Source organism: Ensifer sp. Root558 (assembly GCF_001427045.1).
Classification (GTDB): domain Bacteria; phylum Pseudomonadota; class Alphaproteobacteria; order Rhizobiales; family Rhizobiaceae; genus Ensifer; species Ensifer adhaerens.
This window is the reverse complement of the sequence record NZ_LMGC01000014.1, coordinates 1-56,559: the sequence shown is the minus strand read 5'-3', so window position 1 is coordinate 56,559 and position 56,559 is coordinate 1. Positions and strand designations below refer to the sequence as shown.

Here is a 56,559-nt window from a genome sequence, read left to right as displayed (position 1 = left end):
AGACCAGCGTTTCGGGGCGATAGTCGATCGCAGGCAAGAGTGCCTCGAAAGCCTCGTGTAACCTTCTTGCCTTGCCGGCTTCCGAACCATAGCGGCTGCGATAGGATCGACCCTCGTCGATCAGCGGGCGTCGATAGATCTGCCCGCCAGCGCGCTGACCTTCGTCAAGCACGATCGGCCTGAGACCTGCGCGCACGAGGCGCTCGGCGGCGCGTATGCCTGCCGGTCCGGCGCCAACGATGACGGGCTGCAACGGCTCAGTCATGGGCCGTCTCCGACACCGCGCCGAGATCGGTGATGAAAGCCATGCCCGCGAGCAAGGCGGTGCTGCAGGCGCGGACGCGGCTGCCTTGCGCCGTCATCACATAACAATCCTGACAGGCGCCGATCAGGCAGAAGCCGGCCCGCTTCTCCCCGGTGAATTCGCTCTGTCTCAGGTGACCGCTCACCGAGAGTATTGCCGTCAGCACCGTGTCGCCACGGCGCCCGGTTTGGGCCGTTCCGTTCAATGTGAAGGGCACGGGTGTCTCGTCCAGGCGGTAGCGCCGCCGAAGCAACGGGTTCATCGACATCGGATATCAGCCCTTGCCCACAAGCAGCCGGTCGAGACCGAACAGGCGATCCAGGATGATCATCGTGATGGTGGCGAGCGCGATCATGAGCGTCGAAACGGCCGCCATCATCGGATCGATGGATTCGCTTGCGTACATGTACATGCGGACCGGCAGCGTTACCGTCGACGGCGACGTCACGAAGATCGACATGGTCAGCTCGTCAAAACTGTTGATGAAGGCGAGCAACCAGCCGCCGCTGACACCTGGCAGCATGAGCGGCATGGTGATCCGGCGAAACACCGTCCACTCCGCAGCCCCCAGCGTGCGCGCCGCATTTTCGGCGTTGCGGTCCATGCTGGTGAGTGACGCCAGGATCAGCCGCAGCGTATAGGGGGTGACGACGATCGCATGGGTGGCGACAAGCCAACCGAAGGACCCGCCCATGCCCATCAGCGAGAAGAGACGCAGGAAAGCGACGCCGAGGACCAGGTGCGGAATGATCAGTGGCGACAGGAAGAGCGCGTTCAGCGCCTCACGGCCGCGGAAATCGTAGCGGGTGATCGCCAGCGCCGCCGGAACCGCAAAAACGGTGGAGATGGTGGCTGACAGCAGGGCGAGCCTTACGCTGTTGCCGAAGGACGACATAAAGTCGGCATGATGGAAAACCGCCTTGAACCACCGTAGCGACAGCCCATTCCAGGGCATCGCCAGGGTGTTTTCCGGCGTGAAGGCCACGAGGCAGACGACCACCATCGGCGCCAGCATGAAGACGACGACAAGGCTATGGAATGCGAGAGCGATGGGTCCGTTTCTCTGCATGGCTTCAACCCAGCTTGCGCTTCGCCTGCCGCTCGATGAGGCGGTTATAGGCGAGCATGATGACGAGATTGGCGACAAGCACGATGATCGCGATGGTCGCACCGAGCGGCCAGTTCAGCTCGATCAGGAACTCGTCGTAGACAAGTGTTGCCGCCATTTTCAGCCGCCGGCCGCCAAGCAGGCCGGGGATGGCAAACGAGCTTGCCGAGAGTGCAAAGACGATGAGGCTGCCCGAGAGGATGCCGAGAGCCGCCTGCGGAAAGACGACGCGACGAAGGGCGGTGAAGCGCGAGGCGCCGAGGGTGAGCGCTGCCGCCTCGACCGTCGGGTCGAGTTTCTGCAGAACGGTCCAGACGGGGATAACCATGAACGGCAGCATGATATGGACGAGACCGATGACGATCGCCGTCTCGGTGTAGAGAAGCTGCACCGGGTCAAGGCCGACAATGGCAAGCGCGCTGTTTACAAAGCCGTTCTTGCCGAGCAGCATGCTCCAGCCGAAGGTGCGCACCACCACAGAAACAAGCAGCGGGCCGATGATCACGAGCAAGAAGATCGACCGCCAGGGCTTGCGCATGTTCGAGAGCACGTAGGCCTCCGGCACACCGATCGCCACCGTGATGACCGTCGTCAGAAGCGCAAGCCGCAATGTCCGCCAGAAGGTCGAGAGATAATATTCGTCCTGCAACACCGTGAGGTAGTTGGCGAAGGTGAAGTCGCTCTGGATCCCGGCGGTATAGTCATAGCTGTTGAAGGAGAGGATCACCGTCAACAGAAGCGGCAAGAGCACGAGGCCGATGAAGAACAGGGTGGTCGGCCCGGAAAGAGCCAAGGGCGCGAGCTGGCGCGGCTTGATGGCGGAGGTAGCGGCGCTCATCACTTGGCCGCTCCCGCCAGCACACGACAATCGGCACTCTGCCAGGCAAGCCCAACGGTTTCGCCTTCCATCGGCGGCGGCGCACCGAGATTGGGAACAGCAACGGCAAGAACGCCCGCCGATGTCTCGGCGCTGACCAGCCATTGGCTCCCCATGAAATAGCGTGTCGTCACTTTCCCCTGGATCTGACCCTCGCCGGGCTCGGTCAGCCGGAGCTTTTCCGGGCGGATGAAGATCGAGACTTTGCCATCCGGCTCGCGGCGGTCGGTGTTGAAGCGGATCGGCGTGTTGTCGATGCTGATCGACGCGCCCTTGCCGTTGAAGGACGAGGTCGCACACATGAAGTTGGACTTGCCGACGAAGGACGAGATGAAGTCGTTGCGGGGATGCTCATAGAGTTCGTAAGGCGTATCGACCTGGGTGATGCGCCCCTTCTCCATGACGACGACGCGATCGCTGATCGACAGCGCTTCAGCCTGATCATGGGTCACCATGATCGTCGTGATGCCGACGGTCTGCTGGATGCGGCGCAATTCGAACTGCATCTCCTCGCGAAGCTGCGCATCGAGGTTCGATAGCGGCTCGTCAAGCAAAAGCACCGGCGGATTGATGACAAGCGCCCGGGCAATCGCCACGCGCTGGCGCTGCCCGCCCGACATCTCGCGCGGGTAGCGATCGGCAAGCGCCGAGAGATGGACCAGCGACAGGATCTCCTTGATCCGTTTGTCGCGCTCCGGTTTTGCGACCTTGCGCATTTCGAGGCCGAAGGAAACATTCTGCGCCACGGTCATATGGGGGAAGAGCGCATAGCTCTGGAAGACTACGCCCAGTTCGCGTTGCGGCGGCGGCAAATGAGTGATGTCGCGCCCGCCCATGGTGATCGTGCCCGAGGAGGGACGCACGAGCCCAGTGATCATCTGCAGGGTCGTCGTCTTGCCGCAGCCCGAGGGCCCGAGCAGCGAGATAAACTCGCCCTTTTCGACCGCCAGATCGAAATCATGAACGGCTGCGACTGATCCATAAAACTTGGAGACCTTCTCAAGGTTCAGGAAACTCATGCTCATTCTCCCCTGGGTCGCTACCCCTGAGATCGCCTGCCCCATTTTTCTTGTCGGCGATCCCGGCGGCTGCGACACGTCGTCAACCATCGAACCTTCCTTCAGGCGTTGAGATCTCCGGCGTACGCGAGTGCACCGATAAAGGCACGGTTTCGCGCTCGGAATAGCCTCTCGGCTATTCACGTCTGGCACATCCACCCCTTGAAGAAGGCTTGTGTGAATTAACTCCAGGAAATTGACGAAAAACACAAATGCAATTTTCTATTTCGGAATTTTTTGTTAGAAAAATCCGATATACGGAATTATGCCACGCAGATTTTGAAAGATTTTCGCAAATGTCGGAACCAGAGAACGCCGGAAGCTCCAGCCTCACCAAGGCGATCCACATCCTGAAAGACCTCGCAGATAACGCGAGCGAGGGTGTGCGGGTCATCGATCTCGCGCGGAGGCTGAATCTCAGCCAGCCATCGGCGCATCGGCTACTGAAGACCCTGATTGCTGAAGGCCTCGTGGAGCAAATGCCAGAGGGGAAATCCTACCGCCTGTCGCTGGAGTTCTTCTCGATCGCCTCGCAGGCGCGCAGGCGAGAAGGCATCCTCGACATCGCCCGGCCGTCACTCTTGAGGCTGTCCGCCACCTTCAACGACACGGTCTTTCTGCTGGTGCGCAGCAATTTTGACGCAATCTGCCTCGACCGCGTCGAGGGTCCCTTCCCGATCCGCTCCTTTACCGGCGACATCGGCGGCAAGGTGCCGCTCGGCATCGGCCAGGGCAGCATCGCCATCCTCGCCCACCTGCCAGAGGAAGAACGCGAGGCGATCATCAAGTTTAATATGCCTCGCATCATGGACCGGGCGGCGATCGACGAGGTGGACCTGCGCATCAAGATCGAGGAGGTCAGGCGGATCGGCGCAGCCCAGATGAACTTCGAGATGATCGAGGGCATGGCCGGGCTCGGCGTGCCGGTTCTTGACCGCAACGGCATCGCCGTCGCCTCCTTGAGCATCGGCACGCTGGCATCGCGCCTGACGGAAACGCGAAGCGGCACGATCACCGATCTCTTGAAGGCAGAGGCGCAAGCGATCAGCAGTAAGCTCAATCCTTTCGACCCGACCCTACGTTATCCGGCCTCCGCCTTGCGGGCCGCGCAGAAGGGCTGAACCTTTTTGCGACTGAACTACGGGCGGTACCTGCTTTCCGGCGGCTCGCTGACTGTGATGGAAATTGCAAATATCACAGGCTTCGCGGACACAGCGCATTTCTCGCGTGAGTTTCGCAAAGCGTTCGGAGACACGCCGAGCGCGTTCCGCGCATCAGAACGCACCAACGAGCATCAACTGGTAGCTGAAACTGTTGGGCGCCGAGCTAATGCTTCAGGATCTGACCGAGAAACAGCTTGGTCCGCTCGTGTTTTGGATTGTCGAAGAAATCATCGGGCCTAGCCTCCTCGAGAATCTGTCCCGAGTTCATGAAGATCACGCGATCTGCGACGGCCCTGGCGAACCCCATCTCGTGGGTGACGCAGACCATCGTCATGCCGTCCTTTGCCAGGCTCGTCATGGTATCAAGGACTTCGGACACCATCTCGGGGTCGAGCGCGGATGTCGGTTCGTCAAACAGCATCACGGCCGGCTGCATGCAGAGCGAGCGCGCGATCGCGACGCGCTGCTGTTGGCCGCCGGAAAGCTGGATTGGAAACTTGTGGGCCTGTTCCGGGATGCGTACCCGATCGAGGAATGTGAGCGCCCTTGCCCGCGCCTCCGCTTCCGGCACGCCGTTGATCCACATCGGTCCGACCATGCAGTTCATCAGCACGGTCATGTGCGGGAAAAGGTTGAAGTGCTGGAACACCATGCCGACGTTGCGGCGCACATCCGAGACATTGCGCATCTTCGGATGCAGGTTGATGCCGTTGACGACGATCTCACCTTCCTGGTGCGCTTCCAAGCGGTTGAAGCACCGGATCAAGGTAGATTTGCCGGATCCGGACGGACCGCAAATCACGATGCGTTCGCCCTTGCGGACCGTCAGGTTGATGTCGGTCAGCACCTGGAAGGCGCCGTACCACTTGGAAACATTTTTGACGTCGATGATGGTCTCGGCGCTCATCTGACCTTGCTCCTGGCATAGTGACGTTCGATGCGGGACTGGATCAGCTCGAGAACGATAGACATCGTCCAGTAGAGCATGGCGGCTGATATGAGCATTTCCATATGCTGGAAGGTCTTCTGGCCGAGCGTCCGTGCGAGAAACATGAGCTCCCAGACACCGATGACGGAGACCAGCGAGCTGTCCTTCAGCATGGAAATGAACTGGTTACCGGTCGGCGGGATGATGACCGGCAACGCCTGAGGCAGGATGACCTTGCGCATCGTCAGCCCGAAGCCGAAGCCGATAGAGCGCGACGCCTCCCACTGGCCGCGGTCGATGCTCTGGATGCCGGAGCGGAAGATTTCCGTCATGTATGCGCCGTAGCAGAGCGAAAGTGCCAGAATACCGGCCGGCACCGCGTCGATGATGAAGCCGAGCTGCGGCAGGCCGAGATAGATCAGATAAACCTGCATCAACAGCGGCAGACCGCGAAAGAAGGACGTGTAGAAGCTCGCAATCGCATAGGCGAAGCCGTTGGTCGAGAGCTTGGCCACGGCGCCAAGGATGGCGATCGCCGAGGCAATCACAATCGAGATCGCCGAAACATAGACCGTCGTCACCAGCCCTTGCGTGATGAGGAACGGCAACTTTTCCTCTATGAAGGGCAGGCTGAGATCGAAGGTCTGGAAGAAGGCGAGGAACAGCGCCAGCAACTCGAGCCAGACGACCACGATCTGGACCCTGAGGCTCGCAAAGCCGATCAGGACGATGTTGAGGCAGAAGAGCACCGCCACGACGAAGGCGGTCGCAAAGCGGCCGTAGAATCCGCTTTCGAGCGGCTCGCCGATCACTGGCCGCATCAATTCGCCCATCGTTGTGCCGGTCAGGCCGAAGGCCGTGAAGGCAATGAGGACGGCAGCGAACATGCTGGCCACGAACCATGGTTTGTGGACGAGTATTTCGGACTCGACAGTATCGGGATAAAGCATCTTTGGTCCCTTTGGACAACGTGCGGTCCGGCTGCCCGGACCGCCAGACATGGCTGCCTTACTTCACGACGGTGTAGTCGACGCCGTACCATTTCTCCGACAGCTTGCTCAGCGTGCCATCGTCCTGCATCGCCTTGATCGCTTCGGCGATCTTGTCGCTCAGCTCCTTGTCGCCGTGTTCGACGGCGACTGCGAGCGGTTCGTAAAAGACCGGGTCGCCAACCTGCTTGATCGGATAGCCGGCCTTGATTGCGTCGCGAATGCTGGGCAGCGACGATACGACTGCGTCGAGCCGCACGCCGTCACCGAGGCGCAAATCATCGAATGCGGTCGTCGAGTTGGCGTAGGACTTCACCTCTTTCGGCTTGAAGGTGTATTCGAAGGCAGGTGCGCCAGCAGCGTCGAGGGTCAGATCCTGTTTGGCATAGGCTTCGAAGGTGGACGTCGCCGTCGCGCCGACGATCTTGTCGTCCAGATCGATCAGGCCGACCACAGGGCTGTCCTTGTGCACGGCCACGGCGGCCGGGGTGTAGTAGTAGACGGCCGGGAAATCGAAGACCTTGGCACGCTCCTTTGTCGGCGTCATCGAGCCGACATGCATGTCCCAGCGCCCCTGCCAATTGCCGGCCGTGATGATGTCCCAGCCGGGGGTAACAAACTCGACACCGACACCCAACCGCTTGGCGAGTTCCTTGGCGACATCGACATCGAAGCCGTCCATCTCGTTCTTTTCGTTCATGAAGGACTGCGGCGCCCAGTTGGCGTCGGTCGCTACCTTCAGTGTCTTTGCATCGAGCACGTGGTCGAGTACGGCACCGGCGTGGGCCGGAACGATCGCGAGCGACAAGGCAAACGATGCCGCCGCGGTGAGTTTTGCGAATGTGTTCATGTTGTCGTTCCCTTTTTCGTTCTGGTTTTTGACAGGGTCCTCTTCCTGCCATCGGGTTGATCTTGAGTTCTGAGCCCGCCATCCGTCTTCCGGCGATACGAGGTAGCGCGGCGCTGCCCCTTCCTAAAAAACGTGGAAGTCAGCGCTCTCCTTTTTCAGCCATCTCGTCGCGGACGCGCCGGGCCACACGGAACGCTTCGACGCCTGCGGGAATGCCGCAATAGATCGCGATCTGGACGAGTGCTGCGCGAAGCTCTTCGTCGGTCAAACCGTTGCGGATCGCCCCGCGAAAGTGGACGCCGAATTCGTGCATGCGGTTGAGCGCTGCAAGCATTCCGAGGTTCAGTAGGCTGCGGCTCCTCAGATCGAGGCTTTCGTCCGTCCAGACGGTGCCCCAGCAATGTTCGTTCAACAGATCCTGAAAGGGCCGCGAGAAGGCATCGCTGCTGCCGATTGCCCCATCGACATAGTCATCGCCAAGCACCTGGCGTCGGATGGCCTCTCCCCTTGCTCGCAGTGCTTCATCCATCGACCGTCTCCCCCTGGCTCATGAACTCGCCCATCAGCGTTGCCACGACGTCGGGCGCCTCGATCAAGATGGAATGGCGAAGGCCCGGCAGGATACGAAGCTCGGACCCGGGAATGCGCTCGTGCATGTAGCGCGCCATGCGCGGGTTGGAGCCGGCATCGTCTTCGCCGGTAGCAATCAGCGTTGGGCATCGGATCTGGTCGAGAAAGCCGCCGAAATCCGTTTCCGCCAACACACGATAGGCTGCCGCGTAGCAGTCGGGGTCGTTTTCGGCGTCCCGCGCCCTTAGCCGTTGGATCACCTGCGGGTTGTTCTCCTGGAACTCTTCCGTCAGCCAGCGCGACAGCGAGGCATTGTGATGGTCGGCAGGCGTTCCGTCTCTGAGGGCGGCGAGGCGGTCGAGAACCCGCTCACGCTCGGCCGGCGTGCGGCCGGCGACGGTCGACAAGAGCGCCAGCCTGCGCAGACGTCCAAGGTGGGTCAGAGCGAGACGCTGGGCGATCAGGCCGCCCAGCGAAAAGCCTGCAAGATTGAAGGTCGGGAAGCCCGCTGCGTCGGCAAGCCCCAGCGTCTCGTTGACGAAGTCGTCGATCTCGTAGCGGCCCTTGACCCGGCTGGAGCGGCCATGACCACGAAGGTCGAATGTCAGGATCGTGAACCGGTCCTTCAAACGTTCGACCACGCCCGACCACGCTTCGAGATAGGAGCCGACGCCGTGGATGCAGACGAGCGGTTCGCCTTCTCCCTCGATGCGGTAGTTGAGCGTCACCTCTCCGACGGTATGGCGCTGAGCTCCTGCCATGTTCAGGCACCCACCGCGATACGCTTCTGTTCCTTCTCACGGGCCGCGAAGAAGGGCATGATTTCGCTGACAAATAGCTCCAGCGTCCGCTTCTGCAGCTCGAACGGCAGATTGAAGGTCAGGCCCAAGCAATACTGGTCCACACCGGCGGCCTCATAGACCAACAGCTTCTCGATCGCTTCGTCCGGCGTGCCGAACATCAGGTTCTTGCGGATGTTGTCCGGATTGTAGTTGTCCTTGCCCTTGACCGCTTCGTAGGGCACTGCCTCGGGGAAGCCGTTGTGCACCGTGCCGATATTCTGCATGAGGTTTTCGAAGGCGCGGCCGTAGTCCATGCTGTGCTTGACGGCACGTTCCCACCCATCCGGCCGGTCGTAGACGCAGGTGCGGCGCTGCATCATAAAGCGCGGGCGCGGCACCTCCGGATGATCGGCGACCGTCTTGCGAAATTTCTCGGAGAGCACGTGGATTTCGGCTTCCGGCGCGGAGAGCGGCGTCGATAGGATACTGGCGCCGTTTGCGATCGCCCAGTCGAAGGTTCCGGGATCGCGCGCCGCCACCCAGATGGGCGGGTGGGGTTGCTGCAGCGGCTTCGGCACTGCCGCCGTGACCGGAAACTTCCAGTATTGTCCCTCATGGGCATAGTCGCCGGACCAGAGCTTCTTCACGGCCGGCACGATCTCCTTCATGTAGGCCACCCCCTCCTGCTGCGGAATACCACCCGCCATACGGTCGAACTCGTACTGGTAGGAACCGCGCGCGATCCCGAACTCCAGGCGGCCATTGGTCAGGTGATCGCAGAGCGCCGACTCGCCGGCGAGCCGGATGGGATTCCAATAGGGCGCGACCAGAGTGGAGGTGCCGAGCCGGATGCGATCCGTGTGCTGCGCGAGCCAGACCAGCGTCTGGAACGGATTGGGGGAGATCGTGCATTCCAGCGTATGGTGTTCTGCAGTCCACAGCGTTTCGAAGCCGCCTTCGTCGGCAAGCCGCGCGAGTTGCAGCAAGTTGCTCTTGACCTGCTCCATCGGAATATCCGGGGAGAAGCGTTCCATCGTGAGGGAGACTGCGAACTTCATGTTTTCTGCCTTTCCTGTGCCCGTGCTTTTGCTGTCACTTCAGACGGATGACGAAGGGGTCCTGCATCGCGGCGGAGTAGTCGACGATGACGTTCTTCAACCGCGAGAACTCGTGCATGACCTCGAACCCGCCGCGCCGGCCGTAGCCGCTTTCCTTGAAGCCGCCGTTGGCAGACATGAAAGACGCGGAGCGGTAGGTGTTAATCCAGACGGTCCCGGCATCGATCCGGTTGGCGAACCGCAGCGCCCGGTCGATGTCCTTTGTCCAGATGCCGGAAGCCAAGCCGTATCGCGTATCGTTGGCGAGCCGGATCATCTCTTCCTCGTCGCGGAACGGCATGACGCCGACCACCGGACCGAAGAGCTCGTCGCGCATGAAGGTCATGTCGTTTTGCGCATCGACCATCACTGTCGGCTCGAAATACCAGCCCCCTGACGAGAGCCCTTGCCGCTGCGGACGCCGCCCGCCGGCGGCAACGCGCGCCCCTTCCTTGACGCCGGAGGCCACGTAGGATTCAACCTTGGAGAGCTGATCGGCGAGCGCGAGCGGACCGATGTCGGTGTCCTCGACCGCCGGGAGACCGACCCGTATGCGTTGCGTTCGGGCGACGAGCGCCTCAACGAAGCGATCATAGATGCGCTCCTCGACGAAGCAGCGGGAGCCGGCAACGCAAGTCTGGCCAGCGGCTGCGAAGACCCCGGAGACGACGCCGTTGACCGCATGTTCGATGTCGACATCACCAAAGACGACATGAGGCGACTTGCCGCCAAGCTCCATCGAGCACGGAACAAGGTTCTGCGCGGCGTTGCCGGCGATGCGCCGGCCGGTGGCCGTGCTGCCTGTGAAGACGTATTTCGCAACGCCAGGATGACGCGTCAGCGCCTCACCGGCGCTCTGGCCCGTACCCGTCACGACATTGACGACGCCGGCGGGAAAGCCCGCCTCGTGGATCAGTTCCGCAAGCGCCAAGGTCGAGGCGGTCGCATGTTCCGAGGGCTTGATGACGACCGTATTTCCGATCGCCAGGCACGGCGCCAGCGTGCCGGTCAGAAGCATCAACGGCGAATTCCACGGCGTGATCATGCCGACGACGCCCAAGGGTTCGCGCAGGTTGAAGTTCAGCGTATCGAGACGATTGATTGGAATGGTCTCGCCCTGCAGCTTGTCGGCCATGCCCGCGAAATAGTGGTAGCTGTCTGGCATCGAGCGCATCTGCGCCCGGGTTTCCTTGAGAAGCTTGCCGTTGTCGCGCGTCTCGATCTCCGCCAGCCTATCGGCATTGGCGCGAACAAGTTCGGCGAGACGGCGCATCAGCGCGCCGCGATCGGTCTGCGTCATCCGGCGCCAGGCCGGGTCGCGGAAGGCGGCGGCGGCAGCAACGACGGCTGCCCCGACATCGTCCGCACCTGCTTCAGCAAAATGATACCAGGGCTCGCCCGTCGTCGGGTCGAAACTGGCGATGTAGTTGCCGTTCTTCGGCGCGACGAACTGGCCGCCGATGAACAGCAACTGGCGCGAACCCTCGATGGAATTGACCGTCGTCTTCATTTCATTGTCCTTGGTCTTGGGAGGTCTGAAGCCAGGTGCGAGCTTCGCCGTCGATCATCGCCACACGGCCGCCATCGTCGGAATCCATGTAGATGCCGAACCGACCGGCTTGCCGCTCGCGCACGTAGCGGCGCAACATGGACCGCAGTTCGTGCGTCGCGATCGTATCGTCAGGAAGATCGTCGAGCGGGAAGAAGCGCAGATCGGATGGCAGGCTCGTGCCGGCGCCGCCCTCACCCGCCAGCCGTGCGCGATAGACCAGGTAGCCCGGATCGCTGTCGGCGACATCGAAGACCGAGTAAAGGAAGGTCTCGTCCGGGACGAGGCTGAGCGCGTCGCCACCGTCGATGACGAGCTGGCTGTCCGCTTTGCGGCGCCGTGCTGACGGCAGAACCCAGCCGCCCTTGCCATCCGAACGCAGCAGCAAGCCTTCACCGGCCTCGATCAGATAGCCGATGATCATCCCATGCGACGCAAGCCAGCCGTTTGGCAGCGGGTCCTTCACACTGGCATAGCGGCCGCGGCAAAAGCCGAGCGGTGCGGTGGGACTGGTGCCGAATGCGCGAACCTGGCCGATCAGGATTGCATGGTCGCCGGCGTCCACGGTGTTGTAAGTCGTGCAATCGAACCAGGTCAGGCTGTCAGTCAGGACCGGCGCGCCCGTGTGGATATGATCGTGGGTCACCGACTGGAATTTGTCGGGGGATTTCGAGGCAAAGTTTCCCGAGACGTCGACCTGTCCTTCATGGAGGATATTGACCGCAAAACATCCCGCATTCGTGAAGGCAGGATAGCTCGACGCGGATTTCGCGACGCAGACCAATAGCAGCGGCGGATCGAGCGAAACCGACGTGAAGGAATTCGCCGTCATTCCACGCGGCGTGCCGTCTTCGTCGCGGGTGGTGATGACGGTGACACCGGTTACAAACGTGCCGAAGGCGCGACGAAGCGCAATCGGATCAATCGGCACGTCCGTCGATGCTGCTGTCTCAACCATGCGCTTCTCGCCTCCTCACCATCAAGTTGGTTGGAGGCTAACGCCGTGATGGCGACCATGCTTCCATGGCTTCAAAGGAGGAGCGAAGGAACTTCTCCATCGATCCCGAGGAGACCATCAAAGGCGCAGAAGATCGGTGGCGACGAGGTCACAAGGCGATACTTGGCCGATGAAGATAAGCTAACTGCTGGCGGTAGAGCGGTTGTCGATGACGCCGTGCAGGCGGATCGCGAGCTCGACGGCAAAGCGCTTTTCCGGCGTCTCGACATCGACGCCGAACAGTTCCTGGATGCGCGCCAGCCGATAGCGCAGCGTCGTCACATGCAGGCCCATAGCATCGGCACAGGCCTGATTTCGGCAACCTTCCTGCAGATACACCGACAGGGTTTCGAGGTAAGGAGTACCGTTGTCACGGTCGTGATCGGCAATGGCGCCCACGCTCTCCTGCACGAAGCCGCGCACGTCGCCCGCCTCGCAGGCGGCGACCAGCATCGGCAGCGGGCCGAAATCCTGGGCGGAGACCGCCCCGGTCAGGCCGAATGAACGCCCGATGCGGATCATCCGGGCGCAGCGCTCCCAGGCTGGCGGATAGTCCGAAAGGGCCGCACACCGATTGCTGGCGACGACGATAGGTGCCTCGTCGAAATAGCGGCCGAGTTCCTCGGCGATACGCCGCGCGAGCTTTGTCGTGCGCTCTTGCCGCTTACCCGTATCATGAGGGACGAGGCAGACGACGCCGCCCTCGACCGCGATCAGGTTTGCCTGGACGGATGCCTGCTGCATGACACGCGAGAGCGTGTGCTCCACATCGACAGAAGCGCCGCCAAATGCCTTCGTCTTATCCGGAAAATCGACGACGATCATCTGCTGAGGCGTTGAGAAGCTGAGCCCGAGCCGTTGAGCCCGCTGGGCGACATCACCGGCATTACGCCACCGCGCCTCCACGATCTCGAAAAAGAGTTCGGTCTGCGTCCGCGTCTCGAAGCGAAACCGGATGAAGCTTCGCATCATCTGCACGCTCAATGCAAACTTGGCGCTGTCGAGCATCAGGAGATCGAGATCGCTGAATTCGCGGGTCGTCGGGAAAATGATGAGCGCCCCAACCAGTTGATTGTCGACCATCAGCGCTTCGATGCGGGCCGTTATTTTGAACCGTTGCGTGCCGTCGTCGAGGTAGAGGCTCACGGCGTCGGCCGTCCCGCGCTCGACGGCATCACGGGCCGCCTTCATCAGCGGCCGGCTAAGAACGGTAGCGGCCGCCTGCTGCCAACCAGCCTCGTCGTAAAGCGCATTCGGCGACCGGCCAGCAACGACCTGATTGGCCGTGAAATCAACGACGACGGCCGGGTTCGGCAACATCTTCCCAACCATGCTGGAAAGCGATGCGACCGACCCGTCGCTCAACACATGTTCGAGCAGCGACGTATGCGCCTCCAGCGCGCGTTCCAGCCGCTGGGCGGATCGCTTCTCAGCTTCGAGACGGTGTTCCCGTTGGACGGCGATGGCGCCGAGGTGGATGATCGTGCCGAGAAAAGCAAGGTCGTCCTCCGACACTTCAGTCACCTCGCGGGCGATGACGCTGAGCACCATCGGGCGGCCCTCAGCATCCCTGCAGTTCATCGGCATGACGAGCACCGTTCGATAGTCGCGCTCGAAGGCCTCTTTTCTGTAGCCCGGAAACTCGCCCGACGCACGCGCGTCCCTGATATAGACGGGCTCATTGCGCTGCAAGGCGATCAGGGAGGGGCTGGTCGCCAGCTCCCACTTGTCGGGCAGCTGCCGCTCGATCAGCGTTGGATCATGGCGCACGATGACATAGGCGTACCCATGCGCAGCGTCGATCCCCATGATTGAGCCTAGGGCCCAGTTCGCATGGCGGCATGCAGCGGCGATGAGCTGCTGCAATGCCGTCTGAAGATCGCTACCGCTGTTAATCTGGCTCGCGATGTCGCGGAGCGACAATATCCGGGACTTCTGATCCAACTGCCTCGCCTCTTGATTTCTATCAATCAACATGCGCGCCGGTAGTGGACAAGTCTACTTCGTTTCGATGGATATCTTCGGCCAAACTTTCTATGAAAGGTAGTATCTTCATCGCCGAGTTCGAGGTCATCGAACTGGCGATGACCTCGAAGCCGCTATCCCATTCAGGCTTCAGTCAACGCCGGCTTTTTCGAGCACTGAGATCGCCAGAACCTTCGCCCCCGTCTTGATGGAAGTCTCCGGGGCCGGAGCGAAAAATGGCGAATGATTGGAGGGAACGGGCCTGTTCTCTTGGCTGGCTTTTTCAACCTGTTCGGGTGAGGTCCCGCCAACCCAATAGAAAATGGAAGGCACGCCTGCTTCTATGAACTCGGGATAGGTCTCGACGCCCAACGTCGGCTGGACCGCGGTCGGGACGTAGACGACGCCGTCAAAGGACGCATCCAATGCCGGCCTGACGTCGCCGATCAGCTCTGACGAGTTCGTGCCGGCCACAGCGCCGCCGCCGATGCGCAGCAGTTCGGGTTCCGGCGCCATGGCCGATTGCGCCGTCGTCTTGGCGACGCGCTGCATCGCCTCCAGCAGCAGCTTGCGCGTCTCCGGGGTGGTCGAACGCATGGTCAACTTCAGCTTGGCCTGATCGGGGATGATGTTGCCCGCAGTCCCCGCCTGAAAACTTCCGACCGTAATCACGCCCGGTTCGCGCGGATCCTTCTCACGGCTCACAACAGCCTGGATATCGGTGACGAAACGGGCCCCCTGGACGATCGGATCGATCGAGAGATGCGGAGCGCTGCCATGCGCCCCGCGACCCTTGAAGGTCAAGTCGAACGTATCGGAGTTTCCGCTGAAGGCACCGTCCTTCACGGTTATTTTGCCGGCGGGATCACCGTTCACGTGCATGGCGAAGCCGAAATCTGGCTTCGGAAACTTCTCGAACAGGCCGGCCTTGAGCATGGCCGTTGCGCCGCCGCCGATTTCTTCGGCCGGCTCACCGACGAGGAGCAGCGTTCCATGCCAATCATCCTTCATCTCGACCAGCAATTGGGCCGCCCCAAGCCATGACGCCATATGGATATCATGGCCGCAGCTATGGGCGACAAAGACCTTTGCCGTCTCATCTGTGTTTCCAGGCCATTGGGTTGCCGGCACCTGTACGCGGCTGGCGTAATCGAGCCCGGTCTTTTCCTCCATCGGCAGCGCATCGAGTTCGGTTCGCAGCATGATCGTCGGGCCGTCGCCATTCCTAAAGACACCGACGAGAGCGGTACCCGCACCGAAGCCGACGGTCACCTCGAAGCCAAGCTTCTCCAATTCTGCCGCCAGACGCTTTGCCGTCCGTGTCTCATGAAAGCCGAGTTCAGGATTGGCATGGAGTTCCTTGTAGACCTTCTCGAGTTCCGGATACTTCTGGTCGATGAGCCTATCGAGCCGTGCGCTCTCGCAGCGTAAGCTGTGCCCGCGGAAAGCTGCAGGACAAGCATCAAAGCGGTCGTGTTCGCCAGTAACGTCTTCATTTGGTTCCCTTCCATCTGGTGGTCGCCTGTTGGCGGAGCCATGATGGGCGGGCGCAGAGACGGGCGCATTCTCACGGACGGAGGAAGACCGATGCCATTTTTTCTCCACTCGGAACAAAGGCCCGAAATTTCCTCCATAAAGAAGACGGTCTAGATTTCGCTCATTGAGCGGAGTCGTTCAACGCAGGGATATCCTTGTTTTTGCAGCAACGACCGGTGCCCACTTCCTCGAAACAGAGGAAGAAATGCCCAAGCGAGCCGGTAAGTTGTCGCAAGTTTCCACTATCAGCGGCGTCCCAATGACCCTCGGCATCCGAAAAATTTGCACCTTCCTGGAAGAAACCCTTATCGAAGGCGGCAAGATAGCGCCGCGCCCGGTCAACGTCGTCTTGGTGGCTGCAGTGATCCAAAACCCCTGGGCAGGGCGAGGCTTTGTCGAAGATCTGCGGCCGGAAATCACTCGCATCGCCGGTGAACTTAGCCAGGAGATGACGGGCCGGCTGCTCCGCCAGATGCCTGCGGATAAGGTCGAGGCTTGCGGCAAGGCCGCGGCCGTCGGCATCGCCGGTGAGATCGAACATGCCTCGGCGATGATCCACACGCTGCGCTTCGGCAACCCCTTCCGCGAAGCGATCGGCGGCACGAACTACCTCGAATTTGCCAACACTCGTAATGCGCCGGGCGCTCTGTTGTCGCTGCCGATGATGCACAAGAGTGAGAACGGCAAACGATCGCATTTCCTTACCGCCAACTTCCAGATCGCCGACGCCCCCGGCCCCGACGAGATCATCGTTGCCATCGGCGCTGCCGATAGCGGTCGCGCGCACGCGCGCATCGCCGACCGTTTTCAAGACATCGCGGAAATGGAAGCAGAAAAGGCGGCATTGCTCGGAAGCGCTTGACGCAGACCAGAGCGCGATACCGCCTCAGATGCCATGAGACTTGACGCGATCGATCTACGCATCCTCGACGCCATCCAACGGGATGGCCGCATCACCAAGCTTGCACTCGCAGAAAAGGCGGGCCTTTCTGCCACGCCCTGCTGGATGCGGCTACGCAAATTGGAAAAGGCCGGCATCATCAGCGGATATCACGCGCGCCTATCTCTTCGACGGGTAGCCCCCGTCGCAAGCGCCATGGTCGAATTGACACTTGCCAGCCACCGCCAAGTCGACTTCGACAGATTCGAGCGGGTTGTTCGCGACATTCCCGAAATCGTCTGCTGCTGGTCAGTCGGCGGTGGCGTTGACTATGTCCTGAAGATCGTCGCTGCCGACATCGACGCCTACCAGCGCCTGATCGACACGCTTCTCGACTGCGAACTCGGAATCGCCCGCTACTTCACCTACGTCGTCACGAGGACCGTCAAGGAAGACCCAGTTGTGCCAGTGTCGCTTCTCGTGGCGACTTGACCCCTTTTTCGATTTGACTTCGCCCTTGCGCCGGCGCGTTCACCTTTTCGGAACAAGACGTTTCCTGCACCTCGCTCGAGGCCATCTTTTCTTGCTGAGATCCCGGAACGATTTCGCGATGCGGGCGTTTCCACGTTGTCTTGATTCTGTTTCCCCAATCAGGGTCAGGCACAAGGCTTCACCAATGTCCCCCAGTGAAGTCTCTTCGATAAGAGCCTCTGGCCTCGTCGTGCCCCCGACGGGGCCATACTTTTTAAGACAGCTCTTTATCGGAAAGCGCTTTGATAGGGCGAGTGCGGCTTCCAGGCTTTGCGACGAAAATTGCAGAAAACGCGCATGGAAACGTAGGGTGCGGGAAAATGTTCCGCCATGGGACTTCAGTCTGATAATCCCTCCGCAATGGTCCTAATACCGTAGCTGCCAGCGCCAGCCGCCCTAGATTTTCTTTTAGCCCATGGCCAGCTCCCCTGCGCGCTGCGGGCGAACAACGACACCAGGGCGGCCTATCGTCCCTTCGGTTCGCCCTGGTGTCGCTGATGATCGAAGGAACTCAGGATGTACGAGCAATACCGCTATAACCAACCAGAGCGAAAATTCTCGACAGGGCTTCCGATCGGAGTGATGCTCCTGGCGATGGTCGTCATCGGCGGCTACCTGTTCGTGGGCAGCGCGCTCTCGAACACCCCTCGCCAGCAAGTCGCCACTGTCCTTCCAACGTCGGTCGCACCCTCGAATTAGGCTCTGGCGGAAACGGGGGACCAGCCATGAGACTCATGCACCTGGGACGAGCCCGCCTGGAGATGGCTTTACCCCGCCATCGCCCCCAGCTGCGCCTTGCGAAAGACCCTGATCTGCTCGATCTCTTCGAGGCTTACGCGCTCGCCGCCTCGGCTCTCGACGATCTTTTGCAGGAGTACCCGGCTCGCATCCAGCTGATCACCGAATATCAACAGATCTGCGCCGACTTGCAGACAGAGGTCGTGGTCCTGCTCACTCTCACGGATGAGCGACTGTTTCCATGATCGACCGCGGCCCAAGCCCATGCCTTTACGAAGGGACAGGGTTCTCCCTGTCGCACAAAGGGATCGAACCCTGACAAACGAGTACAGCGGAGGGTCGAGCCATGACCGAACGACGCCAGATGGACGCCAGCGAAATACCGGCATTTGTGTTCGACGTCCTCGAAGTAGGCTGCGACATTTGCGCTGTCGGCCACGACAGCTACGTAATTGGCGAAATCGACGAGCAGACCCAAGCGAGCAGAACCCTTGATCGGATACTAGAGAAATACGGAAACCGCGACCCTCTGAGATGGCAAATTGTTGCCTATCTTTGGTCAATCGGCCGCTTCGTGGAGCTTACGTCGGAGCCCACACGGCATTGATTGCACGTAGAGCCAACCACGCTGCCGGCATGTCCCAATGAAAACATGTATCGCCGCGGTCGGCTGGTCCGACCACAGCCCGGGGATAGCCGAGAGGGCGGCGTCCAAGCCGTATCCGTCAGGCAATCTCTTAGAACCACGTGCCGACAGCCGGTTCTTGCGCGAGAAGCTTCTCTTCGAATGGTTACCGCCGACGGATGCCGTCAATTGCTTCGCACCGACAAGAGTTCCGCTGTCGGGTAAATGAGCCGTTGGAGCAATTGTTCAACTCGCTGGGAACAGGCGCCATGAAAGCTCGTTATATCGGTGAGATACAGAGGAGTCTTTCATGTCCGGTTTCGCAGACCTGCCTCCCCTTGCTGATGACATCGAAGCCGGGCTCGCGGCCTACATGACCGACCCGGAGCTTTCACCGTCCCCTGCCGGTCGAGCCGCCGCAATTGAGACTATTTTGCGCGACTGGCTTGTCGCACATAGTTACATGGGCGCCCCCCCGGATCCCGCCCCCATTCGGTTAGATTCCGAAGGTGTGAATCGAGAAGAAGTCCAGTATCCAGGTTTTATCAAATAGCACCCTGACGCAGGTTCGCCTCCCGCCGGCCCAAGTCAAGCAATCGAGCCTAGTCCCGAGCAGGTCCAACTCGCTGGATGCATGCTCCTTACCAGGCGCTATCGAGGCGTTTGCGCACGCGCCAGCGATCGGGCAATGTCGACGATGTCTTTTCCACCACGCTAGGCGTCACATCCGGATCGCCCTTCTCGATAAGCGCGCCGATCTCATCAAGCACTGCAGAGCCCTGACCAGCGGATAGGCTCCCCACTCATGATTGACGGGCAGACTTGACTTCCTTCCGACAACGTCGCCACATCTTCGTCGCTGGCAAACTTGCCTCGGTCGGCCTCGCGCAATGTAGCACTGATATCGTTGATGTCTCGACCGCGGGTGGTGTGGCTGTCATATTTCGCGCGTCGGACAAATGCTTTCGATCCGCAGAGAGGAAATAGACTTATGGCAGATGAGGTCAAATTGGACGACAACCAGGTTACTGCGACCGCTCCGGCGGAAGTGGCAGCGCCTAAGAAGCGCGGACCACGAGCAAAAAAAGTGGACGCTGCCACGGCAGAGTCAAGCCCCGCACCGAGCGCCGGGAAAGGCCGGAAGCGCAAGGAAACTTCGGCCGAGGCGAAAACTGCAAGTCAACCGAAGCGCGCCGCAAGGGCAAACGCCGCAAGGAAGAACGACGACAAGAGGACGGCCGCGCAATCGCAAGTACATGACGAGATCGCGGATCTTCTTCAGCTGGAGAAAGAGAATTCGCGGCTTCGCCGGGAGCTCGGCGATAAGTTGCGGGCCGAGAATGCTGAGTTGCGCAAGCGGCTCGGGCTCAGCTGAGTGTTAATGAAAGACCGATCGTCTACGCGATCGGTCTTCGTCAAAGCATCCTTCGGAGATGGCATGGCGCAATCCTGGATGACGAGATATCATGAAATCACCATGGAAGTTCTTACTTGATCTGACCTCAAGAGGCAGAGCTGTCGAGCCCCGGGAATCTATATCGGAGCCCGTGAGCGAAAGCTCGGATGCGCCCTTGGCAGGAATGGATCCTCCTGCAAGTACTCAAACGACGGATGCGGTCACAAACGCTGCCGACCCGGAGCCGAGCGAAGTCAAAAACAATGTCCGGACCGGCGGAGCAAATGCGGTTGATTTCGAGACCGCCAGCCACAGCACAAACCTTTTGGGCGGTCAGGCGCCCGAGCAGGCGGATCGACCCGCACGCAAACCACACCAACGGCAAACAAGAGACAAGAGATCAAGCGCCTCCGTTGCGGTGGATCCTCGGGTCGAGTATGGCTCACCGAGCCTCCGTGCTCCCAAGCAGCCGATCTCTTTAGCCGATGACGTGGCCGCCCTGGATGAGGAAATAAGAATGCTAAGGCGTCAGCTTTCGGAGAAGCTGGTGCTACAGAACGCCCAACTCAAGAAGATGCTAGAGCGATTTTGACGCTTTACGCGCTGAACCAGCTTTGGTCCCTGGATATCGATGAAGCCACAACAGCGAAAGTTCATTGTCGAAGTGAAATCGGCGCGCCGACGTTCGACAGGTCGACCAGCCTCTATTTGGGGCGACACCGATCTGAAGGCATTTGTGCGTGAGGCGGAGGCCGAAGTCCCACATCTGTTTCTTGCTGAAGCTCGAATTGGTGACCAGCCACCGGAGGTTACGGAACCGCTCAATTCAGTGGCTGCGGCGGTCGATGATGCCCCAACAACCGCTAGTCAACCAGAAGTGCCAGAAGAGAGTGTCGTCCCCAAGACAAGCTCGGCAGATGCGTCAGCCAACGCCACCTTCCCGGTAAAGCCGCCCGAGCGTTCGAAGCGTCCTCGTTCGACGGGTTTGGCGCGGCGCGTGCCAACAAAGTCAGTGCACATTGCAATTGCAGTCACTGTTGACGAGCTGGCGTCACTCCAGGATGCAAACCTCCGGCTGAAAAAGCGTCTGGTTCGGAAGCTTCGACAGGAAAATGCGGTACTTCAGAGTATGCTGGATCGGTTTGAGGCGCATTAAATGCGAGCTGGATCGCCCCCATCTTGGTCCCGCTTTAAGGAGCGTCGCGATCGACATCTTGCGTCGGTTTAACGGCTTCCTATCTCTGTGGCGTCTTCGACATGGAGCCCCGAGATGAATCGACAGACAACCCGTGCCAGTTCTGACCGACAGATCGAAATTCTTCCGCCTGAACGCGAGCCACGAAACACGTCCGATACCGTAGTGTGCCTCTGTTGCCAACAGAAGCACCTCGCCTCACTGATGGATGTCGACGGTTGCGGCATTTGTGAGGACTGCCTCGCACCTCGTTAATCCTGAACCCCACTCGGCGACCTTCTGTGCAAGTGGCTGGGAGGCAGGAAGTACTTCGCAGCGCTATTGGACGCGGCCCGTCAGAGGGCGACGTCCGCGGGCAGACTGCTCCAACTTCGATGTTGCAGCAATCCGGTGGAACGATGACGGCTTGCGAAGGGTCCAAAAGCTGATGGCGCCGATGCACCCTCAGCAACTGTTCCCGCGAAATTGCCGATGGGAAGCCATCGGCTCCTACTGCTGCTTGGCGAGCGCGTCGATCAACCCGATCTGAGAACGAACGCCTCTTCGATACTCGTTGATGAGGATTTTCGCTTCCGCTGTGGCGTCTTTTCGGCTGATCTTTTGATGACGGCACCATGCGTCAAGCACGCTCTGGAGCAGCGCAACGTCGTTCGGTGCGATGCTCGAATTCTCCAGGTTCATTTGTTGCTCTCCCAAGACGACAAATTGCCCCGAATGACGCCGCCCCCGGCATCAAGGCGATGATACTCATGGAGCAGCCGTTAGGAAGTAAACGATTGGTGAGGAGCAAACTAAATTCAGTGGCATCGGATCGCGGGTTTCCCGCAAGTCGATTTCCTGTGACTGAGCAGTGCTGCAGGTGCCCGCATGCGTTGTGTTCCGCCATACCGAGACCTAGCTGCGATCCAAATTGAACGACGTTGACCATGGATCCTGAAATGGTCAACGTCGCACCTTGGAACCACAGAAGGGCGCCAGCTAAAAGCAGCCAGCAAACCTGGCAAACTTGCCAGGCCCGTATTTCTACCTGCTTTGACGGCCGGGCGGCTCAGAACTCCTGCCAGTCGCTGCTGACATCGAGTGCTGCATTGCCGTGGTAGGCTGCCGTCCTACGCGTCGACCGATGCGGCTGAGAGCTGTCGTTTCTTGTGGTCGTTCGCCCGTTCGCCAAGGGACTCTGAGTTGCGCCTTGGAGTTTGAATTGGCTGACAAGTCCTCTGAGGCGCACCGCCTCATTCGCAAGTGTGTTGGAAGCCGCATTGGACTGCTCCACCATTGCCGCATTCTGCTGCGTCGTCTGATCCATCGCGTTAACTGCGGTGTTGACTTCGGCAAGCCCGGCGGACTGCTCTTTCGCAGATGTGGCGATCGATTCCATGTGGGTGTTGATTTCAACAATGAAGCCACTGATCGTTTTCAACGCAGAGCCTGCGTCACGGACGAGTTTCACACCGTTGTCCACCTCTGCGGAAGAGTTGTCGATCAGGCCTTTGATTTCCTTGGCAGCCTGTGCAGAACGCTGGGCGAGTTCTCGAACTTCCTGGGCAACGACCGCAAAGCCCTTGCCGGCTTCTCCCGCCCGGGCCGCCTCAACGCCGGCGTTGAGAGCGAGGAGGTTCGTCTGAAAAGCGATCTCGTCGATAACGCCGATGATGTTGGAAATCTGCTGTGAGCTTTCCTCGATCTTTCGCATGGCCTCTTCGGCGTGGGATACGACCTGGGCGGATTCGGCTGCCGAACGGTTGGCGCGGCTTGCAACCCCCTTTGCCTCCTCAGTTCGCTTGGAGGAATTGGCGACGTTGACTGTAATCTGGTCAAGCGCCGCCGCGGTCTCTTCGAGCGACGCAGCCTGTTGCTCGGTCCGTTTCGAAAGGTCGTCGGTTCCGACCGCGATCTCGCGCGTGCCGGTATCGAGGGTCGAAATTGACCCGGAAATCTGCACAAGGGTCGTGCCGAGTTGAGCAACGGACTGATTGAAATCGTGGCGAAGTGTCTCAAAATCCTGCGCGAAGGCATCGTTAATCTGGAAGGCCAGATCGCCTGATGCCAGTCTCTTGAGGCCGGCTGCAAGGCCCGACGTTGCGACGCGCAAGCGTTCAGCGGCATCATTTTCGGCCTTTTCCTGCATCGCAATGCGCTCGACTTTGGCGCGTTTGCGGCTTTCCTGAGCTTCCTGCTCAAGCCGCCGGTTGGTGATCGCGCCCTGGCGGAAGACTTCGAGGGCCTTGCCCATGTCGCCGATTTCGTCGGCATTGCGAGCAAGTTCGATCTGCGCGTCCAGTTGACCCTCAGCAACGAGGCCCATGGAAGTCCCAAGCTTGTACATGCCCCCGATAATTCGTTTGAAGGTGACGAATCCGACGATGAAAAGCATGAGCGCCAAAGCGGACATGGCGATGGTGATGAGCATCCAATAGAACGATGCCTTGACACTGGCCTCGTCGACGGCCGCTTGCGTGCGATGCTCCAGTTTCACATAGAAGGCATCCACCGGCTTCATGATCTCGGCCTTGAATCGGTGATAGTCCGGCGAGTTCAGCATTTTCGTCGCCTTGCTCTTGGCTTCGGGGCCAAGTTTGGCGGCGTTGTCAACGAGCGCCATCGCCTCGGTTTCAAGCTTGATCAGCGCATCAGAGCGCTTTCCCGCCTCGCCGAGGAGGGCGAATTCCTCTTTGGTGAAACCAGCCTGCTGCATCAGATCTTGCATAGAAACAGCCGTTGCGTCAGGACGCGGCTTTGCGTCCCCGCCTGCGACGAAATCCCAATAGATGCGGTGATAGTCTTCGGGCCGCGGTCGCGTTCCATTGCGGATTTCAACGACCGCATTGTATTGGTCCTTGAAGGAAGGGTCCCCCGTCTCGGCGTAGGTACGCACGAGGCGAGTCAAATCATCCGACGATTGCCGGAAGTTGTCAGCCAGCATGTACGAGTGATATTTCTGGTCGTAAGCCCGCGTAACATCAGCTGCTGCACCCGCGTAGCCCCAAAGACTGGTGATGAGGCCAGCCATGGTCATACCGGTGACCGATGCCAGAACGATAAATTGGCTCTTAATTCTCATGAAGACGATTCCTGATGTGGATATCGCTGCTGGCGTGCCGAACTCATTTCTATCGCCAGTGGCCATACCTCACATGAAAGCAGGTGGACCGGGCTGCATTGCCCGAAGCAAGTATCCTATAGAATAAATTGGTTATTGAACGGATAATGGGGTCACTGATACGAGACGGCATCAGCATAGTCAGCAACCTCACCTTTGAGTTGCAATAATTATCAAGTGAGTTTGTAGTTTATTCGATTGTGTTAACCGGGACAATTTCCACCCACAAACGGCGAGGAACGCAGATTTTGGTTTCACCGATGGAAAATACAATTTTCGGGCGAGACCTTGTTCTTATGCCCCCCGCAAATATAAACTTGCGCAGCACCGCTCCCCTGGGGCGCCCGCAGGTCGTGGCGCCCATCTTCAAATCGCTCAATTCGAGCGCAAGCGAAGCCGAACGCTTACGCAACCGGCGGCACGCTCATTGCGAGGATAGGAACTGGCGGCGGTTCCAACTGTTTAGTGGAGCGAGCGAGAAACGTTCGCCTTTCGAAGACTGCGTCGTTCTCCCCCTCCCCTAGATTTGATACCGACCCTGCCGCCTTCGTGTAGAGATGAAGTGGGCGTCGCGCCAAACACTCGCCTACCTCGCTATGAGGATCGATGGTCGATGTTGCGCCCTTTGAAGAATGGAGGTTCCATAACAACCGTGAAAGGTGGCAGGCACAAAGCGCGCTCGCGGATGAGGCACCGCTGGGAGAGCAAGCGCATCATTGAGGAGGTTGGCTGTACATGAAGGCTGCAACGCGAGATCTGAAGGTGTTGGCGGTGTGCATTGGCAAACCCGAAGAAAGACCCGGCAAGAAGATGAAAACCGGGATCAACAAGCACCCAACAGGCGAAACGGTCTTCGTTGGATTCGAGGGTCTTGCAGACGACGCCGTTTGTAATGGAAAATACCACGGCGGTCCCGAGCAGGCGGTTTACGTTGAAGGAAACCTAACCCGCCTTTGGTGGCAAAGGGCGCTCAACAAGCCTATCAATCACGGGCTATTTGGCGAAAATCTGTGTATTGCAGGTTTGGACAACCAGATCGTGTCGGTCGGCGACCGTCTCCTAATAGGCGATCTCGTGATGGAAGTAACAGCGCCCCGGATGCCGTGCCGAGTACTTGCGGATAGAATGGGAGATCATGGCTTTCCCAAACTATACAAAAAGGTCGCTCGCCCCGGCTTTTACTGCCGTGTTATTCACCCCGGCTACGTCACCGCAGGAGCGCTCGTGCGGTACGTGCCTTACGCCGGAGAGCGCATCTCGATGACAGAGATGGCAAGACACCATGGCAAGAGGGGGTCGCCAGAACTAATTGCCCTCTATCAGTCCGTGCCGGTGCACGCCAAGCTGCGGGCCTTTCTTTCGAACGGCCTGATCAAGTTTTAGGATGGTACGCAGTGTGGCCTGGTATCCGTCTCTTGGTCGCCCATAGTGCCGCCGGAGGCTCATCCACACTTGCCTCCGACCCCATCCCCCTCCGCTTAACGAGCGCCGGCGCGGTTGAGTCGTTCAGACGGAGCAATGCTGATCGCGGTCGTCACACCGAACGATCGAGGACGTGGGCGACTTTTGACTACTTCTGGGCCTGAACGCGAAGCTCATTCATGTATGCGTCGAGCTTCGTCCGTGAGGGGCCTATGCGTTCCAGGATCTCGCGGGCTTCCAAAGGTTTTAACTTGTAGATGGCAATAAATTCCGTGAGATCGTAGTGGCCGTTGTAGACTGTCTCGAAAGGTTCGACTGAGCGCGCGCGAGTGGGTTTTGCAGTGACGCATGTTTTCCCAGCGATTGCCTCTTGATTGCCGTGTGTCATCGTTAACTACCGTCCTGCATGTGCTGGTCGCCTCACGCGTCCTATAAGGCCGTGGAAGCCGACGAATGTCGCTCAACGTCGAACAGGCAGCACTTGTTCCGAGAAAATGGCAACGTTGATCCGACAGATTTTTGAACACACCTGCCGCAGTCACGGCGTCTATCGATCCCGTGTTTATTTGGTCGTATTTCCACGGGTGGGGCAATGCGTGAGATGGACACGGCCGCCATCCGATCGCCTGACGAAAGGGGTGATCTGGTGCGGGCTCGCCGACGCAGAAAGACTGGCCGCCCTTGTCCATCTGGCACTGTACAAGGGTCGTCGACCCTCATAATGCCGACGCGGGCGTTTTTTTTTACAGCGGCTGAACGTGCTGAAGATTGTGCCCGAGTCCGGACGAGTACAGGAAAAAGAGTGGGGTACGCTGAGCCGCTGGAAGGGCCCAAGCAAATCCAGCTGTCGTACTACCTTTTGGACGGCTTCAGACATGGTTTGCCCGTGCGGGTGGGACAGACCAAAAGGAACTCGGCCGACCCATTCGTCCGCAACGCCGGCATTTCAGGGCCGAATGAACTCATGCGTATCTGGGGGCTCAAGCGGGCGGCCAACTGACAGTGATGTCTCCGTGGAGGCCCCAGACGCCATAACTCTTTGTCCATCGATTTTGAGACGACGAAGGTGGCGCTTTGAAGGGCCCTTGGCCGGTAGCTGATACCTCCAGAACGGAGTTCTCGCCACCCCGTACGGCGAACGTACTAGGTTGCCGCCCGAGATGACTAGTGCATGGACGTTGAAGAACGAAGCCCCTACCTGTATAGTGTCATCTATAGTTTATTTCTATTTTATCAAACTGTTAGGATACGGAAGGGGGACATCATGCGCCTTCCTGAGGTACTTTGGGCGGTTCCATTATCTGTTCGCTTACAGTCAGGAACGAACCGCCTATTCGCATCAGTTTACGACGCGCTGGATTTTCTAGAGCATGAATGGCCGATAAGGCACGGACAGGGCTATGAACGAGCCGTGACGACATGCCGGGGCGCGCTGAACCGTTCGGTTCCCTCTGCCGTCGCGCGCGAGGCCTTCATTGGTGCGTGCATGGAGGCTAATATGCAAACGTCAGGCGTCGCTGCCCACTATCATGCGCGTTCGGGACCTCACGGCAAGCCACTGGCCTGACCAGGAGTACCGCTTCGGAACTAGTTCCGCGAATCTCCGTAGGCGAGGTCCCGGACGATATCCCAGGTGAAAATCCCGGAGTCCACGGCATCCGTACCGGCGAGATCGACCACGAACGTGCGCTCTCCGCTTGCTTCATTGTGGGTCTTCGCCTCTACCCCTTGCAATCGCCCTCCCGAACTTGTCGCTCGTTTTTCTTCTCCGCGCAACTGTCGCTGAACGGGCCGACGCGGCCATTTGTTCGCCGGCTTGTCGCAAGAACACGCGATCAATAGGTGCAGCACATCCCTCCTCTGCGTCTTTGTCACGTGTTGCGGCTTGAAGAAGCCGGGCACGTCAGCATGCGCCTGTCGTGCCGATTGCAACAGGCGTATGCTTCCAAACGGGGCCATCGTGGCCGAAAATCTCAGGCCGCAAAGATAACCGCGTTGCACTTTGCAACTAGTGAGGAACCTTCTGCTCAATGGCCGAAAAACACTTTCATCGCCGCCTCGCCGCTATCGTCGTCGCGGACGTTGTTGGCTACTCCCGATTGATGGAGGAGGATGAAATCGCCACGCTCGCAGCGCTGAAGGAGCGTCGGACGACAATCCTCCAGCCTATCGTAGGTGCGTATGGCGGCCGCATCGTCAAATTGATGGGTGACGGTGTTCTCATTGAGTTTCCAAGCGCGGTCAATGCCTTGGCCGGAGCGATTGAGTTGCAGCGGAAGATGCAGGCCGCCAATGCTGCCTTGCCCGAGACGCGCCATGTCGTCTTGCGCATCGGAATCAATCTCGGCGATGTCCTGATAGATGGCAGCGACCTTTATGGCGATGGCGTCAACATCGCCGCCCGGCTACAAAGCCTTGCCGACCCAGGCGCCATCTACCTGTCCGCGGCGATCCACGACCAAGTCAAGCGGAAGCTCGCGCTCAGCTTCGATGATCTCGGCCCGAAATCCCTGAAAAATATCGCCGAGGAAGTTCATGTATATCGTGTGCTCTACGACCCCGCAGCCTTGAAGGTCTACGGACAAGATACAGAGTTGTCTCTGCCTGCGCGGCCGTCCCTCGCCGTGCTACCGTTCACCAACTTCAGCGGTCAGCCCGAACAGGACGTGTTCACGGATGGTTTGACAGAAGACCTGATCACCGACCTTTCCAGAAATCCCGGCTTGTTCGTCATTGCCCGGCATTCGACGTTTGCTTACAAGGGAAAATCACCTGACGTTCGAGCAGTCGCACGCGAACTGGGTGTTCGCTACATCTTGGAAGGCAGCGCTCGTCGCGCCGGCGGTCGCGTGCGCATCAACGTCCAACTCATCGATGCCGCTTGCGGCGATCACATCTGGGCCGAACGTTTCGACCGAAATCTCGAAGACATTTTCGGTCTCCAGGACGAAGTCACAGACAAGATTGTCGAGGCCCTCGTTGGACGCTTGGCGCGACCACCGTCACGCAAACGTCCGAAGAGCTTGGAAGCATATGATCTTTGTGTCAGGGGGCGAATTCTGATCTCAGCGTTCAACAGTTCCCCAGAAGCGCTGCGCGAGGCCAAGATACTCTTGAACCACGCAGTCTCCATCGATGCCGAGTATGGAGAGGCATTTCGTTGTCTGGCTTTTGTTTATTGGCAATTATGGGCGCAAGGCATCGAACCCACCCAAGAGAACCGCTCAAGGGCCTTTGAGCTAGCTCACAAAGCAGTTGCGTTGGACGAAGGCGATGCTGCCAGTCACTGGTTCGTCGGATATCTATGGGCTTACGAAAAACGCTGGTCCGAATCTGATCAAGCCTTCGCAACCACCTTTACGCTGGAACCAAACAATGCAGATGCCCTAGCCATCCGTTCAGAACTTGTGGCCTTCGCTGGGCGCGGATCGGAAGCGGTCGAACTGGCCCAAAGGGCGCTTCGGCTCAACCCGCACCCGCCAGGCTGGTACTATTGGCAACTTGGATTCGCCCATTACGCTGCTTGCCAATATGAAGAAGCCGTCAAGATCTTGCGCATGGAGGCGATTTACCGCAGCCCCTCACGCCGCATACTGGCGGCCAGCCTTGCCCAACTCGGTCGCACAGACGAGGCAATGCGGGAAGCAGCACTTTTCATGGCAATGGCTCCGAAATTCACCATCTCCCACTGGGCCGCGGCCCAACCTGCTCGCGATCCACAAACAGTCCAGCGCTTTATCGAAGGCTATCGCATGGCCGGATTGCCAGAGTGAAGAAAGCCGAGGTTTCGCGGCGGATCGAGCGGCAAACACCGAACGTCGAGCATTACCAGGAGGAAGACCGGTGCGCGCGAGATTTGCGGTCGCCTGATCGAACGTGCGCCGCTAGGCACAACGCTCTCGAACCATGAGAGCGCGTCCGCAGCAGGTAACGTTAGTCAGACTATCTTGGCCGGTGCCAATAGCTTGGCTTGCTCCGGCTGCGCTGAGGTCGTCCAGCATTGCTTGCACGAGAGGTTGGGACGCGGGGCGGTTGGATCGACCGTCCTAAACGCTTGCTCGTAGCCGCAGGAAATTCAGCCTCGCGCCGGTGGTAAGCTGGGAATCCGGACATGCGATGATTAGGGCTGGATCTCCCGTGCCATATGACAATGGCGCTAACTCAATCCTTTTCCCGCGGTGCCAGGGCTTCGTTTCTCGGTGACTTGAAATTTGTCATAACTTTCAACGTTGCGAACGTGACGATCGATAGAACGATGGCGGTATCGTAGGATCCGAGCCCCACGGCGACGCCGATTGCGCCAGTCGCCCAGATGCTCGCGGCCGTGGCGGTCCCGCGAGTGCCGAGCTTGCCGACAAGGATTGCGCCGCCACCGATGAAACCGACACCGTTGATCAGACCTTCAACCACGCGCGCGGTGGCCTCGGCGTTGCCAAGTGTGACCGTCTCTGCAGCCTGTATAAACCCACATGCGGCGATGGCGACCAACGGAAATGTGCGAAGACCAGCGCTTCGTTCGTTTTGTTCGCGATCCCAGCCGATCGGCAGAGCAAGGATGTAGGCCACCATCAAAGCTGCCAGATGCGGAAAAATGTCGAGTTTCACACCAACAGATAAAAGCCAATCCGTCACACGTACTTCCCCTTAAATGTCGCAGCCGATCAATTGAAGCGCCGACGAGAATGGCCTGCGCAACGGCTGTTTTCGCCAGGTCTCGACCTGAGGTTCAATTGCCGTGGCGGCGGATAACGCCAGCAGCGCGTCTGGAATTATGAGGCGATCAGCGGAAAGACGTTTTCCTGCCCCGTTGAAAAGATGAGCGATCGCGCCAAGCCGCCGCGTCACCGATTTCATGAGGTAATGTCAGGCGACAAAGATGACAGGCCACGTCGGCCCGCCAATACCTACATCCGCACTTTGGCGTTTTCGCCCATGTCCGGTTTGGCGCTGGTGACGGCTGCCGCTACCATCTTGATGTAGCTGATCACAGTGCCGGGACTGTCCCAGTATTCTGCCGAGCTTGGCGTAACTTTGAGAATGCGAATGGAGGGATCGTCGGGGCTGTCCCACCATGCCTTGGCAGGAGTCGACCAGAGATCCCGAATCTTCTCGCGGTCATTCTGTACCTCGGCTACGCCCGAAATCGACACATACTTTTGCTTCTTCGTGTCGGCGAAAGCCAGGCAGACATTTGGATGGCGCGCGACCTCGTCATCTTTGTGGCTCTTGACGTCGGTCAAGAAATACAGGGCGTTCTCAACCCGCTCGATGTAGGCCGACATTGGCCTGGCCTTAAGGTCCGCGCCGGATTGAGTGGTGAGCATGCAGAACCCGATCTTTTCGGCAAGGTCCCAGACCTCGCCGTTGTCGTCCTCGATGTAAGTCATACGCTTTTCTCCTTTGAGCCAAAGAAAACGACGGCTCTGGAATGACAATCCACGAAACCGGCTCACCTTGCCGGAGCGACAACTGCAGAGGTTGCGCCGCGGCCAGCCGCGCCATTTTAAAGGGCGCGGCCGCCCCTTGGCGATTAGGCCGCCTTGGATCGCTTCGATGTTTTGTTGATCGACGTCACGGCGAGGTTGGTGAGCTTGTTGTTCGTAGCCTTCTCCTGGTCGAGAATCTCGCTCAGAAGTTTGTGCGCCTCATCATGACCAAGATCCTTGGCCCACTCACGAAGAGAGCCATAGCGCGCGATCTCGTAGTGCTCGACAGCTTGGCAAGCGGCCAGTAGTCCGGCATCGAGAGCTGTTCCTTCGGCCTCTTTCATCAAACCGTCGGCCTCCTTGATCAGCCCTTCGATGGCATCGCATTTTTCACCAGACGCCGTCTTGCCGATCGACTTGAAAACCTGCTCCAATTTCTTGATTTGGTCTTTGGTTTCCGAGAGGTGTTCTTCGGCCGCTTTTTTCAGTTCAGCGCTGTTGGCTGCCTTAGCAACCTTTGGAAGTGCCTTGGTGATGGCGTTCTCAGCGAAATAGATATCCTGCAGTGTATGCTCGAAAATTTCAGCCAGCGATTTCAATGGTTCTCTCCTTGGCAGGTGAATGCAGGAGAGAAAGCATTTTACGGAGGAATCGTTCCACTTCTCGTCGCCAAACCATACCATCCGTACGATCGGCACATTTAATCGCGGCGGGCGATCAGACGCCTCGACACCTACAAACTTGAAAAGAAGCACTGATGATGAGGGCTCACGCACGACCCTTTCAGAGCGCAAACCGCCGGGATCGTTCATGAGACGATGGGGTAGCGCAATTCGCTCACCTGGTCGGTAGGATAAATTCATGCCTTGGAGAACACTACGAACTCGGCGTGAAGAGTTCAGTTGTTCGCACCCGCAAAGACCAGAACACTGGAAGCAATTAAGAACATCTCAAATCTTCGCAGCATCGGGAACAAGCATGGCTGTGCCCCGTTTTGTCGTAAACCCGCTGTAGGCCAACGACATCGCACGCAGGCCTGACCATGGATCGTTTCTTTGCAAGGTTCGCCACCGCAACCGCACACGCAACAGGCAGCCCGCTTGCCTTCATCGTCTGTGTGATCACGGTTCTTGCTTGGGCACTGTCGGGCCCCTTCTTTGGCTTCTCCGAGACGTGGCAACTAGTGATAAACACGGGAACAACGATCGTCACGTTCCTCATGGTGTTTCTCATTCAAAATACCCAAAATCGAGATGGGGCGGCGCTGCAGGCCAAACTCGACGAAATCATATTGTTTACGGATGCCGAAAACGAATTCGTCGGTATCGAGAAACTGACGGACAAGGAGCTACAGGAGCTGCATGCTCGATGCGAGAAGGCTGCCCAGCGCTCGCATGCAATGCTTCAGAGCGCCCATGCCGAACGAAACGCAAGAGAAAATCGGTCGAAGCCGGCCTTCAATCGAGAGGATATCGAGAATCCGTCTCAAGCAAGCACCTCGGGTCGTTGATAAATGTGGCCCAGTGTCGGACGCCGACAGGCGCGAGTTGTTCTCCATGATCCATGGCGGTCGTAGATGTTCATCCAAGCGACCATTGCGAACGCGATAGCTATCGTGCGGAGGGCAGTAAATTCGGCTTGTTGATCATTATCCCGAAGCCGCCATCATCGTCTGAAAGGAACTCTAAGGAATACCGATCACGACTATCTCGTTCGTTGTCAAAGGGGCAGAGGACGGCTTCTCAGTCCCGCAATATGCAGCCGTCTTCAGCTGCGAGCTAGACGGCCTCAAGGCCACCGAACCGGAACGAACGAAAATCTACTACCTGAATTGAGCAATCAGATGAAAACGTTAGCGATCACCACGGCCGCCATCCTGATGAGCGCTGCATCCAGCTTTGCGCAGTGCAAAGCGAAAGTCGGCACCACAGTCAGCATCGTCAGTGCTCGAAACAGAACACAACGTGCATCACTCTAACCCCGGTCTTCCGGGGTTTTTTTTTCGTAGCAGCCAACCCGTTATAAGGTTTTGGCAAAGACTTATAACATTGACAAGGCCGCGCATCGTTATAAGGTCTTGGCAGCGACTTATAACAGCGGTGAGATGAGCCAAGATGACTTGATCAGCAGAAGGAAACGGAGCTTCGACCAAGTGATGGCCGAACTTGTCGCCGAGAGGGCCGGCGCACTCGATAAGGAAACACCAATGATGAAAGAGATCGACATCAGCTATCGGACGATGTTCGCGGAGCTGGCGCAACGGACGCTCGATGCTCAATTCGTGGCGGACTTCCCCTTGGAGGGATGGTTCGTGAGCGTGACCGTCAAAGATCGCAATTACTGGTATTTTGATCTCCCTACCCCCGAGGGCAAAGACAAGCGAAGCTACGTCGGTCCCGCGAGCGACGAAGCGATCACGGAGCGGGTGAAGGCCCACAAGGAAATCAAGGACAAAATCCGGGAGCGGAGGCGCATGGTGAGCACGCTGCGCCGCGCTGGCCTCCCCGGCCCCGATCAGTTTGCGGGCGACGTCACGAAAGCCCTAGCCGACGCCGGATTGTTTCGGTTGCGGGCCGTGCTTATCGGGTCAGTCGCATTCAGCACCTATGCGGGGATGCTAGGCGTCCGCCTTCCCTCGGCGGTTATGCAGACAGGCGACGCGGACTTCGCGCAGGACTTCGCAATCTCGGCTGGGGTCCAAGACAGCCTGCCGCCTATCCTCGAAATCCTCAAGTCGGTCGATCCCGACTTCCGAGCGGTTCCGCACCAGGCTGACAAAGCCAAGGTGGTGGCCTTCCAGAACGCCAAGGGTTATCGGGTGGAGTTCCCGACTGGAAACCGAGGATCGGACGAATATACTGGCAAGCCGTCGCCCATGCCCGCCCTCGGCGGCGCGTCGGCGGAAAACCTCCGGTTCTTGGACTATCTCATCTACGAGCCCGTCCGGACGGTGCTTCTCTTCCGCGAGGGCGTGAACGTCCTTGTCCCCGCTCCCGAGAGGTATGCCGTCCACAAGCTGATCGTGTCTTCGCGTAGGCTGACGGACACGCTAGGACGCGTGAAGGCGGTCAAAGACCTGTCGCAGGCCGCCTTGCTCTTCGAAGCGCTTGTGGAGACGCGCCACGGGGACGAACTGGCCGATGCGTGGGAGGAAGCATGGGAACGTGGAGATGCGTGGAAAGAGGGCATTGTCAGCGGCCTATCGAGACTGCCCAAGAACGGAGTGAAAGCCCTCGAAAAGGTTCTCGGTCCCGAGGTGGTGGAAAGCCTCCTGAAAAGGTGATCGACAGATGAACGCGAACCTTAGCCCTTACGACCCCGGCCCTCGCCAGCGTTGCGGCAAGCCGTCGGAAGTCGTCCTGAAGGTCAGCCAGCAAGTCGTGAACGGCGAGGACAAGCATCTGCCGGATCGCCGGCTGTGCCTCGGTCTGCTGCGAGATCGAGAGGAAAGAGCTTTGGGAAGCGGGAGTAGGGCCTCGAGAACCTCTCAAGGCCGCCGACGCATGCGGGCGCGGTTTCGTACGACAGACAAAAGCACGGTCGATTGCCGGCGATGGTTCAGACCGCCTCATCATCCCTTGCCGTCAGAGTTTATCCCTTTTCAAGCAAGCGAGCTGTGCGGTTACGAGCAAAGACATTAGCGATCGGATGTGAGTTATCGGGATGGGCGAGAGTTGCTTGAGTTGCGAGATTACGTCGGGAAGACGAACAGTCCCTGGAGGCGCGGTCCAAGAAACACGCTTTTTCCATGCTCACCAGGACGTCGCCTATCCAATCCCCGGGCAAATCGTCGTCACCGCAAAGAGGCATTTTTGCTTTTTGACGGAAATGAGCCAAGCCGAAACATCGGAATTTCTGCCACTGGTCCAACGCATTAGACGTGAGCAGGAGCGCCAACTGGGTATCGAGCACGTGTATTACATCTACAATGAAGACACGACACACCACTTCCATCTTTGGATGGTGCCGCGCTACCCATGGATGGCACGTTTTGGAAAATCGATCGAGGCGGTGCGACCCGCCTTGCGCCACGCGCGTGAGCAAATGAGTTCTGAACACCACTTGGCCGCAGTAGCAGAAGCGGCCGCAAAGCTGAGGGAAAGCTTGGCCCGAGAGGTGGAAGGTGACTGACAAAGCGAACGACGCGCAGTTAGCCCCAACCGACGTGCGCCGTCCTTCGGCGGTCGTCAAGTTAGTCCCTTGGGATCAGAAACAGACGCCGACCTCACTCAACCAATCCCGATGGACACTGTGACCGGTATTTAAGGCCTGAAACGACCGCTTCGGTCGCACGCGAAGCCCTTCCGCCACGTCATCGCTCCCAACCAAAATCCCGCACGTTTCCTAGATCGTCCGCAATCCAAGGATGTTTCTAATTCAGATATAGACAACCCCAGGTGCAGATGATTATATCTTTGAAGGTTGTATTCTTCGTTTTCTCTACTAATAGGAGCATTCTTTGGAAGATGCAAGTTTAATCATCAAGATCATATTGGGGTTCAGCGTGATAATAGCGGCGGTTCTGGTTCTCTTGATGCTAGCCCCTGCTTAAGCCCCTTCCCCAACGAATAGCGGCGTCGAAACCAAAATCCGACAACTTAAAAGCCGAGTTTCAGGTCAGGGTCCGCCGTTCCGCGGATTTTGCGAAAGGCAGACCCGAAATCGTCGTCGAGTGCGGAGACCTCGCATCGCGCTGCAGACAACGCGAACAACCGATTGACGCCTAGGTGAAGATATCGATAAAACGCCCCATCGAATTTGCTCGCTAGCTTTGGTTATAGCGCAATTGGCTTCGCGCTCTGAACGAACCTTCCTTTCAAAATCGCTATCAGGCCTCAAGTTTCGCGCGGAGGCTCCCAGTATCCTACGGAAGGGCTCGTCATGATTGCCGGCACAGTCAAATGCTCCAGATAAAGCCCTGGCGTCATCCAACATGCAACGGCGGCGTCGGCCGGTCTGCCGCTATTCCGCCGGCGAACGCGCTGCTATGAGCGATCACGTCGAAGGCCGAAACATGATTTCGAAGGCGAGCGAGATCTCGGCCCAAAATCCCAGTTTGCCTGTTGCGTCCATAGCAATGTCTCAAGGCGACTATGTCACACAATCAACTAGGAAGACGCCTTGAAGAATACCAAAGTCAGCCCGCTTTCCGGCCACGGCGCGGCAGCAACCGTCGACCGTGAAAAAGCCTGGCTAAAGATCCTGTCCACCTATCGACAGCCGCATATCGGCCGCAGCACCTTCGAGCTGACGGCGACCCTTGTGCCATTTGTTCTGCTGTGGGCAGGAGCTTGGGCCTGTTTGCACTTCGGGTACTGGCTCGGCGTGGTCCTTATCGTCCCTGTTGCGGCGGGATTTCTCCTGCGCTTGTTCATGCTGCAACATGACTGCGGACATGGTTCGTTTTTCGGGCGGCGCAGCCTGGATGACTGGACGGGCCGAATGATCAGCGTTTTGACACTAACGCCTTATGACTACTGGCGCCGCGCCCATGCCGTACACCATGCTTCGGCAGGCAACCTCGACGAGCGAGGTGTCGGTGACATCACCACGCTTACCGTTGCCGAATACGACGCCCTCACGCCAGGAGGACGGGTTCGTTACCGCCTCTACCGGCATCCGCTCGTGATGTTCGGCATCGGTCCCGCCTGGCTCTTTCTGTTCAAGCAAAGGTTGCCGTTCGGAATGATGCGCTCTGGCGCTCTTCCGTGGGTTTCCACCATGGCAACGAATGTGGCGATTGCCGCACTCTCGGGCATCCTTATCTGGGCAGTGGGTGTCGCACCGTTCCTCCTGATCCATCTGCCGATCGTCCTTCTTGCTGGGGCTGCAGGTGTCTGGTTGTTTTATGTCCAGCACCAGTTCGAAGACACGCACTGGTCAAGGCCACCCGAGTGGACGTTCCAATACGCGGCCATGCATGGCGCCTCGCACTACGATCTGCCGCAGCCCTTGCGCTGGATCACCGGCAATATCGGCATGCACCATCTCCATCACCTGTCGAGCCGCGTTCCCTTCTACAGGCTTCCTGAGGTCATACGTGATCATCCTGAACTGGGAGATATGGGCCGCATCACCATCAGGCAAAGCCTGGGCTTGGTGAAGCTCGTCCTTTGGGACGAGGCCTCCCACCGACTGATATCATTTCGAGAAGCAGACGCGCGCGAAACTGTGGCACGATCGGCTTTGCCGACCCCTGCTTGAGCGCACCAGGCGCCGGCCGCGGCACGCGGCCAGCCCCCGTTCTCCCCCGGCTTGACCCGTCAAAAGAGCCGCTCGCAAAGAGGTTCAGCGTAGCGCCCGCCAGCGTCCAGGAACGCTATCCAACTAGCCGCTCCGGTCGCTTTAATCGCACCATCGTCGCGCCCAGGCTCCATCGCCTGCTTGCAACGGGTCGACCTCACGGTTTTTTTGCTGATCGACAAAGCAAGACCGCTCGAAATGTTAATTTGGACAGCTCCGTCTAGCTGCACAGCGTATTGCGGCAGCACGCCTGCAGTTTAGAGAAGGGTTTTCACCAAGCGCGGATCACTTTAACAATCGCACAATGCTCCTCGGCGCCGTACCCCGCGTCTGTAGCGTTGCGAAAGAGATCAGAGGCAAAGGCGGGAAACGCGGTGTTGATGTTCAAATCATCCGCTATCTCGACGAGCCGCGTGATATCCACGCCGACCGACCTGATGGTGCTTTGGGGATCAGCAAATCGGTTTCCTTCGATGGCTCGACCCATGTGGCGCAGGTCGTCCGCAAACATCGGTGACAGGCTAGCTATTGTTTCGCCAAATTCCGCGACATCCATTCCTTCCGCAGCACACATCGCCGCCCCGTGGCTGAAGCCAATCCAGTGCCCGGCAAAATAGGCAAGAGCCGCATTAAAGAGAACCTTTGCGCGGCTTATATCGTTTCCGACGTGAGTAAGATTTGGAGCGAGCAGCCTTAAGCTCGCTTCGAGCGAGGTGAAGACACTTTCTCGTCCGGCGATAACGATCGAGGCCTCAGGTCCACCGATCTGACTTGGCCAGGCAGAAATCGCGCCGTCAAGATAGCTTCCTCCACGGTTCGCCACCCATTCTTCAAGCTGACGCGCTTGCTTCGGCGTGCCCGACGTGAGTTGCACGACGGTCTTTCCTTGGAGCAAGTCTGTCGCGCATGCGTCATCGAGGACCATCGAGGTTGCCGCGTAGTCTGACAGGCAGACGATAAGTGTGCTGCTGGCGGCAATAGCAGCGGACGGCGTTTCCGCCCTCGACGCGCCGAGGTGCTCCAAGGCCTCTGCCTTGCCTGGAGTTCGGTTCCAGACTGTAACGCTCCTTCCCGAAGTTATAAGCGCTTTGGCGAGCGCGCTGCCCATGCGCCCCAGCCCGATGACAGCTACTTCACTCATCACTTCACCCTTGACCGGTTAGTTACACTATGTAACTTACATATTGTAACTTTAGGTGCAAGGGGCAACCGTGAAGCTCAAGAAAGATATGCGTCGCGAACAAATGCTTGATGTCGCGATGCAAATTGTCCGGGATCAGGGCGCGGATGAACTGACGCTCGGGACCTTGGCTGCAAAAGCAGGGGTCAGTCGTCCGATCGCTTACGGACACTTTTCTACCCGGTCCGGACTTTTGCTGGCACTGTTCAAGCGGCTGGAGGAAAACTATGTCCACCGTCTCCGCTCCGCGCTTTGCGAAGCGCCAAAGGAGCTCACCGCCGTAGCTGACATTATCAGCAAAGCATACTTCAATTGCCTTGCCGATTTTGGCCCAGAAGGTCTCGCAATATCCGCGGCGCTCAAAGGGACAGAAGAGATGGCCGCGCAGCAACGGCTCATGATTCGCGCATACATAGATTTGATGTGTAATGCCCTTCGGCCATTCTCAGAGCTGGAAGTTGGCCATATCCATCTTGTGTGCGTCGGTCTGTTAGGTGCAGCGGAGGCGCTTGCTTCCGAAACGCAAACCGGCGCGATATCTGAGCGGGTCGCCACGGCCGTTCTGGCGGCGCTCATCATCAAAGGGGTCGCAAGTGAGCCGAGCAAGGTTGGGTGAATTTTACCCATGAGGCTTGAAGCCTCAATATCCTAAACCGGCTGGCCGACGCAGGATGCATCGTCAGGCGTCAGCAGTCTTTCGCAGCCGCTACGGTCATACGGCCGATTGATGCACGACGGCTCGTATCATCCACCGAACCACCCGCGATTGCCCTCTACAGAAACGCTGCTTCGTCTATCAGCGAGCGGGTGCTGCGGCACAACAATCGACGTGGAAAGGCCAGCGTCAATAACGACTAAGCGAAGCCCCGCGCGACAGGTCGGCTGTGCACTTTTACGATGGAGCGCATGGCCCGTTGTGCATTTCCAAGGAAACCGCCCTCGCGACAGTACCCACCTTGTCCCTTGGTGTTTCCTTGGCCGTTGGTCCGAGGAGCATATTTCAGGTTTCACGCCAAGCACCCGGGAGTATGCTGACAACAGACAATTCGTACTTGCCAATCAGCAAGCAACCTCTCGGCGTTTTCGAAGGGCTGCCTCCAAGGAGGTGCACAATGAGAGCCGCGCCATCATCCATTTATCTGATTATTCTTGCGACAATCTCAGTCGGAGTCGTCCGAACGGACGCTCACCAGGCAAAGACCGGCTGGACCTATCCTCTGGCGTGCTGCAAGGCCCATGAGGCAGGTGGCGATTGTGCTGCCATCCCCGCGCCCGACATTTTGCGAGGGGCTCGTGGTTTTTCCGTTTTCTTGCATGCTGGCGACCACCACATGGCAAGACGACCGCACGTGTTCTTTATCCCCTATGGCGATGAGATCCCCTCGGGCGATGGGCAGTATCATATTTGCCTTCATCCGACGGAAGACGACGTGAACTGTTTCTTTGCCCCACCTGACAGCAGCTAATGCGAATACGCCACCCCGGAGTTCAACCGCTCGAGGTCGCCCGCGTCCGTCATTCGCGGGCGCGATATCGAGGCGGTCCTCGCTGCCGTGACCGTAACCGAAACATCGATCCGAGGTTTCGGCAAATAAAGCGCGAGTCTCGCAACCTCATAGCTCGTGCGACGATCAAGGTAGCTGCTGAAGTTGACTTCGTACCAGCAAGACCCAGGCTCATCACACGACGCGAACAATTCCACCTGAAGTCACGCAACGGGATCTTTGATTGCGGTCCTTGCTAGTGATTCTTGATTAATTGCACCCCATCGCAGAACGCAATATTTTATTGCGTCGATGAGACGGGACGTCCACGGCCAGCGCTGCCGAACAGTTTCGGGTTCCGCACCAATCCCAGATGCCGTTCGACGACACGATCCACGAGGAGACGAGCGATGGGCACAACGACACCGAACAACATCATGCAGGTCGGCATGGGGTTCTGGGCGTCCAAGGCCCTGCTCAGTGCGGTTGAACTCGGCGTCTTCACCGAGCTTGCGACTGGCCCGGCCGAACTGCCGGATCTGCAGGCCAGGCTGAAACTGCATCCCCGCTCGGCCCGCGACTTTCTCGACACCCTGGTCGCGCTGAAGCTGCTCGAACGCGAGGACGGCCGCTATCGTAATGCCCCTGACACGGACCTCTTCCTCGATAAGGCGAAGCCATCCTATATCGGCGGCATCCTCGAAATGGCCAATGCCCGGCTCTACGGTTTCTGGGGTTCGCTGACCGAAGCCCTGCACACCGGAGAACCACAGAACGAAGCCAAGCACAGCGAAGATTTCTTCGCCGCGATCTATGCGGAACCGGCACGGCTGCGCGGGTTCCTCGAGGCGATGAGCGGGATCAGCGCCGGCGCGGCGCAGGCGATCGCCGCCAGGTTCGACTGGTCGAAATACACGACCTTCGCCGATGTGGGCGCGGCGCAGGGGATGGTGCCGGTGGTGATCGCGCGAGCGCATCCGCATCTCAAGGCCATCGGCTTCGATCTGCCCGCCGTGCGGCCGATATTCGACGACTTCGTCGCCCGGCAGGGCCTTACCGACCGCATCACCTTCCAAAGCGGCAACTTCTTCGACGGCCCAATGCCCAATGCGGACGTGATCGTGATGGGGCACATCCTGCACGACTGGGATCTTGCCGAAAAAAGGAAGCTCTTGGAAAAAGCGTTCGCTGCGCTGCCGAAAGGCGGAGCCGTGATCGTCTACGACGCCGTCATTGACGACGAGCGCCGCTTGAACGCCTTCGGCCTGTTGATGAGCCTGAACATGCTGATCGAGACCCGCGGCGGTTTCGATTATACCGGCGCCGACTGCCAAGCCTGGATGCGCGACGCCGGTTTTGTGTCCACGCGCGTCGAGCCGTTGCTGGGGCCGGACTCGATGGTGATCGGCTTCAAGCCCGGTTGATCGGAAACCAAACCCCGACCGTTGTTCCGCAAGACCGACCACTGGAGCAATTTCGATTGCCGGCAGCTGACAACGCCGTTGCTCAATCTGACTTTTGAACAGTCGCCGCAAAAGCGCCGCTACCAGTAGCCGACGTTTCTTGAAGTGCCGTCGGGAAAACCGAACCGCCTGCGCAATTCCACAAGCAGCTAAACATGCAAACCCTCAAATATACCCGAGGGTGCCGCTTGACTCCCTCAGGCCGCGCCAGTATCAAGTTGTAGGCCTAACCCTACAATTGGATGCCATGCACCAGTCTCAGTCAAAACCAAGTCCCGCACTGTCGTTGTCGGATCTTCCCGCTCCCGATGTCGTCATCCGCCGGCTGAAACACCCCGGACGCTGGATCAGCGGCGGTCTCGTCATCCTGCTTCTGGCGGTGATCGGACGCGCCTTCGCCGTCGGGCAGATCCAGTGGACGGTGGTCGGCGAGTTTCTGACGGCCGGTGTCATCATCACCGGTTTCGGCTGGACGCTGCTCATTTCGGCCTGCGCGCTGGTGCTCGGCGTGCTGCTCGGCTTTGCCTTCGGCATCATGCGGCTCTCGGAAAACCCGATCCTGCGTTTTGCCGCCTGGCTCTATGTCTGGATCTTCCGCGGTACACCGGTGCTGCTACAGCTTCTCATCTGGTTCAACATCGCGCTGATCTTTCCGAAGCTCTACATCCCCGGTCTTATTGACGCGCGCATGGTCGATGTGGTGACACCCTTCGTCGCCGCGGTTCTCGGTCTCGGCGTCAACGAAGGGTCGTACCTCACGGAAGTCGTGCGCGGCGGTATCGGTTCGGTCGACAAGGGTCAGAAGGAGGCGGCCCACACGCTCGGAATGACGCCCGGGCAGACGATGCGGCGCATCATCCTGCCGCAGACCCTTCGGCTGATCCTGCCCGTGCTCGGCAACAGCGCGATCGGCATGCTGAAGTTCTCCTCGCTCGCCGCCACCATCGCCATGGGCGAGATGCTGAACGCGGCCCAGCGCATCTACTTCATCAACGGCGCCGTCATCGAACTGCTGTTTGTCTGCGCCGTCTGGTATCTGGCCGGAACCACGGTTCTGTCCATCGGCCAGTATTATCTCGAACGCCACTTCGGCCGCGATACCGCAACGACAACCACCGAACGCCGCTGGTTCAAAGCCTGGGCGCGTCGTCCGGCCGTCACGGGTGAAGCATGACACTTGCAGTTAAAGCGGTCGGTATCCGCAAGAGTTTTGGCAATCACGAGGTGCTGAAGGGTCTCGACCTGGACGTCGCCTATGGCGAGGTCCTCTGCATCCTCGGACCCTCGGGCAGCGGCAAGAGCACGTTCCTGCGCTGCATCAACCACCTGGAAACGCCGAATGGTGGCTACGTGTGGGTGGACGGCGCGATCATGGGCTACGAGCTCAACCGCGGCGCGCTGCAGGAATTGCCGGTCAAGCGACTGCGCGCCCAGCAGAGCCAGCTCGGCATGGTGTTCCAGCACTTCAATCTGTTTGCGCACCGCACCGTGCTCGGCAACGTCACCGAGGGACCGATGGTGGTGCGCGGTCTCAGCCGCGCCGAGGCCGAAGCCCGCGCCATGGCCCTGCTCGAGCAGGTCGGCATGGCGGCCAAGGCATCGAGCTACCCGTCGCAGCTTTCCGGTGGCCAGAAACAGCGCGTGGCAATCGCGCGGGCGCTCGCCATGGAACCGCGCGTCATGCTCTTCGACGAGCCGACCAGCGCGCTCGATCCGGAGCTCGTCGGCGAGGTGCTGGAGGTGATGCGCAATCTGGCGCGCGGCGGCACGACGATGATCGTCGTCACCCACGAAATCGGCTTCGCAAGAGAAGTCGCCGACCGCGTCGTGGTGATGATCGACGGCGAAATCCGCGAGAACGGCGCACCTCAACAGGTTCTTAGCAACCCCGGTGATGCGCGTGTGCGCAGTTTTCTGAGCCGCGTGCTTGCCTGACGACAAGAGTTCAAAAAAGGGAGAACAGGAAATGAAACGATTGCTGCCGATGGCTCTGGCGCTTGCCTCCGCCACCTTCATCAGCCTTGCCGCAGGGGCTGCTGCCCATGCCGCCGACGAGAAGCTGGCCGCCGCCCTGCCGGATGCCGTGCGCGACACCGGCAAGCTGAACGTCACGATCAGCCTTGCCTATCCGCCGATGGAATACAGCGACGCCGGCTCGACCGAACTGAAAGGCTTCGACATCGATCTTGCCAAGGCGATCGCCGAGCGCCTCGGCCTGACGGCGGAATTCCAAAACGTCGAGTTCCCGCAATTGATCCCGCAGGTGGTCACCGGCCGCTCCGACCTGATTATGACCGCCTTCTCCGACAAGGTGGAACGCCAGACGCAACTGGACTTCATCGACTACTTCAAGACCGGCAACGTCTTCTATTCGACCGCCGACCACCAGGGTGAGATCAAGGCCGAGGCCGACCTCTGCGGCAAGACGGTTGCGGTCGCGACCGGAACCAGCTGGGTCACCTGGGCGGAAAACCTTGGCAAATCCATCTGCCCGGCCGACAAGCTGATCACCGTCATTCAGATCCCGACCCAGGCCGAGCACATCATGCAGATCCGCCAGGGGCGTGCCCAGGCTTCCGTCATCGGCCTTGAAGGACTGCTCGACCTGATGAAGCAGGAGCCGGACAAATTCTACCAGATCGGTGAGGTTGGCGAGATCAACCACTACGGCATTGCCCTTGCAAAGGCCAACACGCAACTGCGCGATGCAATCAAGGGCGCGCTCGACGCCATGAAAGCCGACGGCACTTATGCACAGATCCTCGACCGCTACGGCTTGAAACAGGCGGGTGTCGAGGAGTTCAAGATAAACGGAGCCACGAAGTAACAGAACCGCGCCGGAGCCTGCCTTGACCCATCCCCCCATGCCAGACGCCTCAACCGCAACGGGCGAACGCCCTGACGATCGACTGTCGCGGCTGCGCCTCGATCTCTATTCGAGCGAGCAGCTTTACCGGCAGCTCTATCGGGCGCTGCGCGCCGCGATCCTGAGCGGCGACTTTTCCGAAGGTGAAGCCATTCCCTCGGAGAACCAGTTGCGCGAGCAGTTCGGCATTGCCCGCACGACCGTGCGCAATGCGATGGCGCTTCTGGTTTCGGAGGGCCTCGTCCAGCAGGTTCGCGGCCGCGGCACAATCGTCTCGCACCGGCCGATCAGCCACAACATCTGGAACTTCGGCAGCTTCACGGAGCTTGCCCGAAAACAGGGCCAGCGCCCGGTGACGCAGGTGCTGGAGCACCGGGCAGACAACGGCCAGCTCGTGCTGGTGCGCGCCCGCGGGCTTGCCAACGGCGACAGCGTGACATGGCTGAACGTCGACACGTCCGAGCTCGATCTCGCCCTTTATCCCGGGCTTGATCGATACGACTTCGCGTCGCAATCCCTCTACGAGGTGTTGCGCCGCGACTATGACCGTCACCCCCTGCGTTCGGAACTGCTGTTGACCGTCGTGCCGGCTTCCGATCGCCTGCGGGAGGTCTTTGCCCCGGCGCAGGACGTGCCGGGCTACCTTTGCGCCAGCGGGGATGTGCTCGACGCGGACGACCGGTTGGTCGAGCGCACGTCGATCGTCTACTCGCCGGCAGTCCAGATGAAATTTGCAACGCGCTGGGGCCGCGAGACCGCGCCGCACGGCGTGCAGGAGACATGACATGAGCCGCTTCGGCGACACCTTTACCATCCAAAAACCGATCCTCGGCATGCTGCACCTTGCCGGTGACGGCGCTCAGGCCAAGCTTTCCCAGGCCGAAGAGGAAGCCCGCATCATGGCCGGCGAAGGCGTCGATGGGCTGGTGGTCGAGAACTATTTCGGCGATGCCGAGGATGTCGAACGGGTGCTAGAGCGGATCTTCCACCTCGACCTCGGAACGCGCATCGGTGTCAACGTCTTGCGTGACGACTCCCGCGCCTTCGCGCTCGCGCGGACCTATCCGGTCTCGTTCATCCAGGTGGATTCCGTCGCTGGCCACCTGCCGCCCGAAGCAGACGTCCCCTTTGCGACCGAACTTCAGACCCGCCGCGACGGTGTGACGGCCCTGCTCCTCGGTGGTGTCCGGTTCAAGTACCAGCCGGTCCTATCAGGCCGGCTGGAGGAGGAAGACGTGCGCATCGGTGCGTCGCGCTGCGACGGGCTGGTCGTCACCTCGGACGCGACCGGCCAGCCGACCGACTTGGAGAAGGTGGCGCGATTCCGCGCGGCGACCGGTGGCGAGACGCCGCTCCTGATCGGCGCCGGCCTCACCGAAGCCAACGCCACCGAGCAATTGGCTCAGGCCGACGGCGCCGTCGTCGGCAGCTGGTTCAAGCACGATCACAAGGACACCGGCCGGGTCGAAGCCGCCCATGTCGCAGGCTTGATGCGTGTCGTGCGCGCGATCAGGAGTGCGGCATGAACGTCGTCCACGCCCGGCCGGTGACCCCGGACAATTTTTCCCGCTACGGCCGGGTGTACGACCTGACCGGTGACACGGACGGCAAGGTCGTCTGGACTGTCGGCGACGGCTGGAACGACGGCTTTACGAAAACGCCGTTGATCGACGGCCGCGGTCATCTCGGCATCACCCGTGGCGGACAAGCGCCCTGGGACTGCCGCGCGATGGAGCGGCACCCGCTGACCGAAGAGGCGATCTTCTGTCTCGCTGAACCGGTTGTCCTTGCGGTTGCGCCGGCGTCGGATGGCGAAGCACCTGATCGCGACGAGATCGAAGCCTTCGTCATCGCGCCCGGGCAGGCTGTCGTCATGGATCGCAATGTCTGGCACGATGCCTGCCGCGGCGTTTCCGGCCCCGCACCCTATTACTGGATGGCCGTCTGCGGCCTCGGCGAAAGCCCATGGGTAGCAGTTTCGGGCGGTCCGATAAAGGTGTCGGCGGCAGCGGGCACGGGACTAACCTTATGACCGCATTCTTCATTGGCGATGTCGCCCTCGACGAATACTACACCGCCGACCGCTGGCCCGGCCCCGCCGACAAGGGCATGATCAAGGAGCTTCCGGCCGAAGCCGGCGGCTCCATCGCCAACGCCGCCGTCGTGCACGCCGGTCTTGGCGGCGATACGCAGTTCATATCGCTGCTCAACGACAGCCCATTGTCCGAGCGCCTGATCGCCGATCTCAGGCAAAATGGCGTCGGCGTCGATCACATGCTGATCGATCCGGCCATTCCGGAATCGCGCAACTTCATCTTCCTCGTCGAGGGCGAGCACATCGTGCTCACCGTCGAGATGGGCGAGCAGCCGATGTGGCTTTCAGGCGCCAGTCTGAAAGCGTTGCGCCAGCCGGGTTACCTCTACACCACGCTCTATCGCGTCCGCCGTCTGCACGCCAAGACGCAAAACGGCGTTCTGAAGCAAGCCGATCTCCTCAGGGACCTGCATTCCAACGGGCGCCGGGCGATCTTCGATCTCGACGTCGGCGGGTGCACGCCCGAGGACATGCCCTATCTGACTGGCGCGGCTGTCGTCATCTTCAACCAGATCGGTTTCCACACCGCTTTCGGCCACGACGACATCAACCTCATCGGCGACTGGATGCGAGAGCACCGAATCGACCGAGTGGTGCGGACGCTGGCCGCCGACGGCGCGGAGGCTCGCAACCATGAAACGGTCTTGCGCGTGCCCGGCTTTACCTTGAAAGTCGTCGACGTGACTGGTGCCGGCGACACCTTTGGTGGAACGCTTACCTGGTGCCTGTCGCAGGACCAGAGCTTCGAGGAAGCGCTCGACTTCGCAGTCGCGGCCGCTTCGCGCGCCGTCACCATCCATGGCCCGCGCGCAGGCAAGGCGACACCCGAAGATGTCCTTGCCTGGCGACGGCGGCACCGCCACCAGGATCGCTGAACTGGCCTCATGGGGCGCACACGAACCGCAGGCCCTGCGGTTCTCCCGAACCATGACAAACACAAGCGTTTGGCCGATCACGGGTCGCACCTACCCGGATTTCCCGTCGCCGTTTGCATCGATCACGACGCGTACCGGCCCACCGTCTGGTCGTGCGGCATCGACGGGAGTCCGGGCGCAGAAGGCCATCGAAGGTAGCGTGGGGCGATCGAGCCGCAGGACACTCCTCAAACCCGTTGGTGTGTCAGCTTTGCGATATCAGTTTGCCCGAAGGGCTGCGGCGATGGTCGCATATATCGTTTCGACCTCGTCCTTGCCGATCGTCAGAGGCGGCGACAAGACGATTGTGTTTGCGACCGGACGAATGAGCACGCCGCGTTCGAAGCAGAATTCATAGACCTTCTTGGCGAGTGCCTTGCCGACGGCGGCGTTTTCGCCAAGCTCGATGCCCGTAAGCAGACCGAGATTGCGGATGTCGACGACACCGGGCAGCCCCTTCAGGCTGTGCGCACATTGCTCCCAGTGCGGTTCGAGCCCCGCTGCCCGCTCGAAAATCCCCTCGGAAACATAAACGTCCAACGCCGCCAATCCGGCGGCGGCCGCCAGCGGATGGCCGGAATAGGTATAACCGTGGGAGAGTTCGACCGTACCTGGTGCCGCCTTTGAGGTAATCGCATCGTAGATGCGATCGCTAGCAATGACGCCGCCCATCGGAACCGCGCCATTGGTCATGCCCTTTGCCACCATCAGTAGATCGGGCTTTACCGAAAAGCGGTCGGCCGCGAAAGCATGGCCGAGCCGACCGAAACCGGTGACGACCTCGTCGAAGATCAACAGGATGCCGTGGCGCGTGCAGAGTTCGCGCAGCCGCTCGAGATAGCCGACCGGCGGAACGAGAACACCGGTCGATCCCGCGACCGGCTCAACGATGACGGCAGCAATCGTCGATGCATCGTAGGTCGCGATCATCTGCTCAAGCGCATCGGCCAGCTCTGCCCCGTGCGGCGGCTGACCGCGGCTGAAGGCGTTCTTCGCCGGATCATGCGTGTGCGGCAAATGCACCGTGCCGGGCAAGAGCATGCCGAACTGCTTCTTGTGCGGGCCCATGCCCGCAGCCGACAGGCCGCCGAAACCGACGCCGTGATAACCGCGCTGACGCCCGACGATGCGCTGGCGCTGCCCTTCACCCCTCGCATGATGGTAGGCAAGCGCGATCTTGAGCGCGGTATCGGCCGCTTCCGAGCCGGAATTGGTGAAGAACACGCGGTTCATGCCTTCTGGCGCAATCGACGTTAGCCGGTTGGCATATTCGAAGACCAGCGGATGCCCGAGGCCGAACGAGGATGCGAAGTCCAGCCGCGCCGCCTGTTTCTGGATCGCCTCCACGATGCGCGGATGGCCATGGCCAACGTTGACGCACCAAAGCCCGGCGATAGCGTCCAGCAGGCGGTGGCCGCCGCTGGTGAAGTAGTAGAGCCCTTCGGCACGGGAGATGAATTCAGCATTCACCTTGAAGTCCCGGTTGGCCGTAAATGGCATCCAGTAGGCATCAAGGTTGTTCGGGCCGGGCGTGGTGAGCGTATCCATGGCATGTGGACCTTCTGTGAATGGGCAGGGCGCGCGCGAGGCGACGGCGACCAAGGTTCAAGCGGCAATTTCGTCGCGATAGGTCGGGTAGCTCTTGAAGCTCGGATTGTCGGCCGGCAGCACCGCGAGTTCCATTTCACCTGCCGCCGGCCGCATCACGATGGTCGCGACTGTCGCCGAGACATGGCCGCGGGACGAACGATGCGGCGGACGGCAGACGGCGTAGGGATAACCAAACTTGTCAGAAAGCGCGGCTTTGACCTCGGCGACGCCGATCTTGTCGGACTTTTCGAGAATGCGGCGAACGCGCCAGTCGCGGTAAAAACTGTCCGACCAGCTTGAATGAGCCTGCTCACGCAATTTCAGAAGCGCCGTTTGGCTCTGCCAATGGTTGGCATGCACGATGAGATCGTTTTCCGGATAGATGTTGAACGCTTCGTCCGGTGCGCATTCGAAGCTGACGGCAAAGCCATCCTTGTGGCTCACGATGATGTTGTTCGACGCCGACTTCCTCGTTCCGGCAACGGCACGCATGGCCATCGCCAGATGTTCCTGTTGCAGGACCATGCGCCGGATGAGTGCTAGCGGCACGCCGTCGCCGGCAAAGTCGCGGTCGCTCTCGAGATAATTTGCCGTGACGGCGATGCCCTTGTCGTTCATGCCGCTGCGTGCAAGGCCACCGGCCTCCGTGAACGTCTGATAGGACGGACCTTCATCCGGCTTGACGCGCAAGACGATCGCCGTCTCCGCGCATTCTGCCATCCAGTCCCAGTTCTGCGCGTGCACGAGCTCTCCCGTGGCGCTGCGCTCAGGCAGGACAACGACACCGGTGCAGCCGTCGCCGGAATGCTCAGCCCTCGCAGCCTGGGTCCTTCGTGCCCTCGCAAGGATCTCAGTACGGGCATTGATGAGGACGACGTGCTCGAACGGCAAGTCCGCACCTTCGGAGATACCCTTCATCTCCACCACGAAGTTTGGGTCGAATGCCTCGATGAGCGGTACATAGCCGGCAACGATCGACTTCAGGTCGTCGGGCAAGACCCCGAGCGTCGCAAGCCGACCAGCATACAGTTCGACGCTGCGACGCACACGGTCCTTCGCCTGCTGCCCATACTGACGCCCGCGCTCGAGCGGAGTTCCTGAGATCGAAACGAACGGAAACGGTGCGGCGGTCATCTGTCTTCTCTTTCACTCTATGTTGCGTTTTGTGTGGTTAAAATGCACTATCACAAGGAATTGTCCAGAGGAAATCGAACAGCTATGTCAGAAGCGCACCCCAAAGACCGACCAGACCCTGGAGCCAGTTGATGAGCACGGTAAGCACCCCGAGCGCTTTGCAGATCGACATTGCCCGGCAGATCCTGCTTCAGGCACAAAAAGAAGGCTGGCGGGCAGGTCATCCGATTGTCGAGAAGACCCTGGCAACAATGTTTGGCGTATCGCGCACACCGATGCGGGCCGCTCTCGAAATCCTTGCGACCAAGGATCTCGTGCGCCTCATCCCCAACAAAGGCTTTGTCGCCGCCACCGATCTCGGCAACGGCACCTACATCGAGACATTCAGTGAGAGCGAAACGGAGCGCCTCAAGCAGCAGATCCTGCGCGACCGCTCTGTCGGCACCATTCCGCAGGAAGTGTCGGAAAATGAGCTGACGGAACGCTACGGCATTGCGCGCGGGACGATCCGCAAGGCGTTGACGCAATTATCCTCCCAGGGCCTCATTCACCGCCAGCGCGGCCACGGATGGGCGTTTGTCGATTCGCTCGACAGCGCAGAAAGCCTGGCCGAAAGCTATCGTTTTCGCATCGCGATCGAGCTTGCAGGCCTTGCCGAGCCGAACTACCGCGCCGATCCGGATGCGCTCAAGGCCCTCATTGCCGAACATGAAAGCATGTTCGACCAGATCAATGCCGCCGGCAGCATCAGCCGCGACAGCTGGTTAAAACTGAACGCCTCCTTCCACGAGACACTCGCCACCTGGTCCGGCAACCGCTTCATCCTGCAATCCGTGCGCATGCAGAACGACCTCAGACTGCTGCGCGAGTCCTCGGTATTCGATCGGCTCCGGCCCGAGCGCATGGAGAGGTCGCTGAAGGAGCACATCCAGATCCTCCGGTATATTGGCTCCGGCGAGATCGAATTCGCCCAGCTTGCGCTGCGGCGCCACCTTGAATCGACGCTGCAGAAAGTCGAGGACCGGATCCGCAGCGAAAGATAACGCCTGCCGAGAGCGCATTTACCCCCCTTTTGGGGAGGCCGAGAAGGTTTGCGATTTTTCGTATTGCATTATGATCAAACAAAAGGCACAGTTCGCTCAACCGGAAAACCGGGCAGACCACAAAGAGGAGAACTGAGGTGAACCGTAGACAGAGACTGGCCGCGTCGGCCGCAGCACTAGCGCTGACCTTGGCCTGCGGCCCGGCCGCAGCAGAAACGCTGAAAATCGCACTCAATGCCGACATCCGCAGCCTTGATCCGGGCGTCAACCGAGACGCCAACAGCGACGCCGTCGTGTTGCACATAGTCGAGGGTCTCGTTGCATATAGCGAGGACGCCTCGGTAAAGCCGCTGCTTGCCAAGGAGGTCGCTGTCTCGGACGACGACCTGACCTACACGTTTAAGCTCAGGGATGGCGTCAAGTTCCATAATGGCAACGTGCTGACTTCGGCCGACGTCGTCTGGAACTGGAACCGCTACATGGACGAAGCTACAAAATGGCGATGCCGCAACGACTTTGCCGCGGGCGGCGCCGCCCATGTCGTATCGGTCACGGCACCCGACGACAAAACCGTCGTCTTCAAGCTCGAAAAGCCGAACGCCCTCTTTCAGGCAACGCTTGCCAGAACCGACTGCGGCATGACCGGCATACTCGACAAATCATCGTTTAACGCCGACGGCTCGTTCAACGTGCCTGTCGGCACCGGTCCCTTCCGGTACAAAGAATGGCGTAAGGGCGAATTCATCGACCTCGAAGCCTTTGCCGACTACGCGGTACGCAGCGAAGAAAAGCGGGACGGCTACACCGGCGCCAAGCGTCCGCTTGTCGAGGCCGTCCGCTTCGCCGTCATTCCCGACCGCTCCTCCGCCAAGGCTGCGTTGCTCAATGGCGACATCGATATCGTACCGGACGTTCCCTATGCCGATGTCGAGGAGTTCAAGCAGAACGCCGATACCGCCGTTTCGCTGGCGACCAATCCCGGCATCGTCGCGCTCCTGTTGCAGACGCGCGATCCGCTGCTCAAGGACATGCGCATCCGCAAGGCCATCGCCATGGCTCTTGACACCAAGACCATGGTCGAGGGAATTACGCTCGGTCTCGGCAAGGCCAACAACTCGCTGATACCGCCGACCTCAAAATACCACTCCCCAGCCCAGACCCAGGGCTACAGCTACGATCCCGCGGCGGCAAAGGCGCTGCTGCAGGAAGCCGGTTACAACGGCCAGCCGATCAAACTCATCGCCAATACGCGCTACTCCAACACCTACGATGCGGCAATCGTGGCACAGGCAATGCTGCAGCAGGTCGGAATATCCGCGGAACTCGAAGTGCTGGAGTGGGCGGCACAACTCGACCGATATCAGAGCGGCAACTATACGGCGATGGTGTTTCCCTATTCGGGACGCTACGACCCCGCACTGACCATGGACTCCGTCATGGGCAACAAGGACAAGGAGCCGCGCAAGGTCTGGGACGATCCGGACGCGCAGGCCATGCTCGCCGACGCCGTGCGTTATTCCGACCCGGCCAAGCGCCAGGAGCTTTTCGACAAGCTACATGCGCGCTTCCTGGAAACCGTGCCCTTCATCATGCTCTATAACGGGCTCGAGGCTTCGGCCTACCAGAAACACGTCCAGAACTACGCGGCCTCGATCTTCTCCATGCCGAGGGCGTGGGAAGTCACGATCGCCGAGTAAGAGAGTTCGCTCGAGATGCTGCGCTTCATCCTTTCGCGGATAGGAATGGCCGTTCCGACGGTTTTCCTCGTCGCCGTCGTCGTCTTCTTCCTGATACGCCTTGTTCCGGGCGACCCGGCAGCATTGCTGCTCGGCGACATGGCGTCGCCGGAAAGTGTCGCTGCCTTGCGCTCGGACCTTGGACTCGACAAGAACATCCTGACGCAGTTTGCGATCTGGCTGACCAGCGTCCTGCAGGGCGATTTCGGGACGTCGATCACTACGAAGGAGCCGGTGACCCATCTCATCATCGAGCGTTTCAAGGTCAGCGCCGGCATCGTCCTCGTTGCCGTCGCCCTTGCCTCGCTGGTCGCCGTTCCGGCCGGCTTCATCGCCGCCCTCCGCCAGAACTCCAGACTTGATTTCACCCTTGTGTCGATCGCCGCGTTGCTTCTGTCGATCCCGACCTTCTGGCTCGGTCTCGTCATTCTGCTCATCTTCGGCCTCAAGCTCGGATGGTTGCCGGTGGTCGGCTACGTCTCCGTCGCCGAAGACCCGAGCCGCGGGCTGCTCTATGTGCTGATGCCGATCCTCACGCTCTTCCTACACGAGATCGGCGTGCTTCTGCGCATGGCCCGCGCCTCGGCGCTCGAAGTTCTCAGGCTCGACTACATCACTCATGCGCGCGCCAAGGGCCTGCCCGAGCGAACGGTGCTGTGGCGCCATGTGTTCCCCAACGCCTTTGCGCCGACGCTGACGCTGATCGGCCTGGTGCTTGGCAACATGCTCGGCGGTATCGCCGTCGTCGAAACCGTGTTCACGATCCCGGGTCTCGGGCGGCTCCTCGTCGATGCGATCTTCGGCCGCGACTATCCGGTCATTCAGGGATGCCTGCTCTTCATCGCGGTCATCTACGTGCTGGTCAACCTGATCGTCGACCTGTGCTACCCGCTCTTTGATCCGCGAGTGAAAATCACATGAAGACCCTTTCTGCCAATGCGCTGGTTGGCGGCCTGTTCGTCGGCGCCTTCGTGATCGTCGCCTGCCTGGGCTCCGTCTGGACGCCCTATGATCCGATGGCGCTCGACATGAAGGCACGCCTCGCCGGCCCCTCGGCCCGGCATCTGCTCGGCGCCGACGAATTCGGACGCGACGTGCTTTCCCGCTTGATGCTCGGCGCGTCGGCAAGCGGCATCGTCAGCCTTGCCACGGTCGCGATCGCAACTGTGCTCGGCACCGCGCTTGGCGCCATCTCAGGCTATGTCGGCGGTTGGACCGATCGGGTGCTCGTCGCCGTCACCAATGCCCTGCTCGCCTTTCCCGGCATCCTGCTTGCGCTTGGGCTGCTTGCGATCTTCGGCGCCAACAAATTCGGCATCGTGCTGGCGCTTGGCATTGCCTACACGCCGTCCGTAGCAAGGATCGTTCGGGGCACAGTGCTTTCGTTGCGGGAGAAGGAATTCATTGACGCCTCCCGGATTGCAGGCGATTCCGAAATCTACACGCTGCTGCGCCATATTCTGCCGAATTGCATCGCGCCGCTGACGGTCCTGACAACGTCGATGTTCGGGTGGACACTCTTATCTGAAAGCGCGCTTTCCTTCCTCGGCCTCGGCGTGCCGCCACCGGCCCCGACCTGGGGCAACATGCTGGCCGCTGCCCGCCCCTACCTCGCCCAGGCGACCTGGCTTGCAATCTTTCCGGGCCTTTGCATCTCCGTTGCGTTGCTCGGGATCAATCTGCTTGGCGATGCGCTGCGGGATAGGCTCGATCCGAAAATGAGAGGCACGCAATGACCCAGCTAGCACTCCTGACCGTCGAGCAACTCGTGCTCGGCACCTCGGCTGCGATGGCACCACCCGTCGTCGATTGCGTCAGCCTCACTCTTCGCGCTGGCGAACGCATTGGCATCGTCGGCGAATCCGGTTCGGGCAAGTCGATGTTGATGCGCGCTGTCATCGGCCTTCTGCCGCCCGGGATCGTCAGGCGCGGGGGCTGCGTCCGGTTTGCCGGCCGCGATATGAGCGGGCTTGCGCCGGACGACCTGCGTAAGCTGCGCGGCAAGAGCATCGGGCTCATCTTCCAGGAGCCGATGACCTCGCTCAATCCGGCGCTCACCATCGGCCGCCAGATGGAGGAAGGTCTGGCGCTGCACACGACAATGGACGCGTCAGCGCGTCAAAGCGCAATCCTGGCGATGCTGAAACGTGTCGGCATTGCCGATCCGGACGCAGCCGTCCGTGCCTTCCCGCATGAGTTTTCCGGTGGCATGCGGCAGCGCATCATGATTGCCTCCGTCATGCTGCTCGAACCGGCACTCTTGATCGCGGACGAGCCGACGACCGCACTCGACGCCGTCGTGCAACGTGACGTGCTGGAACTGCTGCATGCGCTGGTCGAAGAGAAAGGCACCGCGATGGTGCTGATCAGCCACGACATGGCGATGGTGGCGCAATATACCGATCGCGTGCTGGTCATGCAGAAGGGTGTCTGCGTCGAGGAAGGGACAACGGCCGAACTCCTCCGCATGCCGCGGCACGACTACACCCGGAAACTTCTTTCGGCCCTGCCGCGCCGCGCGCCGGCGCGTGCAGTCGCACCGAATGCTCCGCTCGCCAGCGTCAGAAATATGAAGCTTGCCTACGGCAGCGGCACGGGCGCAAAGCCTGTCTTGCATGGCATCGATCTCGATATCCATCCTGGAGAGATCGTTGCGCTGGTCGGGGGTTCCGGCTCCGGGAAGACGACGCTTGGCCGCATCATCGCCGGGCTGCTGCAACCGGATGAGGGCACGCTTACCTTCCGCGGACAGGTGGTCAATCGCAAAAGCAGCGGCTTCGCCGACTACCGCGCCAATTGCCAGATGGTGTTTCAGGATCCCTACTCTTCGCTCGATCCGCGCATGCGGATCCGCGACATCGTGGCAGCGCCGCTCCGGCACGAAAAATCGATGCGCGCCGCAGACCGCCGTGCGCGGGTCGATGAGGTGCTCGCCGAAGTGGGTCTCGCTCCGCAATTCGCCGAGCGGTTTCCGCATCAACTCTCCGGTGGGCAAAGGCAACGTGCCGCCATCGCCCGCGCGCTTGCTCGCCGGCCCGACCTTGTCATCGCCGACGAGGCGGTCTCAGCGCTCGACCTGACCGTAAAGGCCCAGATCCTCACCCTTTTGAGCAAACTGCAGCGAGAACAAGGTTTTGCATGCCTCTTCATCTCCCATGACCTGGGCGTCGTAGAGCAGATCGCCGATAGAGTTGTGGTCATGCACAAGGGCGTTATCGAAGAACAGGGCAGCCGCGACGAGATCTTCGACCGCCCATCCTCGGCCTATACGCGCAAGCTCCTGTCTGCCGTACCGATGCTGACCCCGGCGGCCGGCGGAGGCATCGATCTCGTCTGGCGCGCCGCTTGACGGGAGCTGCTCGCGCCACAAAAACTTAAGTCGTCGCGCCTGGCGCCTTCGGCTTGGGACCCGGTGGCCGCATCGCTTTCCAGTCAAGGTCGCCTGGCCAGGCGACCTGTTCCCCATTGACCTGATCCTACGGCATCGCGCTCAAAGCGGCGAACTTCATTCAGTAAAGGGTTTCCCATGGCTCACTACCCAGACATCCTGCTTCATATCGACGGCGCCTGGCGGCCGGCGCGTTCCGGCAAGACCATTCCCGTCATCGACCCGGCCAACGAGGAAACGATCGGCCAGGTGGCCTGGGCCGAAGTGGAAGACCTCAATGAGGCGCTTGCGGCCGCCGAGGAGGCGCTTGCGGCCGCCGACGTTCGCGTGCGTGATC

Annotated in this window: 57 protein-coding genes (1 of these 57 only partly in view); 32 read left to right on the top strand and 25 right to left on the bottom strand. The window is 59.9% G+C overall.

The features are described 5' to 3' along the window. The 5 genes in view from ASD63_RS17580 to ASD63_RS17560 are tightly spaced (at most 12 nt apart) and all read right to left on the bottom strand, a layout consistent with a single transcriptional unit that may run on beyond the window. On the bottom strand, positions 1–265 hold the 5' portion of the coding sequence (locus ASD63_RS17580; protein WP_060529589.1) for an NAD(P)/FAD-dependent oxidoreductase. Its footprint begins 1,139 nt before the window's first position; the window shows 265 of its 1,404 coding nt (coding positions 1–265); the start codon lies at positions 263–265; its stop codon lies off the left edge, out of view. Next, positions 258–566, bottom strand: coding sequence for a (2Fe-2S)-binding protein (locus ASD63_RS17575; protein WP_244497253.1), 309 nt, complete (start codon positions 564–566; stop codon positions 258–260). The genes ASD63_RS17580 and ASD63_RS17575 overlap by 8 nt, the downstream gene beginning before the upstream one ends. Before the next feature lie 12 nt (positions 567–578). Further along, entirely contained in the window at positions 579–1,373 is a 795-nt protein-coding gene (locus ASD63_RS17570; protein ID WP_034799959.1) for an ABC transporter permease, read from the bottom strand. A gap of 4 nt (positions 1,374–1,377) precedes the next feature. Next, entirely contained in the window at positions 1,378–2,250 is an 873-nt protein-coding gene (locus tag ASD63_RS17565; RefSeq protein ID WP_034799957.1) for an ABC transporter permease, read from the bottom strand. Beyond that, a complete protein-coding gene (locus ASD63_RS17560; RefSeq protein WP_034799951.1) occupies positions 2,250–3,308 on the bottom strand; it encodes an ABC transporter ATP-binding protein in 1,059 nt (352 codons plus the stop codon). The genes ASD63_RS17565 and ASD63_RS17560 overlap by 1 nt, the downstream gene beginning before the upstream one ends. 335 nt (positions 3,309–3,643) lie before the next feature. Here ASD63_RS17560 and ASD63_RS17555 point away from each other — a divergent pair, with 335 nt between their 5' ends. Continuing rightward, positions 3,644–4,468 carry an IclR family transcriptional regulator gene (locus tag ASD63_RS17555; protein WP_034799949.1) on the top strand — a complete coding sequence of 275 codons (825 nt, stop codon included), beginning with the start codon at positions 3,644–3,646 and terminating at the stop codon, positions 4,466–4,468. A 205-nt stretch (positions 4,469–4,673) separates the two neighbouring features. Here the strand turns inward: ASD63_RS17555 and ASD63_RS17550 are convergent, their stop codons facing one another. The 10 genes from ASD63_RS17550 to ASD63_RS17505 form a co-directional block, all read right to left on the bottom strand. Further along, entirely contained in the window at positions 4,674–5,417 is a 744-nt protein-coding gene (locus tag ASD63_RS17550; RefSeq protein ID WP_034799947.1) for an amino acid ABC transporter ATP-binding protein, read from the bottom strand. Then, positions 5,414–6,388 (bottom strand): amino acid ABC transporter permease, encoded by a 975-nt coding sequence (locus ASD63_RS17545; protein WP_034799945.1) that lies wholly within the window; start codon positions 6,386–6,388, stop codon positions 5,414–5,416. The genes ASD63_RS17550 and ASD63_RS17545 overlap by 4 nt, the downstream gene beginning before the upstream one ends. Before the next feature lie 58 nt (positions 6,389–6,446). Continuing rightward, entirely contained in the window at positions 6,447–7,277 is an 831-nt protein-coding gene (locus ASD63_RS17540; RefSeq protein ID WP_060529588.1) for a transporter substrate-binding domain-containing protein, read from the bottom strand. 139 nt (positions 7,278–7,416) lie between these two features. Next, a complete protein-coding gene (locus ASD63_RS17535; RefSeq protein WP_034799942.1) occupies positions 7,417–7,806 on the bottom strand; it encodes a carboxymuconolactone decarboxylase family protein in 390 nt (129 codons plus the stop codon). Continuing rightward, on the bottom strand, positions 7,799–8,608 hold the full coding sequence (locus ASD63_RS17530; RefSeq protein WP_034799940.1) for an alpha/beta fold hydrolase: 810 nt from the start codon (positions 8,606–8,608) through the stop codon (positions 7,799–7,801). Before ASD63_RS17530 ends, ASD63_RS17535 begins: the two co-directional genes overlap by 8 nt. Before the next feature lie 2 nt (positions 8,609–8,610). Continuing rightward, entirely contained in the window at positions 8,611–9,687 is a 1,077-nt protein-coding gene (locus tag ASD63_RS17525; protein ID WP_060529587.1) for an LLM class flavin-dependent oxidoreductase, read from the bottom strand. Between the two features lie 34 nt (positions 9,688–9,721). Continuing rightward, positions 9,722–11,236 carry an aldehyde dehydrogenase gene (locus tag ASD63_RS17520; RefSeq protein WP_060529586.1) on the bottom strand — a complete coding sequence of 505 codons (1,515 nt, stop codon included), beginning with the start codon at positions 11,234–11,236 and terminating at the stop codon, positions 9,722–9,724. A gap of 1 nt (position 11,237) precedes the next feature. Beyond that, positions 11,238–12,233 (bottom strand): flavin reductase, encoded by a 996-nt coding sequence (locus ASD63_RS17515; RefSeq protein WP_060529585.1) that lies wholly within the window; start codon positions 12,231–12,233, stop codon positions 11,238–11,240. A 180-nt stretch (positions 12,234–12,413) separates the two neighbouring features. Further along, positions 12,414–14,216, bottom strand: a complete 1,803-nt coding sequence (locus ASD63_RS17510; RefSeq protein WP_060529584.1) for a helix-turn-helix domain-containing protein — start codon at positions 14,214–14,216, stop codon at positions 12,414–12,416. Positions 14,217–14,387: 171 nt separating this feature from the next. Continuing rightward, positions 14,388–15,842, bottom strand: a complete 1,455-nt coding sequence (locus ASD63_RS17505) for an amidohydrolase (protein ID WP_244497252.1) — start codon at positions 15,840–15,842, stop codon at positions 14,388–14,390. A gap of 190 nt (positions 15,843–16,032) precedes the next feature. On the opposite strand from ASD63_RS17505, the gene ASD63_RS17500 reads away from it, so the two are divergent. The 6 genes from ASD63_RS17500 to ASD63_RS17475 all read left to right on the top strand — a co-directional run bounded on the left by ASD63_RS17500 (position 16,033) and on the right by ASD63_RS17475 (position 19,100). After that, positions 16,033–16,635, top strand: coding sequence for an amino acid synthesis family protein (locus tag ASD63_RS17500; RefSeq protein WP_060519031.1), 603 nt, complete (start codon positions 16,033–16,035; stop codon positions 16,633–16,635). A 33-nt stretch (positions 16,636–16,668) separates the two neighbouring features. Further along, positions 16,669–17,145, top strand: a complete 477-nt coding sequence (locus tag ASD63_RS17495; protein WP_034799930.1) for an Lrp/AsnC family transcriptional regulator — start codon at positions 16,669–16,671, stop codon at positions 17,143–17,145. A 555-nt stretch (positions 17,146–17,700) separates the two neighbouring features. Continuing rightward, a complete protein-coding gene (locus tag ASD63_RS17490; protein WP_034799928.1) occupies positions 17,701–17,883 on the top strand; it encodes a hypothetical protein in 183 nt (60 codons plus the stop codon). 26 nt (positions 17,884–17,909) lie between these two features. Continuing rightward, on the top strand, positions 17,910–18,167 hold the full coding sequence (locus ASD63_RS34275; protein ID WP_034799927.1) for a hypothetical protein: 258 nt from the start codon (positions 17,910–17,912) through the stop codon (positions 18,165–18,167). A gap of 101 nt (positions 18,168–18,268) precedes the next feature. Next, positions 18,269–18,529 (top strand): hypothetical protein, encoded by a 261-nt coding sequence (locus ASD63_RS17480; RefSeq protein ID WP_234798879.1) that lies wholly within the window; start codon positions 18,269–18,271, stop codon positions 18,527–18,529. A 328-nt stretch (positions 18,530–18,857) separates the two neighbouring features. Further along, the gene (locus ASD63_RS17475; protein ID WP_034799922.1) at positions 18,858–19,100 is read left to right on the top strand and encodes a hypothetical protein; all 243 of its coding nucleotides are present in this window, start codon (positions 18,858–18,860) and stop codon (positions 19,098–19,100) included. Positions 19,101–19,188: 88 nt separating this feature from the next. Here ASD63_RS17475 and ASD63_RS36635 read toward each other — a convergent pair whose 3' ends face one another. Next, positions 19,189–19,317 carry a hypothetical protein gene (locus ASD63_RS36635; RefSeq protein WP_280138299.1) on the bottom strand — a complete coding sequence of 43 codons (129 nt, stop codon included), beginning with the start codon at positions 19,315–19,317 and terminating at the stop codon, positions 19,189–19,191. Positions 19,318–19,538: 221 nt separating this feature from the next. Between ASD63_RS36635 and ASD63_RS17470 the strand changes: the two genes are divergently transcribed. The 3 genes from ASD63_RS17470 to ASD63_RS35130 all read left to right on the top strand — a co-directional run bounded on the left by ASD63_RS17470 (position 19,539) and on the right by ASD63_RS35130 (position 21,099). Then, the gene (locus ASD63_RS17470; RefSeq protein ID WP_060519029.1) at positions 19,539–19,922 is read left to right on the top strand and encodes a hypothetical protein; all 384 of its coding nucleotides are present in this window, start codon (positions 19,539–19,541) and stop codon (positions 19,920–19,922) included. Between the two features lie 91 nt (positions 19,923–20,013). After that, positions 20,014–20,535 carry a hypothetical protein gene (locus ASD63_RS17465; RefSeq protein ID WP_156553121.1) on the top strand — a complete coding sequence of 174 codons (522 nt, stop codon included), beginning with the start codon at positions 20,014–20,016 and terminating at the stop codon, positions 20,533–20,535. Between the two features lie 39 nt (positions 20,536–20,574). Beyond that, positions 20,575–21,099: a hypothetical protein gene (locus ASD63_RS35130; RefSeq protein WP_127890334.1), complete on the top strand. Its 525-nt coding sequence runs from the start codon at positions 20,575–20,577 to the stop codon at positions 21,097–21,099. 528 nt (positions 21,100–21,627) lie between these two features. On the opposite strand, the gene ASD63_RS17460 is transcribed toward ASD63_RS35130, so the two are convergent. Beyond that, complete coding sequence (locus ASD63_RS17460) at positions 21,628–21,819, bottom strand: hypothetical protein (protein ID WP_034799920.1); 192 nt, start codon at positions 21,817–21,819, stop codon at positions 21,628–21,630. A gap of 367 nt (positions 21,820–22,186) precedes the next feature. Next, positions 22,187–24,199: a methyl-accepting chemotaxis protein gene (locus tag ASD63_RS34265; protein WP_244497251.1), complete on the bottom strand. Its 2,013-nt coding sequence runs from the start codon at positions 24,197–24,199 to the stop codon at positions 22,187–22,189. A gap of 774 nt (positions 24,200–24,973) precedes the next feature. Between ASD63_RS34265 and ASD63_RS17450 the strand changes: the two genes are divergently transcribed. From ASD63_RS17450 to ASD63_RS17435, 3 genes are all read left to right on the top strand, one after another. Next, a complete protein-coding gene (locus ASD63_RS17450; RefSeq protein ID WP_060529581.1) occupies positions 24,974–25,621 on the top strand; it encodes an MOSC domain-containing protein in 648 nt (215 codons plus the stop codon). Positions 25,622–26,924: 1,303 nt separating this feature from the next. Beyond that, positions 26,925–27,227, top strand: a complete 303-nt coding sequence (locus ASD63_RS34260) for a DUF982 domain-containing protein (protein ID WP_082566340.1) — start codon at positions 26,925–26,927, stop codon at positions 27,225–27,227. A 463-nt stretch (positions 27,228–27,690) separates the two neighbouring features. Continuing rightward, positions 27,691–29,433 (top strand): adenylate/guanylate cyclase domain-containing protein, encoded by a 1,743-nt coding sequence (locus ASD63_RS17435; RefSeq protein ID WP_060529578.1) that lies wholly within the window; start codon positions 27,691–27,693, stop codon positions 29,431–29,433. Between the two features lie 388 nt (positions 29,434–29,821). Here the strand turns inward: ASD63_RS17435 and ASD63_RS17430 are convergent, their stop codons facing one another. The 4 genes from ASD63_RS17430 to ASD63_RS17420 all read right to left on the bottom strand — a co-directional run bounded on the left by ASD63_RS17430 (position 29,822) and on the right by ASD63_RS17420 (position 31,685). Further along, positions 29,822–30,292 (bottom strand): MgtC/SapB family protein, encoded by a 471-nt coding sequence (locus ASD63_RS17430; protein ID WP_051659517.1) that lies wholly within the window; start codon positions 30,290–30,292, stop codon positions 29,822–29,824. Positions 30,293–30,304: 12 nt separating this feature from the next. Further along, a complete protein-coding gene (locus ASD63_RS35125) occupies positions 30,305–30,514 on the bottom strand; it encodes a hypothetical protein (RefSeq protein WP_134886622.1) in 210 nt (69 codons plus the stop codon). Between the two features lie 50 nt (positions 30,515–30,564). Further along, entirely contained in the window at positions 30,565–31,047 is a 483-nt protein-coding gene (locus tag ASD63_RS17425) for a pyridoxamine 5'-phosphate oxidase family protein (protein WP_060519017.1), read from the bottom strand. A 143-nt stretch (positions 31,048–31,190) separates the two neighbouring features. After that, complete coding sequence (locus ASD63_RS17420; RefSeq protein WP_034799916.1) at positions 31,191–31,685, bottom strand: ferritin-like domain-containing protein; 495 nt, start codon at positions 31,683–31,685, stop codon at positions 31,191–31,193. A 443-nt stretch (positions 31,686–32,128) separates the two neighbouring features. On the opposite strand from ASD63_RS17420, the gene ASD63_RS17415 reads away from it, so the two are divergent. The 4 genes from ASD63_RS17415 (at position 32,129) to ASD63_RS17400 (ending at position 37,290) form a co-directional block, all read left to right on the top strand. Next, positions 32,129–32,596, top strand: a complete 468-nt coding sequence (locus ASD63_RS17415) for a low affinity iron permease family protein (RefSeq protein WP_060519015.1) — start codon at positions 32,129–32,131, stop codon at positions 32,594–32,596. Between the two features lie 696 nt (positions 32,597–33,292). Continuing rightward, positions 33,293–34,369 (top strand): GSU2403 family nucleotidyltransferase fold protein, encoded by a 1,077-nt coding sequence (locus tag ASD63_RS17410; protein ID WP_060529598.1) that lies wholly within the window; start codon positions 33,293–33,295, stop codon positions 34,367–34,369. Between the two features lie 395 nt (positions 34,370–34,764). After that, positions 34,765–35,217, top strand: coding sequence for a hypothetical protein (locus tag ASD63_RS17405; RefSeq protein WP_060607937.1), 453 nt, complete (start codon positions 34,765–34,767; stop codon positions 35,215–35,217). A gap of 990 nt (positions 35,218–36,207) precedes the next feature. Then, positions 36,208–37,290, top strand: coding sequence for a fatty acid desaturase (locus ASD63_RS17400; protein WP_060529576.1), 1,083 nt, complete (start codon positions 36,208–36,210; stop codon positions 37,288–37,290). Positions 37,291–37,600: 310 nt separating this feature from the next. Here ASD63_RS17400 and ASD63_RS17390 read toward each other — a convergent pair whose 3' ends face one another. Then, entirely contained in the window at positions 37,601–38,470 is an 870-nt protein-coding gene (locus tag ASD63_RS17390; RefSeq protein ID WP_060529574.1) for an NAD(P)-dependent oxidoreductase, read from the bottom strand. A 70-nt stretch (positions 38,471–38,540) separates the two neighbouring features. On the opposite strand from ASD63_RS17390, the gene ASD63_RS17385 reads away from it, so the two are divergent. The 9 genes from ASD63_RS17385 to ASD63_RS17340 all read left to right on the top strand — a co-directional run bounded on the left by ASD63_RS17385 (position 38,541) and on the right by ASD63_RS17340 (position 47,292). After that, entirely contained in the window at positions 38,541–39,125 is a 585-nt protein-coding gene (locus ASD63_RS17385; protein WP_244497250.1) for a TetR/AcrR family transcriptional regulator, read from the top strand. A 1,278-nt stretch (positions 39,126–40,403) separates the two neighbouring features. Continuing rightward, complete coding sequence (locus ASD63_RS17375) at positions 40,404–41,417, top strand: methyltransferase (RefSeq protein WP_060529572.1); 1,014 nt, start codon at positions 40,404–40,406, stop codon at positions 41,415–41,417. 286 nt (positions 41,418–41,703) lie between these two features. Further along, a complete protein-coding gene (locus ASD63_RS17370; protein WP_082572907.1) occupies positions 41,704–42,630 on the top strand; it encodes an amino acid ABC transporter permease in 927 nt (308 codons plus the stop codon). After that, positions 42,627–43,391: an amino acid ABC transporter ATP-binding protein gene (locus ASD63_RS17365; RefSeq protein ID WP_060519003.1), complete on the top strand. Its 765-nt coding sequence runs from the start codon at positions 42,627–42,629 to the stop codon at positions 43,389–43,391. The genes ASD63_RS17370 and ASD63_RS17365 overlap by 4 nt, the downstream gene beginning before the upstream one ends. Before the next feature lie 31 nt (positions 43,392–43,422). Continuing rightward, positions 43,423–44,283, top strand: a complete 861-nt coding sequence (locus ASD63_RS17360) for an ABC transporter substrate-binding protein (RefSeq protein WP_060519001.1) — start codon at positions 43,423–43,425, stop codon at positions 44,281–44,283. A 22-nt stretch (positions 44,284–44,305) separates the two neighbouring features. Beyond that, on the top strand, positions 44,306–45,106 hold the full coding sequence (locus ASD63_RS17355; RefSeq protein ID WP_156624151.1) for a GntR family transcriptional regulator: 801 nt from the start codon (positions 44,306–44,308) through the stop codon (positions 45,104–45,106). Between the two features lies 1 nt (position 45,107). Next, positions 45,108–45,848: a BtpA/SgcQ family protein gene (locus ASD63_RS17350; protein WP_060529570.1), complete on the top strand. Its 741-nt coding sequence runs from the start codon at positions 45,108–45,110 to the stop codon at positions 45,846–45,848. After that, positions 45,845–46,354 carry an ureidoglycolate lyase gene (locus ASD63_RS17345; RefSeq protein ID WP_051659646.1) on the top strand — a complete coding sequence of 170 codons (510 nt, stop codon included), beginning with the start codon at positions 45,845–45,847 and terminating at the stop codon, positions 46,352–46,354. Before ASD63_RS17350 ends, ASD63_RS17345 begins: the two co-directional genes overlap by 4 nt. Next, a complete protein-coding gene (locus tag ASD63_RS17340) occupies positions 46,351–47,292 on the top strand; it encodes a carbohydrate kinase family protein (protein WP_060529569.1) in 942 nt (313 codons plus the stop codon). Before ASD63_RS17345 ends, ASD63_RS17340 begins: the two co-directional genes overlap by 4 nt. Positions 47,293–47,550: 258 nt before the next feature. On the opposite strand, the gene ASD63_RS17335 is transcribed toward ASD63_RS17340, so the two are convergent. Next, complete coding sequence (locus ASD63_RS17335; RefSeq protein WP_060529568.1) at positions 47,551–48,879, bottom strand: aminotransferase class III-fold pyridoxal phosphate-dependent enzyme; 1,329 nt, start codon at positions 48,877–48,879, stop codon at positions 47,551–47,553. A gap of 57 nt (positions 48,880–48,936) precedes the next feature. Beyond that, positions 48,937–50,055, bottom strand: coding sequence for a C45 family peptidase (locus tag ASD63_RS17330; protein WP_060518993.1), 1,119 nt, complete (start codon positions 50,053–50,055; stop codon positions 48,937–48,939). Positions 50,056–50,186: 131 nt separating this feature from the next. Here ASD63_RS17330 and ASD63_RS17325 point away from each other — a divergent pair, with 131 nt between their 5' ends. The 6 genes from ASD63_RS17325 to ASD63_RS17300 form a co-directional block, all read left to right on the top strand. After that, complete coding sequence (locus tag ASD63_RS17325; protein WP_060518991.1) at positions 50,187–51,098, top strand: GntR family transcriptional regulator; 912 nt, start codon at positions 50,187–50,189, stop codon at positions 51,096–51,098. A 137-nt stretch (positions 51,099–51,235) separates the two neighbouring features. Next, positions 51,236–52,795, top strand: coding sequence for an ABC transporter substrate-binding protein (locus tag ASD63_RS17320; RefSeq protein ID WP_060518989.1), 1,560 nt, complete (start codon positions 51,236–51,238; stop codon positions 52,793–52,795). Between the two features lie 15 nt (positions 52,796–52,810). Then, on the top strand, positions 52,811–53,755 hold the full coding sequence (locus ASD63_RS17315; RefSeq protein ID WP_034803329.1) for an ABC transporter permease: 945 nt from the start codon (positions 52,811–52,813) through the stop codon (positions 53,753–53,755). Then, a complete protein-coding gene (locus ASD63_RS17310; protein WP_060518987.1) occupies positions 53,752–54,570 on the top strand; it encodes an ABC transporter permease in 819 nt (272 codons plus the stop codon). Before ASD63_RS17315 ends, ASD63_RS17310 begins: the two co-directional genes overlap by 4 nt. A 53-nt stretch (positions 54,571–54,623) precedes the next feature. Beyond that, positions 54,624–56,183, top strand: coding sequence for an ABC transporter ATP-binding protein (locus tag ASD63_RS17305; RefSeq protein ID WP_244497255.1), 1,560 nt, complete (start codon positions 54,624–54,626; stop codon positions 56,181–56,183). A 177-nt stretch (positions 56,184–56,360) separates the two neighbouring features. Continuing rightward, positions 56,361–56,559 (top strand): aldehyde dehydrogenase family protein (locus tag ASD63_RS17300; RefSeq protein WP_156624150.1); only part of this gene is annotated, 199 nt, incomplete at its 3' end.

What these genes read in the sequence shown, in the direction of transcription:
- ASD63_RS17305 (WP_244497255.1), top strand. Translation starts at nt 54,624, where the DNA reads ATGGCACCACCCGTCGTCGATTGCGTCAGCCTCACTCTTCGCGCTGGC.
- ASD63_RS17335 (WP_060529568.1), bottom strand. Translation starts at nt 48,879, where the DNA reads ATGGATACGCTCACCACGCCCGGCCCGAACAACCTTGATGCCTACTGG.
- ASD63_RS17470 (WP_060519029.1), top strand. Translation starts at nt 19,539, where the DNA reads ATGGCAGATGAGGTCAAATTGGACGACAACCAGGTTACTGCGACCGCT.
- ASD63_RS17540 (WP_060529588.1), bottom strand. Translation starts at nt 7,277, where the DNA reads ATGAACACATTCGCAAAACTCACCGCGGCGGCATCGTTTGCCTTGTCG.
- ASD63_RS17550 (WP_034799947.1), bottom strand. Translation starts at nt 5,417, where the DNA reads ATGAGCGCCGAGACCATCATCGACGTCAAAAATGTTTCCAAGTGGTAC.
- ASD63_RS17495 (WP_034799930.1), top strand. Translation starts at nt 16,669, where the DNA reads ATGAGACTTGACGCGATCGATCTACGCATCCTCGACGCCATCCAACGG.
- ASD63_RS17500 (WP_060519031.1), top strand. Translation starts at nt 16,033, where the DNA reads ATGACCCTCGGCATCCGAAAAATTTGCACCTTCCTGGAAGAAACCCTT.
- ASD63_RS34260 (WP_082566340.1), top strand. Translation starts at nt 26,925, where the DNA reads ATGCGCCTTCCTGAGGTACTTTGGGCGGTTCCATTATCTGTTCGCTTA.
- ASD63_RS17390 (WP_060529574.1), bottom strand. Translation starts at nt 38,470, where the DNA reads ATGAGTGAAGTAGCTGTCATCGGGCTGGGGCGCATGGGCAGCGCGCTC.
- ASD63_RS17370 (WP_082572907.1), top strand. Translation starts at nt 41,704, where the DNA reads ATGCACCAGTCTCAGTCAAAACCAAGTCCCGCACTGTCGTTGTCGGAT.
- ASD63_RS35125 (WP_134886622.1), bottom strand. Translation starts at nt 30,514, where the DNA reads ATGAAATCGGTGACGCGGCGGCTTGGCGCGATCGCTCATCTTTTCAAC.
- ASD63_RS17345 (WP_051659646.1), top strand. Translation starts at nt 45,845, where the DNA reads ATGAACGTCGTCCACGCCCGGCCGGTGACCCCGGACAATTTTTCCCGC.
- ASD63_RS17325 (WP_060518991.1), top strand. Translation starts at nt 50,187, where the DNA reads ATGAGCACGGTAAGCACCCCGAGCGCTTTGCAGATCGACATTGCCCGG.
- ASD63_RS17450 (WP_060529581.1), top strand. Translation starts at nt 24,974, where the DNA reads ATGAAGGCTGCAACGCGAGATCTGAAGGTGTTGGCGGTGTGCATTGGC.
- ASD63_RS17575 (WP_244497253.1), bottom strand. Translation starts at nt 566, where the DNA reads ATGAACCCGTTGCTTCGGCGGCGCTACCGCCTGGACGAGACACCCGTG.
- ASD63_RS17365 (WP_060519003.1), top strand. Translation starts at nt 42,627, where the DNA reads ATGACACTTGCAGTTAAAGCGGTCGGTATCCGCAAGAGTTTTGGCAAT.
- ASD63_RS17480 (WP_234798879.1), top strand. Translation starts at nt 18,269, where the DNA reads ATGACCGAACGACGCCAGATGGACGCCAGCGAAATACCGGCATTTGTG.
- ASD63_RS17330 (WP_060518993.1), bottom strand. Translation starts at nt 50,055, where the DNA reads ATGACCGCCGCACCGTTTCCGTTCGTTTCGATCTCAGGAACTCCGCTC.
- ASD63_RS17565 (WP_034799957.1), bottom strand. Translation starts at nt 2,250, where the DNA reads ATGAGCGCCGCTACCTCCGCCATCAAGCCGCGCCAGCTCGCGCCCTTG.
- ASD63_RS17520 (WP_060529586.1), bottom strand. Translation starts at nt 11,236, where the DNA reads ATGAAGACGACGGTCAATTCCATCGAGGGTTCGCGCCAGTTGCTGTTC.
- ASD63_RS17350 (WP_060529570.1), top strand. Translation starts at nt 45,108, where the DNA reads ATGAGCCGCTTCGGCGACACCTTTACCATCCAAAAACCGATCCTCGGC.
- ASD63_RS17410 (WP_060529598.1), top strand. Translation starts at nt 33,293, where the DNA reads ATGATGAAAGAGATCGACATCAGCTATCGGACGATGTTCGCGGAGCTG.
- ASD63_RS17525 (WP_060529587.1), bottom strand. Translation starts at nt 9,687, where the DNA reads ATGAAGTTCGCAGTCTCCCTCACGATGGAACGCTTCTCCCCGGATATT.
- ASD63_RS17515 (WP_060529585.1), bottom strand. Translation starts at nt 12,233, where the DNA reads ATGGTTGAGACAGCAGCATCGACGGACGTGCCGATTGATCCGATTGCG.
- ASD63_RS17460 (WP_034799920.1), bottom strand. Translation starts at nt 21,819, where the DNA reads ATGAACCTGGAGAATTCGAGCATCGCACCGAACGACGTTGCGCTGCTC.
- ASD63_RS35130 (WP_127890334.1), top strand. Translation starts at nt 20,575, where the DNA reads ATGAAGCCACAACAGCGAAAGTTCATTGTCGAAGTGAAATCGGCGCGC.
- ASD63_RS17465 (WP_156553121.1), top strand. Translation starts at nt 20,014, where the DNA reads ATGAAATCACCATGGAAGTTCTTACTTGATCTGACCTCAAGAGGCAGA.
- ASD63_RS17475 (WP_034799922.1), top strand. Translation starts at nt 18,858, where the DNA reads ATGTCCGGTTTCGCAGACCTGCCTCCCCTTGCTGATGACATCGAAGCC.
- ASD63_RS17545 (WP_034799945.1), bottom strand. Translation starts at nt 6,388, where the DNA reads ATGCTTTATCCCGATACTGTCGAGTCCGAAATACTCGTCCACAAACCA.
- ASD63_RS34275 (WP_034799927.1), top strand. Translation starts at nt 17,910, where the DNA reads ATGAGACTCATGCACCTGGGACGAGCCCGCCTGGAGATGGCTTTACCC.
- ASD63_RS34265 (WP_244497251.1), bottom strand. Translation starts at nt 24,199, where the DNA reads ATGAGAATTAAGAGCCAATTTATCGTTCTGGCATCGGTCACCGGTATG.
- ASD63_RS17415 (WP_060519015.1), top strand. Translation starts at nt 32,129, where the DNA reads ATGGATCGTTTCTTTGCAAGGTTCGCCACCGCAACCGCACACGCAACA.
- ASD63_RS17360 (WP_060519001.1), top strand. Translation starts at nt 43,423, where the DNA reads ATGAAACGATTGCTGCCGATGGCTCTGGCGCTTGCCTCCGCCACCTTC.
- ASD63_RS17340 (WP_060529569.1), top strand. Translation starts at nt 46,351, where the DNA reads ATGACCGCATTCTTCATTGGCGATGTCGCCCTCGACGAATACTACACC.
- ASD63_RS17490 (WP_034799928.1), top strand. Translation starts at nt 17,701, where the DNA reads ATGTACGAGCAATACCGCTATAACCAACCAGAGCGAAAATTCTCGACA.
- ASD63_RS17555 (WP_034799949.1), top strand. Translation starts at nt 3,644, where the DNA reads ATGTCGGAACCAGAGAACGCCGGAAGCTCCAGCCTCACCAAGGCGATC.
- ASD63_RS17530 (WP_034799940.1), bottom strand. Translation starts at nt 8,608, where the DNA reads ATGGCAGGAGCTCAGCGCCATACCGTCGGAGAGGTGACGCTCAACTAC.
- ASD63_RS17560 (WP_034799951.1), bottom strand. Translation starts at nt 3,308, where the DNA reads ATGAGTTTCCTGAACCTTGAGAAGGTCTCCAAGTTTTATGGATCAGTC.
- ASD63_RS17570 (WP_034799959.1), bottom strand. Translation starts at nt 1,373, where the DNA reads ATGCAGAGAAACGGACCCATCGCTCTCGCATTCCATAGCCTTGTCGTC.
- ASD63_RS17435 (WP_060529578.1), top strand. Translation starts at nt 27,691, where the DNA reads ATGGCCGAAAAACACTTTCATCGCCGCCTCGCCGCTATCGTCGTCGCG.
- ASD63_RS17310 (WP_060518987.1), top strand. Translation starts at nt 53,752, where the DNA reads ATGAAGACCCTTTCTGCCAATGCGCTGGTTGGCGGCCTGTTCGTCGGC.
- ASD63_RS17425 (WP_060519017.1), bottom strand. Translation starts at nt 31,047, where the DNA reads ATGACTTACATCGAGGACGACAACGGCGAGGTCTGGGACCTTGCCGAA.
- ASD63_RS17375 (WP_060529572.1), top strand. Translation starts at nt 40,404, where the DNA reads ATGGGCACAACGACACCGAACAACATCATGCAGGTCGGCATGGGGTTC.
- ASD63_RS17315 (WP_034803329.1), top strand. Translation starts at nt 52,811, where the DNA reads ATGCTGCGCTTCATCCTTTCGCGGATAGGAATGGCCGTTCCGACGGTT.
- ASD63_RS17535 (WP_034799942.1), bottom strand. Translation starts at nt 7,806, where the DNA reads ATGGATGAAGCACTGCGAGCAAGGGGAGAGGCCATCCGACGCCAGGTG.